Here is a 56,583-nt window from a genome sequence, read left to right on the forward strand (position 1 = left end):
GCCCTTCTGCGCCAGCACGTCGGTGACGGCGCCGCCGGTGCGGTCGAGGCTGTCCACGAGACGCTCGGCGGTCTCGGACAGTTGCTGCTGGAGGGCCTCGCCGCGCACGGTGACATCCTCATGGATGCGCGTGCCGGTCATCTCGATGCGGTCAGCGATGTCGCCGCCGCGCAGGGAGATCGTCTCGGCGATCTGCTCGCCGGCGTCCTGCACCTTGCGCAGGAACTCGCCGCCGCGGTTGGAGAATTCGAACACCACCGTCTCGGCGGCAGTGCGGAAGGCGTTGTTCACGTCGCTGGCGCGCACGGTCATCTCGTCATGGACGAGGGCGCTGCTCTCGACGAGGGCCTGCACGAGGGTGTTGCGGGTGACGTCCGCATTGCCGCGCACTTCCTCGGCCCAACGCGCCACGAGGTCGGAGACCTCGCTGGTGGAGGCGGTGAGGTTGGTGGCCAGTTCCTCGGTGCGGGTCTTCAGCGAAGTGCTGACGATGTCGCTGGAGCGGGTCAGATCGTTGCGGATCTCGCTGCCGGCGAGCTGGAGCCGGTCGATCAGCTCCGTGCCCTTCGCGTTGATGCTCTCGATCATGCTCTCGCCGACGCGGGTGAGGGCGTCGGTGATGTGGTCGCCGCGCTCCTGGAAGATGGCGGCGATGCGGTCGGAGGCGGTGGCGACGGACGCGCTCATGCGCTCGCTCGCCTCCATGACGTCCGTGGAGAGCAGCTTGTCGGCATCCACGATGCCTTCGCGCAGGCGCTCGGAATGGATCAGGATATTCTGGCGCTCAGCCTGCAGTTCCTCGATGAGGTTGCGAATGCGCAGCTCGTTGTCCTCATAGGCGCGCTCGAGAATGGACACCTCGTTGCGCACGACGGTCTCAAGTTCGGCGGCGCGGGCAATGGTGCGATCAACACCGTCACCCATGGCGGCGACCTCGCGGCGCACGGCCTGGCCGACCGACACCACCGCCTCGGTGCCGATGGCCTCCGGCTGGGCGAGACGCAGGGCGACTTCGGTCATGGACCGGGCGATGAGCTGGAGATCGCGGGTGCGGCGGATCACGCCGGCGCTGCCGAAGAAGGCGATGGGGGGCAGGATGATGCCGGCGAGGATGACCAGCAGGGCCGGGGAGTTCAGCAGGCTCTCGACGGACGGGATTTCGGCGAACGCGCTGCGCTGGGTGGCGAGCGCCAGCGAGACGCCGATGGCGATCCACACCAGCGAGCCGATCAGCGCCCACCAGTAGGGGGCGGAGGAGGAGCGGCGCTGCAGGGCCGACAGCAAATGGCCCATGGTCTGGCGGTCGTCATTGGCGGCGCGGCGCTCGGCCACCTCCATGCGGCGGCGCGGGGCGGCCCGGCCGTTCTGGGGCGGCGGCGAAGCCGCGGCCGGCTCCTCAACCTGCGGCTGTGGCGTCTGCTGCTGTGGCGGCGGGGGAGGCGAGGCCTGATCGGCGGCATCGAGCTGAAGCGTCAGCGCCTCCTGGATCGCCGAGAGGGCGGCCTCCGTGGGATCCTGAATTTTCTTCGGGCTCTTCATGTCGCCGTCGCCTCTGCCACCAGTTTGGCGAGAATTCTGTCTCGCCGTCCCCGGAACTGCGTTGTCCGACGTCTGGTGCTTCGAGCGTAAGGCGAGGCACACAGACGACGGAATATCTTAACTGATCTTAACGTGTGCGCCTGTGCGATTGGAACTGCCCGTGCCGACAGGATGAAGATATCGTTAACATCGCCCAGCGGGTGCTCTGGCCTTGCCCCGCCGATGCCGCTATATGCCGGGCAAGCCTGACGTTTCGGGCCTTTGTGTTTCTTGATCCAAGAGCCTGTTCATGCCTGCGATTACTTTCATCAGCTTCGAGGGCGAGAGCCGTACGGTTAACGCCCAGGCCGGCGCCACGGCCATGGAGGTTGCGGTGCGCAACAACGTGCCGGGCATCGATGGTGATTGCGGCGGCGCCTGCGCCTGTGCAACCTGCCATGTATATGTGGACGAGGCGTGGCGCGTGCAGGTTGGGGAACCTTCCTCAATGGAAGAAGATATGCTGGACTTTGCGTCCGATGTCCGGCCCAACTCGCGGTTGTCTTGCCAGATCAAGATCTCGGACGGGCTGGATGGCCTGATCCTGCATACGCCGGAGCGACAGGGATGACGCAGCAAGCTCGCGCCCACGCCGACGAACGCTTCAGCGAGAGCGCTGGGGCAGGGGAGGCGGTGGAACTCACCATCCTCATGCCGTGCCTGAATGAAGCTGAGACGCTCGGTGTCTGCGTGGACAAGGCCATGGCCTATCTCGCCCGCAGCGGCATTTCGGGCGAGGTGCTGATCGCCGACAACGGCTCCACCGACGGTTCGCAGGCCATCGCCACCGCCGGCGGTGCCCGCGTGGTGCCGGTGCCGGAGCGCGGGTATGGCGCGGCGCTGAAGGGCGGCATCGCCGCTGCCCGCGGCCGCTACATCATCATGGGCGACGCCGACGACAGCTATGATTTCTCCCAGCTCGACGCCTTCGTGTCGAAGCTGCGCGAGGGCAAGGACATCGTGATGGGCAACCGCTTCCAGGGCGGTATCGGCCCCGGCGCCATGCCCTTCCTGCATCGCTATCTGGGCAATCCGGTCCTGTCCTATCTCGGCCGCCTGTTCTTCAAGATCAATGTGGGCGACTTCCACTGCGGCCTGCGTGGTTTCAACACCCAGGCGGTGCGCGGCCTGCGGCTGGAGACCTCCGGCATGGAGTTCGCCAGCGAAATGGTGGTGCGCGCCTCCATCGCAGGCCTCGACATCACCGAGGTGCCCACGACCCTCAAGAAGGATGGCCGCTCCCGTCCGCCGCATCTGAAGACCTGGCGGGATGGCTGGCGGCACCTGCGCTTCCTGCTGGTCTACAGCCCGCGCTGGCTGTTCTTCTATCCCGGCCTTGCGCTGGTGCTTCTGGGAACGGTCGGCCTTGCCGCGCTCTTTCCCGGACCGCTGAAGCTGTTCGGCGGCATCAGGCTCGACATTCACACCTTCCTGGTCGCCGCCATGACCGTGCTGGTGGGCGTGCAGGCCATGTCCTTCGGCGTTGTCGCCCGACGATATGGCGCGCTATTGGGATTCCTGCCGGCGTCGGAGGATCTGGAACGGGTGCTGCACTCCTTCAGTCTGGAATGGGTGCTGCGCGCGGCGCTGGTGCTGGCCATCTTCGGTGTCGGCTTCCAGATCTGGGCGTTTTCCAGCTGGGCGGCCACGGGCTTTGGTGATCTGACGTTCGGCTACACCATGCGGGTGCTGATCCTCGGCCTGACCGCGCTGGTGGCGGCCATCCAGCTGGCCTTGACCGCCTTCCTCGCCAGCGTGGTGGAGATGCCGTTCAAGCGCTGAACGGACGTCTAGATGCGGGCCGGCAGCGCGCCGGCCCGATAATGATCGAGCAGCCGCGCACCGGCGATGAACACCACCACGACCGCGATCCAGACGATGCGGGACTGGTATCGGTCGTGCGGGTTCGAGAGTGCGCCGCAGATCGCTGCGTTCGCCAGCAACACGAAGCCGACGCTGCCCGCGAGCAGCAGCCATTCGCGCCGACCCGTCAGGCCCGCCGCGCCGGCCAGCAACAGCACCCCGAGCGATGCGGCCAGCCCCACGGGGACATGCACGAGGCTCAAGCGATCGAAGTCGATGGAGGGCACCTGCTGCTGACGCGCGGTCCGCAGTGCGACCCGCGCCGCAGGCTGGGTGGTGCGGATCTGGTAGGTGCTGTGCCAGAGCGTCTCGTCCATCATGTCGCCGGTTTCCATCCGCACCAGCTGCTTCAGTGTCGCCCGCACGGCGAGGACCAGATTGTCCAGCGGATAGGCGGCAAGACCGCCCAGAACCACATGGCGCATCTCGGCGGCTCCGCCCGAAAAGCCGCCGATGGCCTCGAACACCTCATCGTCATCCCAGAGGAAATCGTCGGCGAGATCAGGCAGGCGGCTGCGCAGGGCGCAGAGCTTCAGGGCGGCGGCTGGGCAATGGTCGTCCAGATAACGGGCGACGAGCCCATCTTCCAGCATGCGGCCGAACACGAAGGCGGTGCCGCCGGGTGTGGTCGCGAAGCGTCCGGCGGTGAGAAGGTTGGCGACCGGCGGCAGCAGGATGGCAAGCGCAACGGCCGAGACGGGCAGTGACATGTGGAGACCGGACCGGAGCGCGGGCGCGAAGGCGGCAGCGGTCACGGCGGCTGCAATGCCAAGCAAGGCGATGGCCAGAACCGAACCGTGGCTGGCACAGCCGATGGCGATGAGCAAAGCAAGTCCCACAGCCTCAAGGGGCCGCAGATCGCTCCGTCGCCAGAGCAGCAGATAGAGAGCGAGGCCGACCAGCCCGGCGAACACGTCCGGCATGAGCTCGCCGGCCACGAATGGCAAGGCAGTCGCGCCGGAGAGCAGAGCGGCAAGGCCGATCAGAAGCAGCGGCCGCCCTCCGAGCCCGTGTGCGCGAAGCAGCAACCCCAGCACCCAGACGCATAGCGCGCACTGGATGGCGGCCACCGGCCAGTAGGCCGGCTTGCTGCCGAGTTGCAGCAGCAAGCCATAGATGATGGAGCGGCCGGGCTTCACCACATGGTCCACGCCGGCTTCGATATAGCCGCCGGTGTCGTAGAACAGGAACGGAAAGCCGTTCGCGAGGGCAGGGAGGAGAAGAAGGCCGGTTGCGATCACGCCGGCCGCCACGAGCACGAGGGTACGCGGCGGGGTGATCGCAGCCGAGGAAACAGCAGGCCGAGCATCCATCATCGTCTGGTACCTGATGCCTCCTAACGGACCGGAAACAACACTGTCGCGATCTGGTCGTTCCCCGGCAAAAAGAAGGAATGGGGAGGGGTGTGACTCATCCTTCTTTTACCCGAAGCCAGCCACAATGCTGCCGGGGCTCAAGAGGATAAGCCATGGCCGATATCACTGCTCCGGCTCAGAGATTTGCTGCCGTGCCGTCCATTCCCATGCAAGCACCCACCATACTCGTCTTCGACAGCGGCCTCGGTGGCCTTTCGGTGTGTCGCGAGGTCGCCAAGGTGCGACCGGATGCGTATTTCGTCTATGCGGCGGATGATGCGGCTTTCCCCTATGGCGCACTCAGCGACACGGTGATGCTGGCCCGTGTCCGCGAGGTGATGACGACCCTGATCGCGGCGACCCGGCCGGATCTGGCGGTGATCGCCTGCAACACCATCTCCACGCTGGCCCTGCCCGCGTTGCGCACCGACCATGCCATTCCCTTCGTCGGCACCGTTCCGGCCATCAAGCCCGCCTGCGCGGCTTCCGTGACCAAGCAGGTGAGCGTGCTCGCCACGCCCGGCACGGTCCGGCGCGACTATACGGCGGGGCTGGTGCGTGAATTCGCGGGCTCCTGCACGGTGACGCTGGTACCCAGCGAGCGCCTTGCCGGATATGCCGAGACCATCATGCGCGGCGGCGAAGTGTCCGACGCGGATCTGTGGGCCGAAGTCGGCCCCTGTTTCGTGAAGACCCCCAAGGGGCGCACCGACACCATCGTGCTGGCCTGCACCCATTATCCTCTGGTGGTGGAACGCCTGCGGGCGATCGCGCCGTGGCCCGTGTCCTTCATCGACCCGGCTCCCGCCATCGCCCGCCGCGTGGCCTCGCTGATGGGACCGACCGCCTTCGCCTCCAGCCCCAAGCCGGTGCGTGTCGTATCCACGGCCCATCCGCTGGACGCGGGCATGATCGGCCATATCCTCGGCCGCCAGACCCGCACGCCGGAAGTGATTGCCCCGCCGCTGGCGCGGGCCTCCTGAAGGGCACCCCAACGGGCATGTGATCCTGCCGCTCGGGCAGGGCGGGTTGCGGCACGGGGCGGAATCACTGAGCGTGGTCGCCTGACGGAAGCCCCGAATATGCGAGGCCAGCGTGGCGCTTGAGCTTGACCGACGAAGCCTGATGGGTGCCCTGGCAGGTGGAGCCCTGACCGGGCTTTTCCCCTCCATGGCGCAGGCCCAGAAGGCGGCGCAGCCCTTCGCCAAATGGGTGGAGACGTTCCGGGCACGGGCGCGGGCGCGCGGCATTTCGGATGAGGTCTATACGCGCGTGTTCGCCACCGTGCGGCCGGACACCAGCGTCTATGCGCAGGACAGCGCCCAGCCCGAGTTCGTGGAAGAAACCTGGCAGTATCTCAATCGTCGCGTCTCGGACTGGCGCATCACCACCGGACGCAAGCGGGCGGCGGAATATGCGACGCTGTTCAGCCGGATCGAGAAGGACTTCGGCGTCGATCGCTCGGTGATGCTCGGCTATTGGGGCATGGAATCGGCTTTCGGCGACGTGGTCGAGAATCCCAAGCACATGAAGCCGGTGTTCAACTCGCTGGCGGCTCTGGCGTGGGGCGAGCCACGCCGACGCAAATACTGGGAAACCGAACTGCTCAACGCGCTGGTGATCGTCCAGCGCGGCTGGAGCACGCCGCAGGACATGGTGGGTTCCTGGGCCGGTGCCATGGGGCACACCCAATGGATGCCGGAAGTCTGGCTGAACATGGGCGTGGACTATGACGGCAATGGCCGCATCTCGCCCTTCGGCAAGCCGGACGACGCGCTCGCCGGCACCGCAAATTATCTGGTGAAGCGCGGCAAGTACCGTGCCGGCGAGCCGTGGGGATTCGAGGGGCGGGTGCCCGCGGGCTTCGATGCCTCTCTCGCCGACAACAAGACGTGGCGTCCGCTCTCCGCCTGGGGCGGCATGGGCATCACTACGCTCGATGGCCGCTCGCTGGCCAGCTATGACGAGCGGGCGCGGCTGTGGATGCCCGGCGGGGCAGGTGGCCCCGCTCTGCTGCTGCTCCACAATTTCTATGCGGTGCGCTCCTACAATCCCTCGTCCAATTATGCGCTGGCCGTGGTGCATCTGGGCGACCGGGTCATGGGGGAGGGACCGCTCCAGACCCCGTGGCCGGGCGGCGAGCGGACCCTGACCATCGCCGAGCTGCAGGAAATCCAGCAGCGCCTGACCCGCATGGGCCTCGACACCGGTGGCACGGACGGGCGCGTGGGCAATGACACCATGCGAGCGGTGCGGGCCTTCCAGCAGCGGGCGGGGATCAATCCAGCGGACGGCTATCCCGGCCTTGCGGTGCTGACCGCCCTGCGCGGCCGCTGACCCGCGAAAACGGGCGCAAAGTCGCGCCCCGGCTCGCTTTGCGGGTATTTGCATTTGACAGATCGAGGCATCGCGGTTATTAGCCGCCACTTCTCGTGGGTCGGTTTGCCGGCCCGCGAGGCGTTTCACGCACCCGTGGACCCGAAGGCAGCGCGCTGACGGGACCTGTCAGCGGCAGGTGTTGGCACTGGTTTTACCAGTGCCGTGCAGGCCGCAGAGGAGGGGCGCGATCCATCTTAAAACATATGTCCAATAAGGATCAGCGTTTATGAGCAAGCGCATTTCGGCGAAGCACAAGATCGATCGCCGCATGGGCGAGAACATCTGGGGTCGCGCCAAGAGCCCGGTGAATCGTCGTGAGTACGGCCCCGGCCAGCACGGCCAGCGCCGCAAGGGCAAGCTGTCGGACTTCGGCGTCCAGCTGCGCGCCAAGCAGAAGCTGAAGGGCTACTACGGCTCCATCGGCGAGAAGCAGTTCCATGCCGTGTACGTCGAGGCTTCCCGCCTCAAGGGCGACACCGGCGCCAACCTGATCGGCCTGCTGGAGCGTCGTCTCGACGCGGTCGTGTACCGCGCCAAGTTCGTGCCCACCATCTTCGCGGCCCGTCAGTTCGTGAACCACGGCCACGTCAAGGTGAACGGTCGCCGCGTCAACATCGCGTCCTACCTGGTGAAGGTCGGTGACGTGATCGAGGTGAAGGAAGCCTCCAAGCAGATGACGCTGGTGCTCGAAGCCGTGCAGCTCGGCGAGCGCGACGTGCCGGACTACATCGAGACCGACCACAGCCGCATGACCGCCAAGTTCGTGCGCGTGCCGGAGCTCAATGAAGTGCCGTATCCGGTGCAGATGGAACCGAACCTGGTGGTCGAGTTCTATTCGCGCTGATCGCACGCTGCTTCAGTCTTCAAGGCCGCCCTTCGGGGCGGCCTTTTTGATTCCGGGCTCGGATGTGCGGCTTCAGAATTCCCAGTCCACCTGCTCGACACCGCGCCGACCCGCCAGATCTGCAACCAGCGCCGGGGGCGGGGCGCCGACGCCCGCCGAGTAGCGAAGATCGTAGCGCAATTCCCGCCGGCCACTGTCCGGCTCCAGCCGCATCGCCATTCGCCGGATGCGGAAGGGCGGATGGGCGAGCAGGCGGCGCAGCTCCTCTTCACTCGGCCCCTCACGCCCGAGAATCACCACGAGCCGAGCCTCCCGATCGTGTTGGATGTGGTGTTCCACCCGCTTGAGCAGCCATAGCGTGATGAATGCCAGTCCGAAGGCGCAGCCGCCGAGCAGATAGAGGCCGGCGCCGAAGCACAGCCCCATGACGGTGACGAACCAGAGCGTTGCGGCCGTGGTCACGCCGAGCACGAATCCGTCGTCGCGGCGCATGATGGCGCCGGCGCCGATGAAGCCCATGCCCGTGAGAATGCCGAGGGGCAGCCGCATCACGTCGAGCTGCACGAAGGAGCCGGGCTCCTTGCCGGTCTGCGACAGCAGCAGGTTGGCGCAGATCATGGAGAAGCAGGCGGCAAGGCACACCAGGATGGTGGTGCGCATGCCGGCGGCGCGCTCATGCAGTTCGCGGTCGAGGCCGATGATGAGGCTGGCGGCGAAGGCGCAGGTGAGTCGCAGGGCGATGTCCGCCCAGTCCGCGTGCAGTGGCATGATGGTCCTCGTCACCGCCCTCGGGTGGCGGCGGCTGCAGGATGCTTGGGCGGCGCGGTGGCGGTCAATGTACGGCAAACAAAAACGGCCGCGCCTTGGGCGCGACCGTTTTGCACTGGATTCGTAATGCTCTGGCGGCGATCACCAGTTCCAGAGCTGCACGCCGCCGGAGATCGGGCCGGGAATCGGCGGCGGGCCGTAATAGCGCGGCGGCTGGGGATAGAAGAGCACCGGGCCGGGCGCGGCATAGACCAGCGGCGCGGTCGGCGGGGCAATGATGATTTCAGGCGCCACCGGCACAGGCGGGGGCGCCTGCACGATGATCGCCTGCTGCTGCGGCTGCTGCACCACCACGGAAGGCTGCTGGCATCCCTGCGCGCAGGTCGGCGCCTTGACGCGTGGCGCATAGGCCGGCCGGTTGAAGTCGGCAGCCAGCGATGGACCTGCTCCAAGAACCAATGCGGCCAGGGCCACACCCCAAAGTGTCTTCATCACATCGCTCCGCGATCGCCGCGCCGAACCGGACCCGCCGACAGGATCCCCTGTCGCGGGCATTTGTTCCCGCGACAGCAAGACACATGAACGCTGCACGAAGCTTGCGTCACGTCGTTCAGGAGCCGGAGGCGATGTCCTTCATGGCCTGCGTGAGCATATCCGCCATGTTGCGGCGAATCTGGTGATCGGAAACTTCCGCGCCCTTGGCATCGAGATCCCCGCGAAGCTTGCGGAAGACATCTTCCTCGCCCTGCTCCTCGAGATCGGCGACGACAACGTCCTTGGCGTAAGCCTCAGCATCGGCGCCCGTCAGCCCCAGCTTCTCGGCCGCCCAGAGGCCCAGAACCTTGTTGCGGCGGGCCAAGGCGCGAAAGCGGAGCTGCTCGTCGTGCGCGAATTGCGCCTCAAAGCCATCCTCACGCTTGTCGAAGGTGGTCATGACAGCCCTCATGTTGACGTTTTCGTGACGTTTCACTTGATGCTACTGAGGAGCACCTTTTGGTCGCACCTTGAATATAGGTGTGGTTCCCCTAGATCAACGGCAGCGTTGCGGCCTGCGCCCGGCGCGCGCGTGGCATGCGTTGTAACGGGGCCGGTGATGGGCTAGTGTCCTGTGGGGTGTTCCTGTACTGCGAACATGGCACGGAAGCACCCCGCCGAGGAGCGTCACTCGAACGGAGCCTTGGCAAATTATGGACTTCCTCAACCCACGGTACACCCCAATGAGCCGTCGCCGTCGCATTTACGAAGGCAAGGCCAAGGTCCTCTATGAAGGTCCTGAGCCTGGCACCCTCATCCAGCATTTCAAGGATGACGCCACCGCTTTCAACGCCAAGAAGCACGATGTCATCGACGGCAAAGGTGTGCTGAACAACCGGATCTCGGAATACATCTTCCAGCGGTTGAACGAGATCGGCGTGCCGACTCACTTCATCCGCCGCCTCAACATGCGCGAGCAGTTGATCCGCGAAGTGGAGATCATTCCGCTCGAGATCGTGGTGCGCAATGTCGCCGCCGGATCGCTGGCCACCCGCCTCGGCATCGAGGAAGGCACCGCGCTCCCGCGTTCGATCATCGAATTCTATTACAAGAACGATGCCCTCAACGACCCGCTGGTCTCTGAGGAGCACGTGACCGCCTTCGGCTGGGCCACCACCCAGGAGATCGACGACATCATCGCCCTGGCCATCCGGGTGAATGATTTCCTCTCCGGCCTGTTCCTCGGCGTCGGCATCCGCCTGGTCGACTTCAAGATGGAGTGCGGCCGGCTGTGGGAAAACGACATGATGCGGATCGTGGTCGCTGACGAGATCAGCCCCGATTCCTGCCGTCTGTGGGACATCAAGTCCAACGACAAGCTGGACAAGGATCGTTTCCGTCGCGACATGGGCGGCCTCGTGGAGGCCTATTCCGAAGTTGCGCGCCGGCTCGGCATCCTGACCGACAACGAACCGAATCAGACCAAGGGCCCGGCCCTTGTGAAGTGAAGTGTGCGGTCCGGCGAGCCGTTTGGCTTGAGCCGTGCCGAGGCAGATGCTAGGGGCGGGGGCCGTGAGGCCCCCGCTTTCCGTTGAGCGGTGCCTTTTTGAGCTTTGCCGTGTGCGTGCCCGGTGCCGGGCGCCATCCGGTCCTGACGATCTGCGGTCCTGAAGGCTTAAGGCGGCATGGTGCCCGCCGGCCCGATCAGCCCGCGAGTGTGAGTGAGCCTCCCCATGAAAGCGCGCGTCATCGTCACGCTGAAATCCGCCGTCCTCGATCCGCAGGGCAAGGCCATCGAGGGCGCCCTGCGTTCGCTGGGCGTTGCCGGTGTGCAGAGTGTCCGGCAGGGCAAGGTGTTCGACGTCGAACTGGCCGGCAACGACAAGGCCGCGGCCGAAGGCGCGCTCAAGGAAGCGTGCGACAAGCTGCTGGCCAACACTGTGATCGAGACCTACCGGGTCGAGTTCGCCGAGTGATAGGATGGGGTCGTCTCAGAACGACCCGGACGGGCGCATGGCGTCCCCCTGGATGATTTCCATGGGGATGGGTGCAGGGCAGCGTTGCACGCCGGCCCCTGTTCCACGCGAACCGCCTGTGCCATGCACCCGTCTCTCTTTTGATGTCGCGTCACCCCTGCAACGCTCGCGGGTTGGCCTGGAGACCGGAAACGGACACCTCGCCGAGACCCGCGCGGATACCCGCTGAGAGCCCATGAAAGCAGCCGTCCTCCTCTTCCCCGGCTCCAACCGCGAAGGCGATGTCGCCCGTGCGCTGCGCCTCGTCTCCGGCCAGGAGCCCAAGGTCGTCTGGCACGCCGATACGGAACTGCCGCAGGGGACCGACCTCGTCGTGCTGCCCGGCGGCTTCTCCTATGGCGACTATCTGCGCTGCGGCGCCATCGCCGCCCGCGCCAACATCATGGATGCGGTGCGCGCCCATGCGGCCCGCGGCGGCATGGTGCTGGGCATCTGCAACGGCTTCCAGATCCTGTGCGAGGCGGGCCTGCTGCCGGGCGTGCTGGTGCGCAACGCCAAGCTGCGCTTCGTCTGCCGCGAGGTGTTCCTCCGCGTGGAGCGCGCCGACACGGCCTTCACCAAGTCCTATCGCAAGGGCGACCTGCTGCGCATTCCGGTGGCCCATGGCGAGGGTAACTACACAGCCGATCCGGCCACCATCCAGGTGCTGGAAGGCGAGGGCCGGGTGGCGTTCCGCTATGCCCGCGCCGATGGCCATATCGACGAGACCGACGGCCCGAACGGCGCCATCAACGGCATCGCCGGCATCTATTCCGAAAAGCTGAACGTGCTCGGCATGATGCCGCATCCGGAAAACCATGTGGACCCGGTCGTGGGCACCGTGGACGGACGCGGCCTGTTCGAGAGCATCGTCGGCGCCCTGAAGGCTGCGTGAAGCCGCCGCGCTGATACGCGCACGGCATCATCCCTTGGATTTGATTTGGATCGGACGGACCTGAACGTGATCCCGAACACCCCCAGCATCACCCCGGAACTCGTCGCTGAGCACGGCCTGAAGCCGGATGAATACCAGCGCTTCGTGGAGCTGATCGGGCGCGAGCCGACCATCACGGAGCTCGGCATCGTCTCGGCCATGTGGAACGAGCACTGCTCCTACAAGTCCTCCAAGGTGTGGCTGCGCACCCTGCCCACCAAGGGCGAGCGCGTCATCCAGGGGCCGGGCGAGAATGCCGGCGTGGTGGACATCGGCGACGGCCAGGCCGTCGTGTTCAAGATGGAGAGCCACAACCACCCGTCCTTCATCGAGCCCTATCAGGGCGCGGGCACGGGCGTGGGCGGCATCTTGCGCGACGTCTTCACCATGGGCGCGCGTCCCGTGGCGGCGCTGAACGCGCTGCGCTTCGGCGACCCCCATCATCCGCGTACCCGCCGCCTGCTGGCGGGCGTGGTGGCCGGCATCGGCGGCTACGGCAATTCCTTCGGCGTGCCCACCGTGGGCGGCTCCGTCGGTTTCCACGAGCGCTACAACGGCAACATCCTCGTCAACGCCATGGCCGTCGGCCTCGCCAAGACGGATGAGATCTTCTACGCGGCGGCGGCCGGCGTCGGCCGCTCCATCGTCTATCTCGGCTCCAAGACCGGCCGCGACGGCATCCACGGTGCCACCATGGCGTCCGCCGAGTTCGGCGCGGATGCGGAAGAGAAGCGCCCCACCGTGCAGGTCGGCGACCCCTTCGCCGAGAAGCTGCTGCTGGAAGCCTGCCTCGAGATCATGCAGGCCGGCTGCGTGGTCGCCATCCAGGACATGGGCGCGGCAGGCCTCACCTGCTCGGCGGTGGAGATGGGCGCCAAGGGCGACCTCGGCGTGGAGCTGGACCTCAATGCCGTGCCCTGCCGCGAAACCGGCATGTCGGCCTATGAGATGATGCTGTCCGAGAGCCAGGAGCGCATGCTCATGGTGATCGCCGACGGCAAGGAAGAGCAGGCGGAAGCCATCTTCCGCAAGTGGGGCCTGGACTTCGCCGTCATCGGCAAGACCACGGACACGCTGCGCTTCGTCGTCAAGCACAACGGCGAAGTGATGGCCGATCTGCCCATCAAGGAACTGGGCGACGAGGCTCCCGAATACTATCGCCCCTTCACCGAGACCGCGCCGCGCCCCGTGCTCGGCCCGTCCGACGTGACCCATGCGGTGTCGGTGGCCGATGCGCTGGAACAGCTGATCGCCTCGCCGGACCTGTGCTCCAAGCGCTGGGTCTGGGAGCAGTATGACCATCTGATCCTCGGCAACACCGTGCAGCGCCCGGGCGGCGATGCGGCCGTGGTGCGCGTGGGCGAAGGCCCCAAGGCGCTCGCCATGACCTCCGATGTGACGCCGCGCTATTGCGAGGCCGATCCGTTCGAGGGTGGCAAGCAGGCCGTGGCCGAGGCATGGCGCAATCTCACCGCTGTCGGTGCGACGCCCATCGCCGTCACTGACAACCTGAACTTCGGCAATCCCGAGAAGCCGGAGATCATGGGGCAGGTCGTGGGCTGCGTGAAGGGTATCGGCGCGGCCTGCGAGGCCCTCGACTTCCCGGTCGTGTCCGGCAACGTCAGCCTCTACAACGAGACCAACGGTCAGGGCATCCTGCCGACCCCGACCATCGGCGGCGTCGGCCTGATCGACGACCTCGAGCAGAGCATGTCGCTGGCCTTCAAGGCGGCCGGCGAAGCCATCTTCGTCGTCGGCAAGACCGAAGGCTGGCTCGGCTCTTCCGCTTATCTCTCGACCGTCTGCGACCGCGAGGACGGCGCCCCGCCGCCGGTGGATCTGGTGGCCGAGAAGCGCAACGGCGACTTCGTGCGCGCCCTCATCAAGGACGGCTTCGTGACCGCCGCCCATGACATCTCCGACGGCGGCCTGCTGGTGGCCATCGCCGAGATGGCCATGGCCGGGCGCATCGGCGCCTCCGTGGATGGCGTCCCGGCGGGCCTTCCCGCCCATGCCTTCTGGTTCGGCGAAGATCAGGCCCGCTATGTGGTGACGATCCCCGGCGGCCAGTATGCGGAGATGATCCGCCGCGCCGAGGCGGCGGGCGTGCCCGTCACCAAGCTGGGCAAGACCGGCGGCGACAAGCTGACCTTCGGTGCCGAGCGGCCGGTGTCTGTGGATGCGCTGCGCGATCGTCACGAGAGCTGGCTGCCCATCTATATGGGCGCGAACTGAAGCTTCACGGGGAGTTACGACCATGGCCATGGACGCGGGCGAGATCGAACGCCTCATCAAGACGGCCTTCCCCGATGCGGAGGTCTCCATTCAGGATCTGGCGGGCGACGGCGACCACTACGCCGCCACCGTCGTTTCGGAGGCTTTCCGGGGCAAGACCCGGGTGGCGCAGCACCAGATGGTCTATGCGGCCCTTCAGGGCAACATGGGCGGCGTGCTGCACGCTCTGGCGCTGAAGACCTCGGCACCGGCCTGAGGCGAGCGCAGGCTTCCACGACCTTCAGGTTGCGGCATCTTGCGCTTTCGCCCGTCTGCCCCGATGTTGGGGGCAGGCAACCGGCGCGCCTGCCGGCCACTCAATTCTGGACGGAAAACCGATGAGCATTCGCGATTTCATCGACAACGAGGTCAAGAGCAACGACGTTGTCGTGTTCATGAAGGGCACCCCCCAGTTTCCGCAGTGCGGCTTCTCGGGGCAGGTGGTCCAGATCCTCGATCACCTCGGCGTGTCCTACAAGGGCGTGAACGTGCTGTCCTCGGACGAGCTGCGTCAGGGCATCAAGGACTACGCCAACTGGCCGACCATCCCGCAGATCTACGTCAAGGGCGAGTTCCTCGGCGGCTGCGACATCGTGCGCGAGATGTTCCAGGCGGGTGAGCTGATCCCGCTGTTCGAGGAAAAGGGCATCGCCCTGCACGACCGCGCCATCGGCTGATCGGTCGTCGTTTCGGATTTTGGGAAATGCCCGGCTTCGACCGGGCATTTTTCGTTTCGGGACAGCAACTAAGAGCCAGATTCTCATCCTCAGGCAGGCCATTCCTGCCGGCCGTGGAGGACGCGGAGGATTGTCACCGCCGCAGGGCTTTCCGCATAGATCACCACATAGCTTCCGCACACCATCTCTCGGGTGCCTTCAACGCGCCCCGGCCGGTAAAGGCGTGGATATTCCGGCAGGCGGGCGGCCTTCTCGCGGATCTCGTCGAGAACCCGTTGTGCGGCGTCCGGATTGTCCTCGGCGATGTAGGAGACGATGTGGAGCAGATCGGCGCGGGCTGCTTCGCGCCACTCAAGAACGCGCATGGCGCTTCGCGGCGATTACCGCCTGCGCCTCGTCCATGACCCCCTGATGGGAGGCTGTGGGACGGGTGTCTTCCAGAGCTTCCTTCACCTTGGCGCGAAACCACGCATCATAGGCGTCCGGATCGGACGTGAGCCCCACGGGAAGCCCGCCCTCGCGGACCACTGACGTAAGCAGAATGCGCACCGCATCCGAGACCGTCAGCCCGAACTTGGCGAGGGTTGCGGCAGCGTCTTCCTTCAGCGCGTCATCCACGCGTACATGAAGCATCGAAGTTTGGGGCATGAGCGCCTCCCTTTGCAGAGAACAATTTGTCTCTCATTTGAGATACGCGCAACACATCCGTCAGCCCCAAACGAAAATGCCCGGCCGAAGCCGGGCATTCGCGTCTCTCCAATCCGGAGCAAAAGCCTCAGGCGCGGCCGAAGACGCGGCGGAAGATGGTGTCGGCGTGCTTGAAGTGATAACCGAGGTCGAACTTCTCGTTGATGTCGTCCTCGGAGAGGAACTTGCGGACCTCGGCGTCTTCCAGAAGGAAGGTGCGGAAGTCGCCTTCGCCGCGCCACACCCGCATGGCGTTGCGCTGTACGAGGCGGTAGCTGTCCTCGCGGCTGGCGCCCTTCTGGGTCAGGGCCAGCAGGACGCGCTGCGAGTGGATCAGGCCACCCAGCTTGTCCATGTTCTTCTGCATGTTGTCCGAATGGACCACCAGCTTGTCCATCACACCGGCGAGGCGGGCGAGGGCGAAGTCCAGCGTCACGGTGGAGTCGGGGCCGATCATGCGCTCCACGGACGAGTGGGAGATGTCCCGCTCGTGCCAAAGGGCCACGTTCTCCAGCGCCGGGGTCACATAGCCGCGAACCATGCGGGCAAGGCCCGTGAGGTTCTCTGTGAGCACCGGATTGCGCTTGTGCGGCATGGCCGAGGAGCCCTTCTGGGCCTCGGAGAAATACTCTTCCGCTTCCAGCACCTCGGTGCGCTGCAGATGGCGCACTTCGGTGGCGAGGCGCTCCACGCAGGAGGCGACCACGCCGAGAGTGGCGAAGAACATGGCGTGGCGGTCACGCGGGATCACCTGCGTGGAGACGGTCTCCGGGGTGAGGCCCATCTTCTCGGCCACATATTCCTCAACCCGCGGGTCGATGTGGGCGAAGGTGCCGACCGCGCCCGAAATGGCGCAGGTGGCGATCTCTGCGCGGGCGTCCACGAGGCGCGAGCGGCAGCGCTGGAATTCGGCATAAGCGATGGCGAGCTTGATGCCGAAGGTGGTGGGCTCGGCATGGATGCCGTGCGAGCGGCCGACCGTGGGGGTCAGCTTGTGCTCGAAAGCGCGACGCTCCAGCACCGCCAGCAGGTGGTCCACATCGGCGATCAGCAGGTCGGCGGCGCGCACGAGCTGCACGGCGAGGCAGGTATCCAGCACGTCCGAGGAGGTCATGCCCTGATGGACGAAGCGCGCCTCGGGACCGACGATCTCGGAGAGATGGGTCAGGAAGGCGATGACGTCGTGCTTCACTTCCCGCTCGATGGCGTCGATGCGCTCGACGTCGAACTTGGCGTCGCGGCCCTTGGCCCAGATCACCTCGGCGGCTTCCTTCGGCACGATGCCGAGTTCGGCCATGATGCTGGCCGCATGAGCCTCGATCTCGAACCAGATCTTGAAGCGGGTTTCGGGGGACCAGATGTCGGCCATCTGGGGCCGGCTGTAGCGGGGGATCATCGCTGTGCTCGCGCGCCTCTCGTTAAAGCGGGCGCTCTACCAGATCGGCGCCTTCGAGGATAGGCGCATCGCGGCACGCATGCCTTGCGCGCCGCACATGCCGGCACTCAGGCCGCCGCCCGCCGGTGGATGCGCCGGGCCAGCGGACGCACCAGATAGGGCAGGAAATAGATGGGAAACTGCGACAGGCCTACATAGAGCCAGGTATCGCCGGGAATGCTGCCGGCTGCGACCACCAGCAGCATCATGTTCCGCATGGAGGCGGAAAAGCCGACCATCAGGGCTTCGGCCTCTCCGGTAATGAGGCGGAACACCAGCATGCTGGCGAGCATGGCGCCCGCCGAGACGCCGAAGGCCAGTGCCGAAATGCCCAGCATGCGCACAGGCTCGGCGATGAACTTTGCCGTGATGCCGTCCATGAAGCCGAAGGCCATGACCATCAGCAGGATGACGTTGACCCCATCCATGGAATGACGCCAGCGCGTGATGCGGGCCGGGCTGATCGCCCGCCGCAACAGCAGACCTGTGGCAGCCGTGGCGAGGATGATGCCGCCGATCCGCAAGGCGAGGCTCCAGGGGTCCAGCTCCAGCGCCGCGCCGCTCAGGGCATGCACGATCACCGGCGCGCTGAAGGGCGTCACCAGCATGCAGGCCATCATGATCAGCAGGCAGAAACCGGGCTCGAACCCCAACAGGATGGCGAAGGCCGCTCCGGACATGATGGGTGGTGCCGAGGTCTGGAGCACCAGTGCCAGCATGATATCGGGATTGAGGCCGGGAAAGAGAAAGAGCGTGGCGAGCCCCAGCACGAGCGGGCAGATTCCCATGACCCAGACCAGCGCCGCCAGCACCGCGCCGAGGTGTTTCCCGCCCCGCAGCCGGGAGAGGTCCATGCGCAGGAAGGACATGATCAGCATCGCGTATACCAACAGCATCATGAGCGGCTTGGCCGCTGCTGCCAGAGGCGGCAAGGCGAGGCCGATGAAGATGCTGAAGGCGACAAGCGGCGTGCCGTGGCGCCCGAGACTGGCCAGAAGCCGCAAAATGATGTTCGGGGGCACGGTCGCGGCTGGGGCTGGGACGGACATGGGACAGAGCTTCAGGGACTCAAGGGCAAGGCAATTGTTGGCCTACCAAATGGACGCCATGCCCCTTGGCGGCAACGCCGGCTCACGCATGACCGTGGCCCGGCCCATGTGCAGGGCGCTGATGTGCGGCGCAACAGAGCGGGGACCTCGGTAAAGCCTGTGCTGGCATAAGCGCGCCGGTCGGGATAAGACGCGCGGAAGGATCCCGCACTGCCGCCTTTCGCTGGGCGGCCGCGGGGCTTACCCTGACCGACCCATTGTCCGGCGCGCGGCGTCCGAGTGAGGTTCCTTTGCGTTACGTCTCTACCCGGGGCGAGGCCCCGTCGCTGTCCTTCGCTGATGCGCTCCTCGCCGGCCTCGCCCGCGATGGCGGCCTCTATGTGCCGGAAAGCTGGCCGACCCTGTCGGCCGATGAGATTGCGAACCTTGCCGGCAAATCCTATGCGGATGTGGCCCGTGCGGTGATCACCCCCTTCGTCGGCGATGCGCTGCCCAAGGCCGCCCTCGACACCATGATCGACGACGCCTATCGCGCCTTCCGCCATCCGGCGACGACGCCTGTGACGCAGCTCGGCCCGAACCGGTTCCTGCTTGAGCTGTTCCACGGCCCGACGCTGGCGTTCAAAGACGTGGCGATGCAGTTGCTGGCGCGGCTGATGGACCATGTGCTGTCGGCCCGCAATGGCCGCGCCACCATCGTCGGCGCCACTTCGGGCGATACCGGCAGCGCGGCCATCGAGGCGTTCCGGCACACGGATGCGGTGGATGTGTTCATCCTTTATCCGCATGGCCGCGTGTCCGAGGTGCAGCGTCGCCAGATGACCACGGTGGGCGGCGCCAATGTGCATGCCATCGCGGTGGAAGGCACGTTCGACGACTGCCAGGCCCATGTGAAGGCCATGTTCAACCATGGCGCCTTCCGCGACCGGCTGGCGCTGGCGGGCGTGAACTCCATCAACTGGGCCCGCATCGTCGCCCAGGTGGTCTATTATTTCTATGCCGCCGTGGCGCTCGGCGCGCCGCACCGCGAGGTCTCCTTCGTGGTGCCCACGGGCAATTTCGGCGACATCTTCGCCGGTTGGGTGGCCAAGAAGATGGGCCTGCCCATCCGCGACCTGACCATCGCGACCAACGTCAACGACATCCTCGCCCGCACGCTCGAGACGGGGCGCTATGAGGTGAAGGGCGTGCAGCCTTCGTCCTCGCCGTCCATGGACATTCAGGTCTCCTCCAATTTCGAGCGCCTGCTGTTCGAGGCGGTGAACCGCGATGCGGCGACCGTGCGCCAGCTCATGGGCTCGCTGAGCCAGTCCGGCTCCTTCACGCTGCCGCACGAGGCCCTGGCTGCCATCGCCGGTGAGTTCTCTGCCGGCAAGGCCGATGAGCCGGAAACCGCCGCCACCATCGCCCGCCTTTATCGGGAGAGCGGCTATATCGCCGATCCTCACACCGCCGTGGCGCTGGCGGTGGCCGAGAAGGTGGAGCACGCTCGCAAGGTGCCGCAGGTGGTGCTCTCCACCGCCCATCCGGCCAAGTTCCCCGACGCCGTGGAGGCCGCCACCGGCAAGCGCCCGCCGTTGCCGGCCCATATGGCGGACCTGTTCGGCCGCAAGGAGCGCGTGAGCGTGCTGCCCAATGACCTGAAGGCCATCGAGGACTTCATCTCTGCCCGCGCCCGCGTGGTTTCGGGAGCAGCAGCATGAGCGCGAATGCCATCGGCAGCGGCGTGAAGCGCACCACTCTGGACAACGGCATCACCGTCATCTCCGACACCATGCCGCATCTCGGCACAGTGTCGCTGGGCATCTGGGTGGGCGCCGGTGCCCGCGACGAGGGCGAGAACGAGCACGGCATCTCGCATCTGCTGGAGCACATGGCCTTCAAGGGCACCCGCCGTCGCTCGGCCCGGCGCATCGCCGAGGAAATCGAGCAGGTGGGCGGCGACATCAATGCCGCCACCTCGGTGGAGCAGACCTCCTACAATGTGCGCGTGCTGGGCGAGGATCTCGGGCTCGGCATCGACATCCTGTCCGACATCCTGACCGAGCCGGCCTTCGCGCCCGAGGAACTGGCGCGCGAGAAGAATGTGATCGTGCAGGAGATCGGCGCGGTCATGGACACGCCGGACGACCTCGTGTTCGACCTGTTCCAGGAGCGCGCCTTCCCCGGACAGGCGATGGGTCGTTCCATCCTCGGCACGCCGGAGACGGTGCGCAGTTTCGATCCCGCCAATCTCGGCGCCTATCTGGGGCGCACCTATCGCGGCCCACGCATGGTGGTGTCCGCCGCCGGTGCGGTGGACCACGAGCGACTGGTGGCGGAAGCGTCTTCGCGCCTGCGCGCCATCGGCGCAGAGCCCAAGCCGGAGGCACCGGCCGCCACCTATGGCGGGGGCACGATCCTGACCCCGCGCGATCTGGAGCAGGTGCATATCGTGCTGGGGCTGGAAGGCCGTTCCTTCAAGCATCCGCAGTATCACGCGCTTCAGGTCCTCTCGAACATTCTCGGCGGAGGCATGTCGTCCCGCCTGTTCCAGGAAGTGCGGGAAGAGCGCGGGCTCTGCTATTCCATCTATTCCTTCCACTGGTCCTATGTGGATACGGGTCTGTTCGCCATCTATGCCGGCACCGACATGGGCGACGTGGGCGAACTCACCAACGTCGTTATCGACCAGTTGGAAGCCGCGGGCGAAACCATCACCGAAACCGAACTGAACCGGGCCAAGGCGCAGATGAAGGTGGGGCTGATGGCCGCGCTGGAAAGCTCCGGCGCGCGGGCGGACCAGCTCGCCCGGCAGATCCTCGCGTTCAACCGGGTGATTCCGGTGGACGAGATCGTCGCCAAGGTGGAGGCAGTGACCGTGGAGGACGTGCGGCAGGCCGCGCGTGACCTCGTGGCGGGCGGGCGGCCGACGCTTTCGGCCATCGGTCCGGGCACGGGGCTCGATCCCGCCGCCCGTGCCGTGGAGCGCCTGATCCGGGCCTGAATCTGGAACCACCGCCAACCATTTGAGGTGCGTGCAGTTTCGGCTCTACATTAAGCGGGCGCCGCGCGGGATATGAGCGCGGGTTCGGGATCGCGTTGCATCATGTGGCTGTTCAAATCGGTTTTCGCGCCGGATCAGCTTCCCGTTATTGCCGGGGAGGGCGTCTATCTGCGCGTTCCTCAGTCCAGCGACTTCCAGGCCTGGAGGGATCTGCGCGCCGAGAGCCGGACCTTCCTCACGCCCTGGGAGCCGGTGTGGCCGTCGGATGACCTCACCCGTGGCGCCTATCGCCGCCGCATGCGCCGCTACGCCCGCGACATGATGGCCGACGAGGCCTATCCGCTGTTCCTGTTCCGCAGTCACGACCATGCGCTGGTGGGCGGGCTCACGCTGTCCAACATCCGGCGCGGGGTCTGTCAGGCGGCGAGCCTAGGCTACTGGATGGGCGAGCGTTATGCAGGGCAGGGCTATATGAGCGCGGGCGTCGCCGCCATGCTGCCGCTGGCCTATGACGTGCTGCATCTGCGCCGCATCGAGGCGGCCTGCATGACCCACAACACGCCCTCGATCCGTCTGCTGGAGCGGCTGGGATTCGTGCGCGAGGGCTATGCCCGCCAGTATCTCTGCATCAACGGTATCTGGGAGGACCATCTGCTGTTCGCCCGGCTGAAGGGCGATTGCCCCAAGCCCCACACCGCACGCGGAAGCATCGACGGGTTTCAGGACGATCTGGAAGACGGGCTGGGCTTGCAGCGCCGCAGCGGCACGGAACGCGTGCGCCCTTAAGAAGCCCTCTCGTGAGAGGCCGCTGACCGCCCCGTGTGGTGCTCAGTTCGCCGTCTTGCCGGCGGTCGGCAGGAGGGGGCTCGGCTTGGCGATTTGCTCGATCATGGTGCGCACGGCCGCATCGCCACCGCGACTGCGGACGGCTTCCAGCAGCGGCGCCGCCGCACCGGAGCGGCGGATCAGGCTCTGCGCATCCGGCATCACATAGGCATTGTCCCACGGCCCCTGCACGATGAAGGGCAGGTCGAAGGCCGTCGCGGCGGCACTGCTCAACAGGCTCGCTTCGCCTTTCAGGTCGAGATCCCGATGCACCACGGAGACCGCGCCGTTGAGGGTCAGCTTCACCAGCTTGCCCTCGATGCGGGCGCCCTCGATGGTGGCCTGTCCATTCTCGATATGGGCCTTGGCCTCCAGCGTGTTGAATGCCGTGCGCCCGCCACGCAGGTCGCCGCCCCCGGACAGTGGACGCTGTTCGATGTGGCGTAGCGCCTGCGCCACATCGAGGCCGACGATGGCCCCGGCCTTGCCGGAAAGGGAGATGTCGCCGCTCAGGGAGTGGGCAAGGCCGTAGATGCTGCTGCCATGTCCGGTGAGGCTGGCCTGGATGGAGCCGGTGCCTTCCAGCCGACGCACGTCGGCCATATCGCCGAGCGCACGATCCAGCGCCACGTTCGACGCCTCCATATCCAGTCGCAAAGCGAGGGAGCCGCGGGCGGTTTCGGATGGCGCGAGCATCATGGTGGCGCGCAGCAGGCCACCCCAGGCGCGGGCCTCGCCGATGGACATGTCGAGCCGGCCACCGCGCAGCACGGCTGTTCCGGCCACCCGCTCGAACAGGCTTTCGTCGGCGCGGATGCTGTTGGCGGACAGGCGCAGGTCAAGATCCACCTTGCGCAGCGGCGAGACATCAAGGCGGGAATGATCCCACTCATGGCCGCCGCCTGCGGTCAGGGACACGCGGCCATAGGGCGTGATGTTGAGGGCATCGGCGGCAAAGGTGCCTTCCACGAGGGGGCGCTCGCCGTCGAGCTTCATGGTCAGCCCGCCCTCGCTGCGGTTGCCGTCCATCTCGATATAGGCAGGGGTCAGGGCGATCTGGCGGGCATGGGCCGACAGATGCGCCCCGAAGGCGAAGCGGCCGAAACCGCCCGAGGTCGCCACCGGCTGGCCGACCCAGCCCAGCAGGTCGCGAAGGTCCGGCGAATCGAGCGTGATCTCGCCCTCGGCCACCGGATTCGGGCCGGCGGCGCTGGTGCCGCGGAACTTCAGCCAGGAGCCCGCCACCGAAACGTCGAGCTTGGTGTCGCTGTCTACGCCGTCCAGAAAATGGCGGGCATTGCCCACGATCATCCGGCCACTCACCACATGATCCCGCCACGAGAAGTCGGCGGAGGCGCTGATGCCCCGTCCGCCGCCGGAACGCTCCAACCGGGCGTCGATGGCGCTCACCAGTTCCTGGGTCAGTCCGTTCTGGTCGCGCCAGGCAATGGTGCCGTTCTCGACCTTCAGCGTGGCATTGGACGTGCCGCTGACGAAGGGGGCGAGGGACAGGTGAGGTACGGTCACGGGCCCCGACATGGTGAGGATGGGGCGCTCCAGCGTCACGCTGGCCACCTCCGCCCGCCCCATCAGCAAGGGCAGCAGGCTGAGCCGGGCGGTCAGGCGCTCGGATTCCAGCGCTGCGGTGCCCGGCATGGAAAGCTGGATTCGGTCGAGAACGATGCGTGGTGCCGGCAGCAGGGAGAAGCGGCTTTCGCCCAGCACGGTCACGTCCCGTCCCGAACTGGCGGCCAATGCATCGGACGCCGCGCGACGCACCTCGGCCTGCGGCACGAGCGCAGGCGCAACCGCCAGCGCCAGCAGGAGCAACCCCGCTATCGCGCCCGCCGAGGCGGCCGTCACCAGCGCGAGGCGCCGGGCAGATGGACCGAGAGTGACCACGTTTCTTCGAACAATCCTGTTGTTGGAAAAGGCTCGAACACTACGCCCGCACCGCGATTCGAACGCCAGCCCGGCTTGAAGCCGGCGCGACAATCGTTGCGGTCTGTGTTTCTTTGATGGCTGGCTAGGGCCCGGCGACTGTCTGGATAGGACCTGAAGGAGGGTTCCACAAGGGAGGCCCCGTTGCGCCTCCATGACGGGACATCCTGCCTCTTCTTCAGCGAGGCCGGAAACGCCGAGGGGGCAAGTCTTTCCAGCCGTTTGATGCACAGGATGCCGGAAAGGCGCGGAGGTATTTTACTGCGCGCAGCATCCCGCTGCGGCAGACGAACCCTCAGAGGTCGATTCGCGCTGGTGGCGTGCGTTCCGCGCTCAGCGCGCGGAGGCTCGTGAAATGCGGGCCAGCAGAATGACCGGCAGCAGGCCGACAATCACGATGAGCAGCGCGGCGAGCGCGCCATCCTCATAGGTGCTGCGCGCGGCTTCCGCATAGATGTGGGTCGCCAGTGTCTCGACGCCGAGTGGACGAAGCAGCAGTGTGGCCGGCAGTTCCTTCATGCCATCCACGAACACGATCAGCGCCGCCGTAGCGAGCGCCGGGCGTAGGAGCGGCAGATGAACCGTGCGCACGACGCCCGTCCGGGTACTGCCGAGGCTGCGCGCGGCCATGTCGAGGTGCGGCGAGAGCTTGGCATAGCCTGCCTCCACGCCGCCCACCGGAATGGTGAGAAAGCGGATGGCATAAGCGATCACCAGCGCGCCTCCCGAGCCGGAGATGAGAAGGCCGGTGGAGACGCCCGCGAACTGACGGGCAAGGCTGTCCAGAAAATTGTCGAAGGCCGCGAAGGGCGTCAGAAGCCCGATGGCCAGAACCGTGCCGGGCACCGCATAGCCGAGACTGGCGATGCGGGCGAAGGCGGTGCCGAGACGGCTGCGGTCCAGCCGCTGGGCGACGGACACGATGAGGCCGAGCAGGAGCGCGAGGGCGGTACCGGCCAGCGCCAGCACGGCACTGTTGCGGGCCTCGCGCAGCACATCCATGGAAAAGCCCGAAAATTCAACGCGCTGTATGGTGGCGTTCAGAAGATGGGCGAGGGGAACGCCGAAGCCGAGAAGCACGGGCAGGGTGCACAGGAGCACGGCCCCCATGGCTGCGAGGCCATTGAGACGGGTTGGGGCTTGCGGCTTCGCGGAGCCCGTCGCCACGAACCGCCGGCTGCGCCGCGCCGAGCGCTCGGCGACGATCAGCAGCAGCACCAGCGCCAGCATGACAAGGGCGATCTGTGCGGCTCCCGGCAGGTTCGAGCGGTTCACCCACGTCGTGTAGATGGATACCGTGAGGGTGCGCATGCCCAGGAATTCCGACGCGCCGATGTCGCCGAGGGTTTCCAGCAGCGCCAGCGTCACCCCGGCGACGATGGCCGGCCGGGCGAGCGGCATGGCGATGCGCACGAAGGTGCGCAGCGGGCCTGCCCCAAGCGTGCGCGCCACATCCAGCGCCGCCGCCGATTGCACGAGGAAACTCGCTCGCGCCGACAGATAGACATAGGGGTAGAGCACCACGCTGAGCACGAAGATGCAGCCGCCAGTGGAGCGCAGGTCGGGAAGCCGCAGGCCGCGCGGGCTGGAAATGCCGAGCATGAAGCGGATGGCGCTCTGGACCGGGCCGAGCGGGTGCAGCACATCCAGATAGGAATACGCGACGATATAGCTGGGCACCGCCAGCGGCAGCAGCAGGGCCCAATCCAGCATGCGGCGGCCGGGAAAGTCGCAGGTCGAGACCAGCCACGCACAGGGCACGGCAATCAGAACCGTGGCCATGCCCACGCCAACCAGCAGCATCAAGGTCTGGCGTACGGCCTCCGGCAGCACGTTCTCGATCAGGTGCGGCCACAGGTCGCCGGATCCCTGCGCGGCGATTTCGACCAGCGCCAGAACCGGCAGCAACGCCAGAAGGGCAACGCCGCCGGACACCAGCAGGATGGCGCTGCCCCGGCGGGGCAGGAAATGCGCGCGGCGTCTTGAGCTCCGCCGCAAGGCAAGGTCGGTCACGCGCTTTGAGATCCTGTTTGAGGATCAGGGACTTGAAGCCGGATCCGATGAGCCTGATTCAACGGCTTAATGTGCCGGCTCGGGGCGAATCCCGCCTCTGTAAGCGGTCAGAAGAGTTCAGCGCCGGCCGACTGTAAAGCCGGCCGGCGCGTAACTGCTCAGTTGTCGAAGCCGACCTTGTCCACCAGCTCGCTCGCCTTCTTGCGCGCCTTGGCGACATCCACCAGCGAGACGGTGTCGATCTTCAGCGGGCCAAGCTCGGCGATGACCGGGGCCACCTTGGCGCCGGCGAGAACCGGATATTCCATGTTCTGCTCGGCATAGACCGCCTGCATCTCCGGCGAGACGGCAAATTCCAGCAGCTTGATGGCATTGGCCTTGTTGGGCGCGTTCTTCGCCACCGCGGCGCCGGACACGTTCACATGCGTGCCGCCGCCCTCGAAGACGGGCAGGACCACCTGCACGCCGTCGCCCCACTTCTGCTGCTCGGGGCCGCCCTTGCCGGTGCGCATCAGGCCCACATAGTAGGAATTGCTCACCGCCACGTCGCAGATCCCGCCGAGCACGTCGCGCGCGCCCTCGCGGTCGCCGCCGGTGGCCTTGCGGGCGAGGTTGGCCTTCAGGCCGCGCAGCCAGGCTTCGGTCTTTTCCTCGCCGTGATGGACGATGTAGGCGGCGGTCAGGCCGATATTGTAGGGGTGCTGGCCCGAGCGGATGCAGACCTTGCCCTTCCACTTGGGGTCGGCCAGTTCCTCATAGGTGAAGCTGGCCGGCTTGGGCAGGTCCTTCGCCTCGAAGATCAGGCGGGCGCGCATGGAGAGCGCGAACCAGTTCCCGGCGGGATCGCGCAGGTTGGCGGGAATCGCCTTGGAGAGCACGGCGCTGTCCACGGGCTGGGTCACGCCGGAATCGACCACGTCGAGCAGATTGCCCACGTCCACGGTCATCAGAAGGTCGGCCGGAGAGGCGGCGCCTTCCGCCTTCACGCGCTCGGGCAGGCCGTCCTTCACGAACACGCTGTTCACGGTGATGCCCGTGGCCTTGGTGAAGGCCTCGAAGAGCGGCGCGGCGAGCGCCGGCTCGCGGGTGGTGTAGACATTGACCACCTGCTGCGCGGATGCGCTTGCTCCCAGCAGCGTCATGGCACCAGCAGCCAGAAGCAGTGTCTTGGCCATCGAGCGCGCCATCATATCCTCCCGATCTCGTTTCCCCACCTGCCGGATCTCGGCAAAGCGTGCCGTAGCGGGAGCGTCAAAGGTCGTCAATAAAAGACGCAGTGACGTCAATAGGTTGGAGAAGCTAAAAAGAGGGGCGAATTGCGCACAAAGAAAAGGCCCGGCAGATGCCGGGCCTTTCACTGTCTGGCAGGCGCCTGAGATCAGTCGCCGAGGCCGCCGATGTGGTGCTGGGCGTAGAGCTGCACGCCGAGCTTCTCCACCAGATCGAGCTGGGTCTCGAGGAAATCGATGTGGCCTTCCTCATCCGCCATCAGTTCCTCGAACAGGTTCTTGCTCGGGAAGTCCTTCACCGACTGGCAGTAGGCCGCAGCTTCCTGATACAGGGCGCGGGCCTCCTTCTCGGCGGCGAGGTCGGACTCGAGGATTTCCTTCACGTCCTGGCCGATGCGCAGCGGGTCGAGCACCTGCAGGTTCGGGAAGCCGTCGAGGAAGAGGATGCGGTCCACGAACTTGTCCGCATGCACCATCTCCTCGATGGCCTCGGTGCGCCACTTCTTGGCGAGATCGCGATAACCCCAGTTCTCAAGCATGCGGTAGTGCAGCCAGTACTGGTTGATCGCCGTGAGCTCCGAACGCAGGCCGCGGTTCAGATACTCGATGACTTTCTGATCGCCCTTCATCTGGGTCTTCTCCTAAGGGGGCAGCGCCGCGCCGCCATCTCGAAACCTGAAAACAGAATTAGACCAATTCTAAAGTGAGCGCAACAAGGATGGCGCACACCATCCAGTCCCGTTGGGGAAAAGGTTGGGCGGAGACCTATTCGGCAGCGAGGATGCGAGTGGAGAGATTGGCGGCAGGGCAGGCGGTCGGACATTCCGCGCAGGAGTGAGCCTGCACTTCGTCCAGAATAGCACGAATGGTCCGGGCGCAGCGGCCGCACTGGGGCGAACAGCCGAGGCAGCGATAGACCTGACCGGGCGACGTCACGCTCCCCGACGATGCGAGGGCATCTCGGACTTGCGTATCAGAAAAGACGTTGCACGAGCAGACGATCATCTAGAGGCCCGGTACATCATAGATTAGATCGCTTCTAAACAAGCGATTTACTAATCAGTTCTCGCAGAGGCGAGCCATCGTCGTCAATGGCACCCGAAATGGCATGTAGGACCGGAAATGGCGATTTCAAAAGGAAAGGGGGTTCTTTTTATCTTTTCTATTGTGAGTGCGCGCAGTGCCGCAGGCAGTACACGGGCAAGCTTCGCCCCTCCCGCGTGCATGCTCTCAGGGGTGGGAAGCGTCAGCGTGGCAGAACGATCTGGGCCAGCATGCCCACGTCCACGCCACGCTTCAGGGTGAGGGTTCCGCCCTGGGCGCGCACTAACGCGGAAATCCGTGCCATGCGGAAGGGGCGTGCCAGGCGCCCGAAACGGTCAGAGACGGGGGCAGGCGCCGCCGGATCGAGTATCTGACGGATTTCCTCTTCGCTCAGGCCTGTCCCGCCATCGCGGATCTGGATGAGGGCCGCCTGCGGCTCGGGTTCATCCGTCTCCGCCAGCGTCACGATGACCTGCCCGTCGGCGGGTGTCGCCGCGAGGGCTTCTTCCACAAGCATGCGGACGATGCGCGCAAGGCCCATGTCATCGCAACGGGCCGCCACATCGTCGGGCAAGGCGGAGCGGAGCAGTACGCGGCGACGCCGGGCAGCGTCGGCAAAATGCACCAGCGCAGCCTCGATGATCGGCGCCAGCAGAACCGGCGACTGACGCGGCGCCTCCGGCAATGCCAGTTCGTCGAGGTCGCCCAGAGTCTGCAGCACGGCCCGGCCGGCGGCGGCGGCAGTATCCGCCAACTGGTGATAGCGGCGGTTGCCCACGGGGCCGAATGTGCCGCGCTGCACGCTTTCCACGAAGCCCAGCAGGGCCGTCAGGGGATCGCGCAGATCGTGGGAGAGGCGTCGGGCGAGGGTGTCGAGACGCTCGGGCGTATCCTCGAGTCCGGCCAGGGGCTGGCTCGGCGTGGCGATCTCGCCAGCTTCCCGCAGCACCAGGCAGAAGCGCGTCCCGCTCTCGCCGGCCGGTCCCAGCAGGGCATCCACCGCGTGCTTCTTGCCGGAACGGCGGCGCACGATGAGCTGCTCGCTTTGCTGGGCCTCGCCATCGAGTGCCCGATCGAGCATGGCAACAGCCGGCACGTGGCTTTCCGGCGCCAGCAGCAAAGTGAAGGGCTGGCCTTCCACTTCCTCGGTGGCAAATCCAAATTCCGCTGCGGCGATATTGGCGATCTCGACCGTGCCGTTGCGGTCCAGCAGCAGGATGGCGAACGGCATGAAGTCGAGCGCCTGACGGCGGGCCGTCGCGCGTTCCAGCTGGAGACGTTCGCCGGTTTCGGCCTCGGAGGGGGCGCTATCGTCGCGGGCCGCCGGGGGCTGGGGCTTGGTGTCGCCTGCGCCGCCTTCCAGCGGACGGATCACATGCACCAGCGCCGGCCGGCCCTGCCATGGCGAGGAGACAAGACGCACCTCCACCGGCAGCCGATCCCCATGCAGGGATTCCAGGTCGAGCAGGCCCGTGCCCGCATCACGCAGGAGACGCGGTGACAGGCCGCCGGAGGCGATGAATTCGTCCAGATCCCTCACGCCCAGCCAGCCCAGCAGCGTCCTGTTGGCGCGCACCGTCGTGCCGGCCTGCTGAACCACCACGCCAATGGGAAGGCGATCGATGAGCTGCTCCTCGCCATCCCGGTCGGGCGCAGGGGCGGCAGGCGGAGGTGTCGGGATTTCGAGGGGGCGAACCATTTCCGCCGCGTCCTGTGATGTGGGGGCGGCGATGGCGGCGACCGGCTTCGGCCATTCGTCGATGGCTTCGGTCAGCGTGCGGGCGATCTCGTGGAAGGCCGATTGTTCGCGGGCCGTCAGCGTGTTGCCGCGCAGCGGCACCACGTTGAAGGGGCGGTCGATGGGGGCTTCGCCTTCCATCGGCTCTGCCGTGCTGGACTGAACCGGTGCCGGACCTGAGCCATCCCGCCACAGCAAGCCGAAGCCCCGTGTGCCGAGGCGACGGCGTGCGGCATCGAACAGCGGCACACCGCCAAATTCGATCTTCTGCGGCGGGTGGCCGCCCGATGCCAGCGTCAGCCCGAAGAAGCTCGATCCCGCCAACAGCGCCTCGCGCATGGGGGTGCCGTCCTCAAGGAGGCCGGCTTCGGCCAGTTCCTCGAAGTCGCGGCCGATCCAGGCATCGGCGGCACCGCCCAGAGCCTCGGGGAGATCGGGGGAAATGCGGGTCAGGCGTCCGCTCTCGTCCGCGGCCCATGAAAAGCGCAGCGCCCGCTGCTCGGAAGACGGCGGGCGGGCTGTTGCAGTCACGACGGGCAGACGCGTCAGGCCGGGTAGCGAGCGGGCAGGGTCGGCGGAGTTGGCAAGGGCGAGCGGATCCGCGAACAGCACCACCTGCCCGATGGAGACGTGCAGGGAGATGCAGGCGAAGGGCTTGGGCATGAGCGAGAAGGGCAGGCGCACCCGCTCCAGCCGCGGTGCCCGGCGCAGCGACATGCCGACACGTTTGGCGACGATCTTCACCCCAAGCGGCGCAGGCCCTCCGGCCTCGATGCCCAGAGGGGCGCAGGCCGGGGTGGCGGCCAGCACCGTCATGTCCGGAAGCATCACCAGAAACGAGGGGAGATCATCCCTTCGCAGCGGGGCGAACAGCGCTTCCTGGTGCGGCGGCATACGGTGCGTCGACTCGCTCATGGCCTCGGTGCTGTCGGACGGGTGAGTATCCCTGCGGACACGATCGGGAATCGACTGCGGAGACGTCCATCTCTCGCTGCCGAAGGTGGCGGGCAAATATTAACAGGCCGCCAATCGTACCGCTGTCGCGCAAATGTTTCATCTTGCCGACGGAGGCCCAATCCAGCCTAAAATCCCTGTGGGGCAGAAATTAAGGCCCCCTTGCCCGAGGAGTAACCAGCATGACGCCGAAATTCGGTCCCGATCTGGAGTTGCCCGCGGAGTTGAGAGCCATTGCGGAAAAAAATGTCGCACAAGCCCGCCAGGCTTTCGACACTCTTTTCGACACGGCGCGCGAGGCCGTGGGGGACTCCGAAGGCCGCATCGAGGAAATGCGGACAGGTCTGCGTGACCTGCGCCAGAAGACGCTGGGGCTGGTGGAGACCAACTTCAATGCCAGCTTCGACTTCCTGAACAAGCTCGTGCAGGCGAAGAGCCCGCAGGAGGTGCTGACCCTGCAGACGGAATTCCTCACTCGCCAGATGCAGGCAGTGTCCGAGCAGGCGGCGGCGCTCGGCAGCGACGCACGGTCGCTGGGCGAAACCACCGTCCGCACGCTGGACGAGCATGCCCGTGCGCTTGCCGAGCGGGTGAAGGCTCTTGGCGCCGTGGCGGCGCAGCATGCCAAGTCCGCCGCCGAGGACGTGAAGGCCGCCGGCAGCGCGGCCACGCGGGATGCCCAGGCCGCCACCGAGCAAGCCACGCAGGCGGCGGAGAACTTCAACGATCCCAACCGCACCTACTGAGGGCGGAGAGGGCAAAAGATTGCGCCGCACCCGAGGCTTAGCTTTGTGCGGCGCAAAAAAGGATTTTGAACTTTCATTGCACTGCGTTACATTGAACATGTCTGAGGTGAGGCGGCTTCGTAAATATAAGAAGCTGAGGTGAAGGCGGTTCGTGACGCGCGTTTTCCGTTCCGACGGGCGCCGTGGGACACGCCATGCGTGGCTATTTCAACACCAACGCTCCGAGGAAACCATGACTGATCCCTTTAAGGCGTTTCAGGACCAGTTTGAGAATGCCACCAAGGCGTTTTCGTCCGTAGAAGTTCCGGCAGCCTTCCGCGACATGGCGGAAAAGAGCGTGCAGAGCTACCGCAGCAATTTCGAGAAGATGAAGGCTGCCTCCGAGCAGACCTCCGATCTGATCGAAGGCACCTACACGACCGCCTCCAAGGGCGTCGCCGAATACAATCTGAAGTCGCTGGAGATCCTGCGCACGAACGTCAATTCGGCGTTCGACTTCTTTGCCTCCGTGCTGTCCGCCAAGAGCGCGACCGAGGCGGCCGAGCTGTCCACGACGCATCTGCGCACCCAGTTCGAGACTCTCTCGTCCCAGGCCAAGGAGCTCTCCGCTCTGGCCCAGAAGGTCGCGACCGAAAGCTCCGAGCCCATCAAGGCGGGTGTGGAGAAGACCTTCCGTTCGGCGGCCTGAGACGCCGACATTCCGAGATCCGGGGCGCCCAATGGGCGCCCTTTTTATTTGTCGATGCCGCGTGGTCATCCCTCCCGCCGTCCGCGCGCCATACGGTCTGTGACTTGACGCCCCCCGCGCCGCTTGCGAAGACCCGACCATCGCGCCACCTGAAAGGGCGTGTGTCCCTCCGCTGGGCATTCTTGCCGCGAGGGGCCGGGCCCGGCGCTTCCCGGGCGCGCCAGCGAGTGCCCCATGCGTGCCATTGGAACCTATTCGCCCATCCTGATCGTCGGTCCCTCCTGGGTCGGCGACATGGTGATGGCAGCGAGCCTCGTGGCGAGCCTCAAGGCGCAGGATCCCGGTCGCCCCATCGACATGATGGCGCCCAAGGCGGCGCTGCCCGTGGCGCAACTCATTCCCGGCGTGCGTCGAACCATTCCGCTGGGCCTCGGCCATGGCGAGTTCGGCTTTCTGGCCCGCTGGCGGGCAGGGCGGGCGCTGAAGGATGAGGGCTACGGCAAGGCCATCATCCTGCCGCGCGCCTTCAAGGCCGCCATCGCGCCTTTCGCCGCCGGCATTCCCGAGCGCATCGGCTATGCCGCCGAAGGGCGCAGCATCCTTCTGACCGACGCGCGGCCCGACACCTTCCGCAAGACCGCCCGCACCATCGACCGGTTCGTGGCGTTGGGCTTGCCTGAAGCGCCGCCCCAGCCGTCGGAGCGGCCGGTGCTCAACCTTCCGGAAGCCGATCGCATCGCGATTGCGCAAAAGTTTCCGCTGGCCGGATTGGGGCCGGTGATGGCGCTCTGCCCCGGCGCGGAATATGGCCCGGCGAAGCGCTGGCCCGCGCGAAAATTCGCCCAGCTGGCTGCGCAGGCCCATGCGGCGGGCTATCAGATCCGTGTATTGGGCGGGCCCAAGGACGCTCCGCTGGCGCAGGAGATCGTGGAGAAGGCCGGCGTGCCGGTGGAGGATCTGGTGGGGCGCACGTCGCTGGTGGAGGCAGCGGGCATCCTGGCGGCGGCCGAGGTGGTGATCTCCAACGACAGTGGGCTCATGCATGTGGCCGGCGCCCTCGATCGGCCGCTGGTGGTGCTCTACGGCTCGTCTTCCGAAAAGATGACTCCGCCCACGGGTCCGCATTCGGTGGCCATTTCGCACGACGTCTCCTGCCGCCCCTGCTTCAAGCGTGAATGCCCGCTGGGCACGCTGGCCTGCTTCGAGGCCATCCGCCCGCAGGAAGTGTTGGCCGCCGCCATGGCGGTGCAGGGATGAGCCGGACTTCGCGCCCATGAAGGTGCTGGTGATCAAGCTCTCTTCGCTGGGCGATGTGGTGCACACCTTCCCGGCGGTGACGGACGCCGCCCGCGCCATTCCCGGCCTTGAGCTGGACTGGGCGGTGGAAGATGCCTTCGTGCCGCTGGTGAAGCTGCACCCCTCCGTGCGGCGGGTCATTCCCGTGCCGCTGCGCAGATTGAAGAAGAAGCCTCTGGCGGCTTTGCGTTCCGGTGAAGCGGGCGCGGTGCGCGCTGCGCTCCAGTCTGAACGCTATGATGTGGTGATCGATGCCCAGGGGCTCATGAAGAGCGCCGCCGTGGGTCTTTTCGCGCATGGCCGCCGTCACGGCTTCGACCGCGCCACAGCCCGCGAGGGAATGGCGAGCCTCACCTATGGCCAAGGCCACCATCTGCCCGAGACCGAGCATATGGCGGTGCGCATCCGCAAGCTGTTCGCGGCGGCGCTCGGCTACAGCCTCGACGGACTGAAGGCCGATGCCGGCCTCGTCACCGCGCCGCCCCCACCCATGAGCGGGCCCTATTGGGTTTTCCTGCACGGCACCACCTGGGGCACCAAGACCTGGACGGTGCCGCACTGGCGAGAGCTGGCCGCGCGCGCCGGCAAGGCCAAGCTGGACGTGGTGCTGTTCGCCCACGGCGCCAAGGAAGAAGCACGGGCTGCCGCCATCGCAGCCGATCTGCCCAACGTCCATCGCGCGCCGCCTGCCGGGCTCGACGCCGTGGCGCCCATCCTTGCGGGAGCGGAAGCGGTGGTGACGGTGGATACCGGCCTCGGGCATCTCGCCGCGGCGCTGGGCGTGCCGACCATCGGCCTCTACGGCCCGACGAATCCGGTCCTGACCGGATTGTTCGGCCCGAAGGTGCTGGAGCTGCGCTCCCTGCGCGACTGTGCCCCCTGCGAGAAGCAGATCTGCCGCATCGCCCCCGACCGCACCGAAGGCCCGCCCTGCCTTGCGGACTTTACAGGTTCCGACATCTGGCGCTCGGTCAGCCTGCTGCGGCTCGGCAGCGCCGATGCCATGGACAAGATGTGAGGGCGGAGGGATAAGGGGCGCGTTTTCAACGAGGCCCCATATCCGATGATCAAGACCGCCCCCGGCGCCCGCGATACTGTTCTCGTGACCGGAGGGGCCGGCTTCATCGGCTCGAACATGGCCCGCGCCTTTGCCGAGGACGGTTATCGCGTCGTCATCGCCGACTGGCTGGAAGACGGCCCCAAGTGGCGCAACATCGCCGACATCGCCCTCGATGACGTGATCCGCCCCGAGGCAGTGTCCGCCTTTGTGGAGCGCGAGGGCGGCAGGCTGCACGGCATCGTCCACATGGGCGCCATCTCCGCCACCACCGAGCGCGACGGCGACAAGATCATCGCCCGCAACGTGCGCCCGACGCTGGACCTGTGGACGCAGTGTGCCGCCAAGGGCATCCGCTACATCTACGCTTCCTCGGGCGCCACCTATGGCGACGGCGCCCAGGGTTTCCGGGACGACGAGGCCCAGAACGCACTCGCCAGCCTCGCCCCGCTCAACGCCTATGGCTGGTCGAAGCTCATGGCCGATCGCCGTTTCGTGGCCGATGTGGTGGCCGGCCGGCCGTGCCCACCGCAATGGGCGGGCCTGCGCTTCTTCAACGTCTACGGGCCGGGCGAGGACCACAAGGGCGACATGCGCTCGGTGATCCACAAGATCTATCCCACCGCCGCAAAGGGCGAAGCGGTCACGCTCTTCAAGTCCCACCACCCGGATTATGAGGATGGCGGGCAGTTGCGCGACTTTCTTTATGTGAAGGATTGCGTGAGCGTGGCCCAGTGGCTGCTGGAGACGCCCGGCGTCTCGGGCATCTTCAACATCGGCACCGGAGCGGCCCGCTCCTTCGCCGATCTCGCCCGCGCGGTCTTCACCGCCGCCGGCCAGGCACCGCGCATCGACTATGTGGACATGCCCGAGAGCCTGCGGGGCGCCTATCAGTATTTCACCCAGGCCGACGTCTCCAAGCTCAAGGCGGCTGGCTATACGAAGCCCTTCACCAGCCTGGAGGATGGCGTGTCCGATTATGTGACGCGCTACCTGCGCGGCGGCAACGCGGCCTGAGCGGCGGAGACGATCAGGATGCTTGCTGAAACGCAGCCCGGCACCATCGCCGTCATCGGCGACGTGATGGTGGACCGTTACATCACCGGCTCGGTATCGCGCATTTCGCCCGAGGCCCCCGTGCCCGTTCTGGTGCATGGCGCCGAGCGCATCGTGCCCGGCGGCGCGGCCAACGTCGCCGCCAATGCGGCAGCCCTCGGCGCGCCCGTGGTGCTGGTGGGTCTCGTGGGTGCCGACGAAGCGGCGCAGGAGCTTTCCGCCGCGCTCTCGGCTTTCCCCGGCATCGCGCTGGACGCCATGGTGGCGGACGCCGGCCGGCCGACCATCACCAAGACCCGCGTCATGAGCGGGCGCCAGCAGATCGTGCGCATCGACGCCGAGACCACCCGCGCCCCCGAGGCGGAGGTGGTCGCCCGGCTGGTGGCCGCAGCCGAGGCCGCCATCGCCCGCGCCAGCGTGGTGGTGCTGTCCGATTACGCGAAGGGCGTGCTCTCCGACACGGTGATCGCGGCCGCCATGGCGGCGGCCAAGGCGCGCAACGTGCCGGTGATCGTCGATCCCAAGCGCCGTACCTTCGAGGCCTATGCGGGCGCGAGCCTCGTCACCCCCAACCGCCGTGAGCTGGCGGAAGCCACCGGCCTGCCGGACGAGACCGACGCCGATGCCGCCCGCGCGGCGGAAGCGGCCGGCCGCCAGTTCGGCGGCGACGTGCTGGTGACGCGGGCCGAGAAGGGCATGACCCTCTGGCGCCAGAACGGCCGGGTGCTGCATGTGCCGGCCGAGGCCCGCGAGGTCTTCGACGTCTCCGGCGCGGGGGATACCGCGCTGGCGGCACTCGCCGTCTCGCTGGCCGGCGGGCAGAGCCTTGAGGTCAGCGTGGGCATCGCCAATGCGGCGGCGGCGCTGGCCGTGGCCAAGCTCGGCACGGCGGTGGTGACGCGGGCGGAACTGCGCACCGCGCTGGAGAAGACGGCGGTGGAGATCGAGCGGCCCGGCGCGCTGGTGTCGCTGGAGGACGCCTGCCGCATCGTCTCCGCCTGGAAGGCCAATGGCACGCGTGTGGTGTTCACCAACGGCTGTTTCGATCTGCTGCATCCCGGCCATGTGAGCCTGCTGGAGCAGGCGGCGAGCCATGGCGACCGGCTGGTAGTGGCGCTGAACAGCGATGCCTCGGTCAAGCGCCTGAAGGGCGAGACCCGCCCGCTGCAGGACGAGCAGGCGCGGGCGACCGTCATGGGCGCCCTGCGCTGCGTGGATTTGGTGGTGCTGTTCGAGGAAGACACGCCACTGGAGACCATCAAGGCCCTGCTGCCAGACGTACTGGTGAAGGGCGCCGACTATGCCCCGAGCGCGGTGGTCGGCGCGAAGGAAGTGCAGGAGGCCGGCGGCGAACTGGTGCTGGTCGATCTGGTCGCCGGCAAGTCTACCTCCAGCCTCGTCGCCAAAGCGCGAACCTGAGGAAGCCCGTCTAACCTATTGAAAACGGCCCGGATGTCACCATCCGGGCCGTTTCAGTTTCAGTGGAGAGTCAGAAGCGTCTCAGGCCGCGCAATAGGCGATGACCTTGCGCATGAAGGCCTCGCAGACGTCGAGCTGGCTCTTTTCCAGATATTCGTCCGGCTGGTGCGCCTGCACGATGGAGCCGGGGCCGCAGACCACGGTGGGGATGCCGGCCATTTCCACGAACAGGCCCGCCTCGGTGCCATAGGCCACCTTGGCGTGGTCGTTGCGGCCGGCGAAATGCTTGGCCAGCACTGCCACCGGCGCGTCGGGCGGCGTGGAGAGGCCGGGGAAGGCGCTCTTCAGCTTGAATTCGATGCCCGTCTGCGGCGCCTTCGCCTTCATGCGCGGCTCCAGCGTCTCGCGGGCGTAGGCGATGACCTCGTCCGTCAGGGCTTCCACGTCGTCCTCGGGGAGGGCGCGGACTTCCCAGTCGATGGTGGCGAGTTCCGGCACGATGTTCAGAGCCGTGCCACCATGGAAGGTGCCCACATGGGCGGTGGAGTGCGGGATGTCGTAGAGGGCGTCGCGCTGGCCTTCCGCCGCCAGCCGGTCGCCGAGATCGGCCACCTTGGCGACGAGACGGCCACCGGCTTCCACGGCATTCACCAGTTCCGGCGCACGGGAAGAGTGGCCGCCCGCACCGGTGATGGTGGTGGCATAGCTCTTCTTGCCCTTGTGGCCGACCACCACCTGCATGCTGGTGGGCTCGCCGACGATGCAGGCTTCCGGCTTGTAGCCCTTCTCCACCATGTGATCGATGAGCGGACGCACGCCTACGCAGCCGATCTCCTCGTCATAGGAGATGGCGAAATGGATCGGCTTCTTGAGCGGCTGGGCCTTCATTTCGGCCACCATGCCGAGGCAGACGGCCACAAAACCCTTCATGTCGCAGGTGCCGCGCCCATAAAGCTTGCCGTCGCGCTCCACCACGGTGAAGGGATCGGAGGTCCACTCCTGTCCGTCCACCGGCACGGTGTCGGTGTGGCCGGAGAGCACGATGCCGGGCACGTCGCGCGGCCCGATGGTGGTGATGAGGCTGGCCTTCTTCTGCTCCGTGTCTTCCACGCGCTCGAAGAAGATGCCCTCTGCGGTCAGGAATTCCTCGATGGCCTCGATCAGCGGCAGGTTGGAATTGCGGCTCGTGGTGTCGAAGGAAATGAGCCGCGACAGCCAGTCGAGGGTCTGGGGATTGGGCATCGCGCGGAACTCCGGAAGCTCTTTTTTCGTCGGGCGACGGGAAAAACGACTCCAGCGTATCCCTGCCGCATTGCACACATATACCCCCTTTTGCTGCTGGTGCAGCCTGCGCACGCAGGGCTTGCAGTGGATTTTGGGGGCGGGCAGCCCCTGCCGCTGCGGACCCGCGTTGCCCGGAGCGAAGCTCTGCCATAAGAGCAACGCACGCAGCCGGGCGGGCGGAGACGGAGTTGCGTATGTCGGAAGTCACCTTGGTGCTGGGCGGCGCCCGTTCGGGCAAGAGCCGCCACGCCGAACAGATCGTGGAGCGGTTGGATAGTCCTTGGGCCTATCTCGCCACCGCGCAGGCGTTCGACGCCGAGATGGAGGCGCGTATCGCCCTCCACCGCGCCCGCCGCAGCGAGAGCTGGCGCACCTATGACGCCCCGCTGGATCTGGCTGGAACGCTGGATGCCTTGCCCCCGGACATGCCGGCGCTGGTGGACTGCCTCACGCTATGGCTGACCAACCATCTGCTGGCTGAGCACGATCTGGAGGCGGAAGCCGCGCGCCTGATCGCCGCCGTGCTGCGCCGGAGCGCGCCGGTGGTGCTGGTGGCCAACGAGGTGGGGCTCGGCATCGTGCCGGACAATGCGCTGGCCCGGCGCTTTCGCGATGCCGCGGGCCGGCTCAATCAGGATCTGGCAGCCAAGGCCGACCGGGTGGTGTTCCTGGTGGCGGGGCTGCCCATGGTTTTCAAAGACACTGTGGTGAAAGACCGATGATGAACGAACCCATCGATCCGCGCGATGCCGAACGGCACCGAGCCAAGATGGCCAAGCGCAAGGCCGTGCAGGACGCCGAGGTGGCCACCAAGACCACCGTGGAGAAGGGCCTGCTGATCGTCCACACCGGCCCCGGCAAGGGCAAGAGCACGGCTGCCTTCGGTCTCGCCCTGCGCATGCTGGGCTATGGGCGCAGCGTCGGCGTGGTGCAGTTCATCAAGGGCGCCTGGCACACGGGCGAGAAGGACGCCTTCTCGGCCTTCGGCGACCGGGTGAAGTGGCACACCATGGGCGAGGGCTTCACCTGGGAGACGCAGGATCTCGCCCGCGACAAGGCCGCCGCCCAGCGCGCCTTCGAAAAGGCCGTCGAGCTGATGGCCGACCCCACGCTGTCGCTGGTGGTGCTGGACGAGCTGAACATCGCTCTGCGCTACGACTATCTCGACCTCGCCGAGGTGATCGCGGCGCTGGCCGCCCGCCGGCCGGACCTGCACGTGGTCGTCACCGGCCGCAACGCCAAGCCGGACATGCTGGCTGCGGCCGATCTCGTGACCGAGATGCAACTGGTGAAGCACCATTTCGCTGCCGGCGTGAAGGCGCAGGTGGGCATCGAGTTCTGACGGCATCCGGCAGCGGGCAGGCGAGGGGCGGGCAATGGCGCGGGCATTGATGTTCCAGGGCACCGGCTCGGACGTGGGCAAGTCCCTGCTCGTGGCCGGCCTCGCCCGCGCGTTTGCCGACCGGGGCCTGAGGGTGCGCCCCTTCAAGCCGCAGAACATGTCCAACAATGCCGCCGTGACGGCGGATGGCGGCGAGATCGGCCGCGCGCAGGCGCTGCAGGCCCGCGCTGCGCGGGTGCCGCTCTCCGTGCACATGAACCCGGTGCTGCTGAAACCGCAGAGCGAGATCGGCGCGCAGGTGGTGGTGCAGGGCAGGGTGGTGGGCACCGCGAAGGCCAGCGCCTACCAGCAGATGAAGGCCGGGCTGATGCCCGCCGTGCTGGAGAGCTTCTCCCGCCTCAAGGCCGAGGCGGACCTTGTTCTGGTGGAAGGCGCGGGTTCGGCCTCCGAGGTGAACCTGCGGGCCAACGATATCGCCAACATGGGCTTTGCCCGCGCCGCCGACGTGCCCGTGGTGCTGATCGGCGACATCGACCGGGGTGGCGTCATCGCCAGCCTCGTCGGCACCAAGACCGTGGTGGAGGCGGCCGATGCGGCGCTGATCGCCGGCTTCATCGTCAACAAGTTCCGGGGCGATCCGGCCCTGTTCGGCACCGGCATGGAGCTGATCGCCCGCCATACCGGCTGGGCGCCGCTCGGTCTCGTGCCGCATTACGCGGGCGCGGCCCGCCTGCCGGCCGAGGATGCGCTGGGCGTCGCCGGGCCGCAGGCGCAGAAGCCCGAGGCCCGCATCCGCATCGCCGTGCCCATCCTGCCCCATGTCTCCAATTTCGATGATCTGGACCCGCTGGATGCGGAGCCCGCCATCGAGGTGCTGCGCATCCGGCCTCAGGATATTTTGCCGGCTCATACGGATCTGGTGCTGCTGATCGGCTCCAAGGCAACCATGGCCGATCTGGCGGCGCTGAAGGCTGGCGGGCTGCATCACGACATCCTCGCTTTCTCCCGCCGCGGCGGCCGGGTGCTGGGCCTGTGCGGCGGCTATCAGATGCTAGGCGAGGGGCTGGACGATCCGCAGGGGGCAGAGGGGCCTGCCGGCTCCATGGAGGGGCTGGGCCTGCTGAAGACGCGAACGATGATGACGGGAGACAAGCGCCTTGAGGCTGCGACCGGCACCTCGCATCTGGGCGCGCCCTTCGCGGGCTATGAGATGCATATCGGTGCCACCACCGGTCCCGACACCGCCCGGCCCTTCGCCATGCTGGACGGGGCAGGGGCGGACGGCGCCGTCTCCGCGAATGGGGCCGTCATGGGCACCTATGTGCACGGCCTGTTCAACGATGATCGTCAGCGCGCGGCACTGATGGCGCTGCTTGGCGCCGGGCCGTCGCAGGTCTCTTATGAAGAGCAGGTGGAGGCGACGCTGGATGGCCTTGCAGCCCACCTTTCCGCCCACATGGACCTCGACCGGCTGCTCACATTAGCCCGATGAGGATCGCGCCCAGCGTGATGAACGTCACCATGAGCATATCCGCCGCCAGATAGAGCCGCAGCGCCGCTCGGATATCGCGGGCGCCGATCTCCCGCCGGCCATTACCCATGAAGGCCGCATTGGCCACCACGCCGCCATAGGAGCGCGGCCCGGCAATGGAGATGCCGAGCGCCCCCGCCATGGCCGCCTCCGGCCAGCCGGCATTGGGCGAGCGGTGGTGCTTCGCATCCCGCCACATGGCCTCCCAAGCCGCCTTGGCCGAGCAGCCGGGCAGCATCCCTGCCGCCGCCACCACCAGCAGGCCGGAGAGGCGCGAGGCGGGCAGGTTGACCAGATCATCCAGCCGCGCCGCCGCCCAGCCGAAGGCCTCATAGCGCGGGTTGCGATGGCCGATCATGCTGTCGGCGGTGTTCAGCGCCTTGTAGCCCGCCCCGCCGGCAAGCCCGCCCACCAGCATCCAGAAGGTGGGGGCGACCACGCCGTCGGAAAAATTCTCGGCGAGGCTCTCGATAGCGCCACGGGTGACGCCGGAGACGTCAAGGCTCTGCGGATCGCGCCCGACGATGTGGGAGACGGCCTCCCGCCCGGCCACCAGACCGCCGGTCTCCAGTGCCCATGCCACCCGCGCCACATGCCAGTAGAGCGAGCGCTGGGCGAGCAGCGTGCTGCCGAGCACGCCAGCCAGCAGAAAGCCGAGCCCGCCGAGCCGCAGCACGTTCTCGATCAGCGCCGCCGGCACCATGGCGCAGGCCAGCAGCACGATGACCGTGAGCACGCCGTTGGCCTTGCGCCGGGCCGGGGCGAGGGACGGGCGGTTCAGTCGCGACTCGAGCGCCGAGATGAGCGCGCCGGCCCAGACCACCGGATGGCGGACAGCGCGATAGAGCGGCTTGGGATAGCCGATGGCGCCTTCCACAAGCAATGCGACGCAGGTGAGATCGAAAGCCATGCTCAGACGGGGCTGGAGTGAGGGGCAGGAACGCTGCGGCAGGCGAGGCGAGGGCGGGGCAGGGCACCGCCCTCCTCCCACCGCGCGTGCGCCGAACATGGCTGCCATGTAGCCGTGCGCGCCCGAAGTGTCTTCATTTTCTCATGACGAAGTGCGAGATAGCGCCAGTTTTGGAACGAGGCAGGATGTCGCCATGCGCGTCGCAATGATTGGCACGGGGTATGTGGGTCTGGTGTCGGGCGCCTGTTTCGCCGACTTCGGGCACCATGTCACCTGCGTGGACAAGGATGCGCAGAAGATCGAGCGGCTGGAGCGGGGCGAAATCCCCATCTTCGAGCCCGGCCTCGACGACATTGTGGCCCGCAACCGCGCCGCCGGTCGGCTCGATTTCGCCGTGGACCTGACGCAGGCGGTGCGCGAAGCCGATGCGGTCTTCATCGCGGTCGGCACGCCCTCCCGGCGCGGCGACGGCCATGCCGACCTGTCCTATGTCTACGCCGCCGCCCGCGAGATCGCGGAAGCTGCCGAGGGCTATACGGTGGTGGTGACCAAATCCACCGTGCCAGTGGGCACCGGCGACGAAGTGGAGCGGGTGATCCGCGAGACCCGGCCCGATGCCGATATTTCGGTTGTCTCGAACCCCGAATTCCTGCGCGAAGGCGCGGCCATCGAGGATTTCAAGCGCCCCGACCGCATCGTGGTGGGCACCGACGAGCCGCGCGCCCGCGAGGTGATGACGCAGCTCTACCGGCCGCTGGCGCTGAACAGCCTGCCGCTGTTGTTCACCGGCCGCCGCACCTCCGAGCTGATCAAGTACGCTGGCAACGCCTTCCTGGCGGTGAAGATCACCTTCATCAACGAGATCGCCGATCTGTGCGAGCAGGTGGGTGCCAACGTGCAGGAAGTGGCGCGGGGCATCGGCCTCGACAACCGCATCGGCGCGAAGTTCCTGCACGCCGGCCCCGGCTATGGCGGCTCCTGCTTCCCGAAGGACACGCTGGCCCTGACCCGCACCGCGCAGGAGGCCGGCACGCCGCTGCGCATCGTAGAGACGGTGGTGGGCGTCAATGACGTGCGCAAGCTCGCCATGGCCAAGAAGGTGATGAACGTTCTGGGCGGCGACGTGCGCGGCAAGACCGCCGCCGTGCTGGGCCTGACCTTCAAGCCCAACACCGACGACATGCGCGAGAGCCCGGCCCTCTCCATCATTCATGCCCTGATGGACAAGGGCATGAAGATCCGCGCCTATGATCCCGAAGGCATGGAAGAGGCGAAGAAGCTGCTGCCGGCCGGCGTCACCTACACCTCGGGTGCCTATGAGGCCGCCGAAGGTGCCGACTGCCTCGTCATCGTCACCGAATGGGATGCCTTCCGGGCGCTGGATTTCGAGCGTCTGCGCAAGATCATGGCCCAGACCGTGCTGGTGGACCTGCGCAACATCTATCGCCCCGACGAGATGCAGGCGCTCGGCTTCACCTATGAGAGCGTCGGACGCGGTTCGGATGCGGCAGAGGGCCTCGCCGCGCCCGCTGTCCACTGATTGCGGCCATCCTGCCGTCCAACTTGGCCTCTTTGGTCCGCGACGGGGCAGGGTAGGTTCTGCTAAGACCTCGCCCCTCGGGGCGAATGTCTTCCTTTACCGTCGGATGCCTCGCCGACTCTTGGGTGCAGTGGCACATGCGTTTTCTGGTGACAGGCACGGCGGGCTTCATCGGGTTCCACCTGGCGAAGCGTTTGCTGGGGGCAGGGCACGTGGTGGTGGGGTTGGATGGCCTGACCCCCTATTACGATGTCACCCTCAAGCAGGCCCGCCACGCGGAGCTGGCCAAGCACAACGGCTTCTCCGCCGTCATCGGCATGCTCGAGGACCAGAACGCGCTGGATGAGGCCGCCGCCCTCGCGCGGCCGGACGTCATCGTCCATCTCGCCGCGCAGGCGGGCGTGCGCTACAGCCTCGAAAACCCCAAGGCCTATGTGGACGCGAACCTGAACGGCTCGTGGAACGTGCTGGAACTGGCCAGGCGCCTTCAGCCCCGCCACCTGCTGCTGGCCTCCACCAGTTCGGTCTATGGCGCCAATGCCAAGGTCCCGTTCGCCGAGACCGACCGCGCCGACGAGCCGATGACGCTCTATGCCGCGACGAAAAAGTCCATGGAGGCCATGGCGCATTCCTATGCGCACCTCTATGGCGTGCCGACGACGGCGTTCCGCTTCTTCACCGTCTATGGCCCGTGGGGCCGTCCGGACATGGCGCTGTTCAAGTTCGTCGCGGCGATCCTCAAGGGCGAGCCCATCGACATCTATGGCGAAGGCCGCATGTCGCGCGACTTCACCTATGTGGACGATCTCGTGGAAGCCGTGGTGCGTCTGGCGGACCGGGCGCCGGAGATCGGCGTGCCGGCGGGGCAGGCGGGTCTGGACTCCCTGTCGCCCGTGGCGCCCTTCCGGGTGGTCAACATCGCCGCCGGCCAGCCGGTGGGCCTGATGGAGTATGTGGAGACCATCGAGCGCGCCGTGGGGCGCCCGGCCCTGCGCAACATGCTGCCCATGCAGCCCGGCGACGTGCCGCGCACCTATGCCTCCGCCGCGCTGCTGGAGGCGCTCACCGGCTATCGGCCCGACACGCCGGTGTCCGTGGGCGTGCCGGCTTTCGTGGACTGGTATCGCGCCTATTACGGCATTTGAGCGCCTTCGTCGTGCATCGGCACGGTGGAGCGGTGCTGTTTGCGCCTGAGAGCGATTTTTCGCTGCCGCCATTTCCGGCGGCCGGCTTGCTCAACCGCCGAGCCGAGCACAAGCAGAACAAGACGGCAGAGTTCGCTCCACATGGGGGCGGGCACCCATCCACGGCGTTTCCGCCCCATATCCATAATTCGCAGAAGATATATTATGGAACCTAAATATGCTCGGGACGGCACAGGCACTCAGGCGGTTGTCAGACGCGGAGAAGATTGACTCAAACCCCGGGGTAAAGTGACTCCGTTTGGCGAGAAGTCTGACTCCAGCACCCTCAGCCCTACCCTGCACGCCCTTGGACGGGCCTTTGCCAATGAGGCCGGAGGCAAACGGAAATGCGGCCTGAGACGCAAACGGCTGGCCCGATGCACGACGGGCGTCAGCGAAGAAGCTGAAAACGCGTTTTTCTCGATTGAAGCCCACCTGGCCATCGCCTCCATGCCTGAGCAGGCTCTGCGGTTTGCCGGGCGCCCAGCGGCGCCTTCCTTCAGGCGGCCCGCAGACACCAAAATTAACCACGTTCAGCCATGTCCGTCCGGTCACGCCTATATTCAGTTGACGACATCGGGCAGGGGCCATTAACGTCTAAAAATCCCATACATTGATGTCTTGCGGCGCTCATTGGAGCGCGAATCTATGTAGTTCGCAGTAGCGTGACGCGCTTGTTGCGCGGTTCTGGCGTACTCTGTTGCGAATAGGCGTCTCCCCTACTCTGCTCTGCATGCCACGCTCCGAATTTCGGCGGTCGCCGAGCATTCGGAGCGAATGAGTTCTTGCGCGAAGGATTCGAAATGCATATGAATCCTCCGCGGTCATTTTTCCGCACCTGACATACTCGAGCATTCGCATCAGCGCCTGGCGCAGATGACGGGCCGATTGTCCTCACTGGATGCCAACGCATCACGGTGTGTTCCGAATTTACCTGAGGGTTCCTGGCTCCTGCGGTCGTCGCGGGAGCGATGGGCAGCTTTTGCCTTGTGGAACCCTCTACGGACACACAGTGGAGGACGCCGTGCCGTATCGCGCTCGTTACGTTGCCCGACCCCAGCCTTCGCGTCCTCTGACGCCGAGGAGCTCGCCATCTATCCGTGGCGAGTTCAGCTCGGGCAAGCCCGGCATGGGATTCCGGCGTGTAGCCTATAGAGGGCTTCCTGCCCGCCACCTGATGGCGCTTCTCGAGGAGGACGACAATGTCGTCGCGTATCAGGAGGCTCCGGCGTCCTTTCGCTGGTCAGATGGCCGCAAGATCCGGACCTGCTACCCGACAGCAGCGGCGCGTCTCACCGACGGCAGACTGATCTGCCTGCTGCTGAACCGATCACAGCGCTCGTTTCCGGAATGTGATCCGGCCTACGCCCATTCTGTTCGGCAGGCGGCCGCCAAGGCTGGCTATGACGCCGTCGAGATCTGGACTGAGACCGAGATCAAGGCAGGCAATCGCTTGGCCAACGCTCTTCTCGTTGGGCACGCACGATGCGTGGACGCAGATCAGATGCATCTCCACGCCGTGCGGACGGCCATCGACAGGCTCGGAGGCAAGGCCTCCATACGTGATCTCCGCATCTCCTGCGGCCTCGGCAATCAGGCCTTTCGCGCGATCATCAAGCTGATCGCGATGCGCGAACTCAAGCCCATCAACGCGAATGACATCCTCGACGACTTTGCGGTCGTCCAGATCCCCCGTTCGTGACGCCACCCCCGCCATCCAGGATGGACAACGTGACCTTCTCGCAAATTCGATTGGGCAAAGGCGACGCCTTGGTCATCGACGACGTGCTTTACACCGTTCTATGCCGAGACCATCTCGGGATGACCTTGCAGAGCACGGGCGCGCGGCGGATCACGACAACCAAGACACATGAAGATCTGGGAACCCTGTATTTCGAGGGTAAGAACCGCCTGAGGATCATCCGTGGGGACATCGCCAGCCTGCCACCTGAGTTGCAGGAGAACATCGCGAAATCGCTCGACGCTTTCTCACCGCAGGATAGCAGGGAAGCCTTGAGGCGTCTGGAGTATTGCCGGGCAATGGAGCGCTTTCACGCCCGGGGCGTGGTGAGCAAAACCAAAGCCGGATACCGCCATATCGCCAAGCTTGTCGCCCGCCTGCGCCGCTCGCGCACCATTCGCGTGGATGGGGTTCGCCACGACAAGGTGCCGCTCGAATATGTCGGCTGGTCGACGCTGCGAGACTGGTACTGGCGGTACAGCCGGGGGAAATGCCCGCAGGTCCTGGTTCCCGAAAACGCGAAGAAGGGCAAGGCGCCGGAGTCCCTCGATCCCGAGGTCGAGATGGTGGTCGCCAAGTGGATCACCGAGCGATACCTGACGCTTGAAAGGCCCGACCTGACGGTCATCTACGATCTCATAGTCGGCGACCTCGAGGGAGGCAGCATCGGTCGGATCGATCCGCCATCCATTCCGTCGATCGACACCGTCCGCCGTTGGGTCCGTCGGAATGTCAGCGAGTACGAGGAGATCTATTACCGTAAGGGGCGGGAGGAGGCAGAGCGCAAATTCCGCCACATACGCAGGGCGCCGCAGTCCCAAATCCCCCTCGAGGTCGTCGAGATCGACCACACATGGGTGGATCTGCTCCTTGTCGATGACGATGGGGCGCCCCTCATAAATAAGCACGGGAAGGTGCAGAAGCGCGTCTTCCGCGTCTGGATCACCACGGCGATCTGCACCGCAACGCGCATGGTGCTAGGCTGGCACATTTCCCGGGACGCCCCTTCGTGGGTGTCGGTGATGTCATGCCTCAGGATGTCGATCCTGCCGAAAGACATGACGGAGTACGGCTGCGATACCCCTCACCCAGCCTTTGGCGTGCCTACACGCCTCCGACTGGACAACGGGATGGAGTTCCACAGCAACTCGCTGAAGGCCGCAGCGGCCGAACTCGGCATGGAATTATGCTGGCTCCCTCGCAAGAAGGCGAACCTGAAGGGCACGGTCGAACGCCTGATCGGAACCCTCAATCGGGATTTCCTAGCGTTCATGGGCGGGCGCACCTTCCGGGATAAACGGGAGAAGGGCGATTATCCGAGCGAAAAGCGCGCGGTGTACACCCTGGCCGAGATCCAGAGGCTGTTCGGCTACTGGGTTGGGGACATCCAGCACAACAGGCCCCGGAAGGGCATCGACGCCCGAACCCCTCTCCAGCGCTGGGAAGACCTCGCTGGTGCCGGAGTGAACCTCCCCCCCACGTCGGAACAGCTGCACGCGATCCTGGCGCTGACCGTCAATCGGACGGTGAACGGTGAGGGCGTGACGCTTCTCGGCCTCAAGTACCAGAGCCATGAGATGCAGGCGATGCATCGTCGGAAAGGCCACCTGGGCAAGAAGTACATGGTCAAGGTCGATCCGCTCGACATTGGGGCCATGCTGATCATGGACGAGGAGAAAGGTCGATGGCTGCCGGTCCCGGCCGTCAATCCCGAGTTGGCCGAAGGCATTTCGCTCATCGAATGGCGGGCAACCGTCGAGCTCGCCCGGAAACGGACGGCCGCCCGGAACCGTATTCCGCTTCAGACCTTGCGTCAGGCGCGACTAGCCCTTGCCGAGGAAGCGCGGCGGAAAGGCACGAAGCCGATCCGGATGAAGTCGGCCGACTTGCATTGGTTCGAGACCAATGTGGATGACCCCATGTGGGACCTGGCGGCAAACCCGGGCACGGGCACGGAAGAGCGCGAGCGCGACGAGCATCGCCGGCGCCGCGGGCGGAAGGGCAGGGAAGCCGATCCAGACGCCCTACACTCCCCGCGCCGCGTAGGCGCCCTCCCCGCCCCGGCACCTGCCATTCTGAGCCAATGCGACCTCCACGATCATGGCGAAGAGGTCGCGGGCGAGCTGATTGCGATCATCGACTAGGAGGCGACTGTGGAACTCGACATTGCGAAACTGCGGGATGCGCTGAAATCGACCGAGGCCCGCTCTCGTTTTGAGGGAGCCATTGCAGACGCGCTTCGACCCGATGAGGAAACTCGCTCCATCGCTGTGCTGAAGGAACGTATCGAACGCATACACGTGCCCGATGGCACGGCGAAGCGAGTTGGACAGACCTTCGACCGAATGGTCACGCGGGCCCTGAAAAAGACCGGGGAGGCGCAATGCAACGTCCTCGCCGCCCCGACTGGCGCAGGGAAATCCCACATGATGGACAGGCTTCCGAAGGACCCTCGGCTTGCGCCATCCCACGACATGTTCGGCCCCATCCAGCCACTCGTGTATGTCCGCGCTCCCTCCCCTTGCAATCTCCAGACCCTTGGACGCGTCCTCTACAAAAGGCTGACGGACGCAGAGATTGCGCCGTCGACGAAGGAAGGAGAGGTCTGGCAGCGCCTGCGCTACCAGATGTACGGGCAGCGGACGGTCATCGTGGCCATCGACGAGTTCCACAATGTCTTGGTGACCCCAAAAATGGAGGTCCGCCAGGCGGTCGTGAACACGATAAAATCCCTGCTTCAGCCGACGCCGGAATGCGGCATCCCACACCTGCTCAGGCCATATCCAATCCAAGTCGTTCTGGCAGGCGTCCCTCTCGTCCAGCAGGCCGTCAAGATCAACGGGGAACTCGATCGCAGAGCCAAGAAGATCACCATTCGCCAGCTGTCCTCAACGAAAGAGGGCCTTCGGGAAATGGGGGCGTTTCTCAAGGCCGTGGACAATGTCCTTGGATTCCCTCGTTCGTCCGACCTGGCTGAGCCTGAGATGGTCCGGCGCTTCATGGCCGCCACGGGTGGGTTCCAAGGGCGCGCCATGCATCTCGTGAAGGAAGCCGCCTTCGCAGCGTTGGACGATCGCGCTCCCAGGATCGATCGCGAGGATCATCTGGCTGTTGTGCTCGAAGAGATCACGACCGTTGACCCGGCCGGAAACCCCTTCCTGGTCGCGGATGCCAGCAAGGTCCGGGGCATCCGGGGTGAGGATTGGGGTGAGATCACCCGCCTGCGGGGGATTCGTGAAGGCACCTGCGATGAGTGACAGCTTCTTTGAGGGTATGCCGCTGCGACCACCCGTCGATCCCCAGGAATCCGCGCGCGATTATATGTTGCGCGCCTGTCTGCTGAACGGATGGACGTGGAAATCACCGCGAAAGTGGGCCGTGGGGTCGCCGATCGTCCGCGACGAGGAGTCCCTTCGGCGGATACTGGAGCCACTTGGGCCATCCGACGTCGACAGTCTCATCCGGGCGACGCCGATCCAGTCCGACCGCGCAGACCAACTATGTCAGCCCAACGCTGTGACGCTCCCTCCATGGTCGGTGTGGAGCCGACGATGGTGCCCCGCTTGCTGGCGTGCCGACCTCGCGGCTCCGACTGGCGGTCGCGCACCGCTTTGGAACCTCAAAAACCGCTTTTGGTGGAGCATCGATGCGATCCATACATGCCCATTCCACAACACGAAACTCAACTGCCGCTGCCCTCACTGCGCGGTCGTTGTTTCCTGGAAATGCCCGAGCATGATCACCTGCTCCGGCGGCCATGATCTCCTCGATGCTGAGCCTGAGCCGGTTTGCGAGCAGCATGTCCTCGCTGATCGCTATCTATTGGGTCGTCTGGGCGTAATCGAGCCGCTGGCGCTGCCGATCCTCGACGAGGTCAACTTCGAGGCCGCAGCTGTGACACTGAACAAGCTCGGTACCTCTGTCATCCTCGGGCCTACTTACCTTTATGGGGCCGGGGACCGCACTGCCGAGTGCATGTCCGAGGGAGTTCGGCTGCTGTCCGATTGGCCCAGGCGGTTCGAGAGCTACATCGCGGAGATCGTCGGAGCCGAGGATGCGAAGCACCGATGGGCGCGGGATGTCCTATGCAACGTCTTCCACTTCGTCCTCTCGGCACCAGACCGCGATCTCGGTGAAAAGATGGAGCGCGTCATGTTCCAGGAGATCTTCAGGCATCCCGTCAATGTCGAGCGGGCGTATGAGATTAAGTGGGATGGCGGTCGAACCCGCTAACATTAAACGTGCTGACTCTACGACAATTAGGTGAGACACTTTTTTGGCGCCCCACCCGATTAAGCCGTCCAACGAATTCAGGTCGTCGCTTTCGATGTCTGATTTCGCTCCGCATTTATGATCCTGAGCACGTATGAGGCAAGGGTACTCACTTTACCTTCGAATCCAAATTTAATTAGCTCTTTAGCGATGTCATTTGCGGAGCAACCGTTCGCTCTCATAGACTGAATCCCGTCAATGATTACAGGGTTCTTCATCCGCGTCGAAATTGACCCCTCTTTGAAACGGCGCACTTTCGTTGGAACAAATATTTTTGAGTGAACCCTGAAAAAGTCCGGGTTAAATTGCTTTACGTTAGCATTCTCGCTCGCGTTCGCATTATGGCTTGATGTATCAGACATACGAATTTCGTTCCTTGCATCTGCGTTTGCGACGAAGATTCGCCTCTCGCATATGAACAATTAATCAAGTTTACTGTCGGCGCAAGCGTCGATGAATAATACAGGGTGCGAAATTGGATTTAACGTCATGAGCCGATGTATCCTACTCCCGCCCACATGATGAATTCATGCTGTACAATCGCTCGTTCGAAACTCTTTCGGGGCAAAGCGCTGGCGCCAAGCGGAAGCATCCAAACGTTGCGCTCACTCTTCCTCAAGCAAGCCGCTGTCGATGTCGTCGATCATGGTGCTGGGAGCGTAACGCACCATGACGGGAGCGGGAATTTGGCAGGTCACACCGAACTGTTGGGTCTTCATGGCCGATGGGAAGACAATTGGATATCGGCAACCCGGCCATAGGACTTCTTCTTCATGCCAATTTCGCCCCAACCGCTATTCAACACTGAGTTTGTGTCCAAATTCGGCGTCGACCCAGGGCGCGAAAAGCCTCGAATCAATAATATTGAAAACACAGACGCTCGGATAGATGTGTATTTCAGGGACCTAAAGACAGAAATTATAAATCGAATAGAAAAATATCCTGTTGTTGCCGGATGTGTAGCATGGCTTACCGATTTTGATATCATTCGCGCAATGCGCGGAAAAAATGTTTCCATCATTATGCAAAAAGAAGATATGTTTCGCCCCGACATTGGTGGTGACTCGACCGGATTTAAAAAGAGATTGAGGAGGGCTTACAGCGAGGTTGGTGCTGGATTTTCGTATGCGCTGCTTCCGGAGACTTCAACACTTGGCTCTTTGTGGAAAGGATACGGGCATCATTCGGGATTTTACTCGGATCACGATTGTCGTGTCGATGATGATCGCTTCGATCCGTTTCGATGTGTAGGAAATTACAATAGAGACAAGTCGCCAGCCTTCGCGCGTATGCACAATAAATTTCTCGTCTTCTGCGAAGAAGAAATGGACTGTGACTACAAACCAGTTGAGGTGTGGACTGGAAGCTATAACATGAGTAAATCCGCATCTCTCAGCTTCGAGAATGGCTTATCTATAAGATCGACCGCTATAGCATCCGCATATCTCCACGAGTATGCGGACATAGCAGCGTTGTCCGAGCCATTGGATTGGAAGTACGAGTGGGTTGCGCCTGAATTTGGAATTGGCGTCAGCTGACTTCAAGCTATTTGGGCTTTTTGCGCGCCACCGATCGCAGAGTCAGCCTTTTCGCTCAATCCCCATGCAGAGAGTCAGGCTTCTCCGCCATTCGAGTCAGATATCAGGGGTGGGAAAAGTCCGATTTCAAGGGAAATCGAGTCAGGGTTCTCTGCTGCTCGACAGCGGTATCCAGAGACGGCGCCTCCCGTTGCTTTCCAACGCCGACATGGTCCGGCTTGTGGCCTGCCCGTTCGCCGCGCTAAGGCCGATGATCGAGATCGAGCCCGGACCGGAACCATGACCAAGCCAGCCTATGATCTCGTGATCTTCGATTTCGACGGGACACTGGCGGATACCTTCCCGTGGTTCTGCTCGGTCCTCAACGATACCGCGCGCCAGTTCGATTTCCGGCAGGTCGCCGCCGATGAAGTCGATGACCTCCGGCAATTGGGTGCACGGGAGATCATGGCGCGCCTTGGCGTTCCCGTATGGAAGGTTCCGGCCATAGCCCTCCACATGCGCAGACTGGCGGCCGCCAGCAGCCATGCCTTGTTTCCGGACGTCGAGGACACGCTGCAGAGCCTGCGGATGCACGGCACCCGATTGGCCGTCGTCAGCTCCAATTCCGAGGACACCGTGCGACGGACGCTGGGCTCAGCAGGCAGCCATATCGACGCCTTCTCATGTGGCGCGTCCCTGTGGGGCAAGGCTGCGAAGTTGCGCGCCATGGCAAGACAGCTTGCGCCGGCCACGGCCCGCACGATCGCCATTGGTGATGAGGTGCGGGACATTGAAGCGGCACGGACTGCCGGTATTGCGTCAGGCGCCGTGTCGTTCGGCTACAATGCGCCGGCAGCGCTCCTGGCGCTGAATCCGGACAGGATCTTCATCGATTTCCGGGACATCCAGGAGCAGCTTCTGGGCCTGAGCGGAAGCTAGCCGCGCGACCCAATACAGGGCAGGGCTCGGCGCCTCCCCGCCCCTGCCCGCAGCCATCGCCGCCTTCATCACGTCCGCGCATTGCATCGCTGCAAAAATGTATAAAAAGCAATGCGATGCGCAAAGATTTAAAGGCGCCGACGAAGGCGCTTCATGCCTCGAAAGTCATACCGTCATAGGCCGGCACGATCCCGTCGGGCAGACGCTCCGCCAGCGTTCGGTAATCCAGATCGGTGTGCAGGTTGGTGAGGATGGCGCGGGCAGGGCGCAGGCGGTCGATATGGTCCAGCGCCTCTGACAGACTGAAATGACTTGGGTGCGGCGTCTCACGCAAAGCATCAAGAATCCAGACATCCAGATTCTCGATATGTGGCAATGAGTTGTCCGGAAATCCGTTCACATCGCTGGAATAAGCGACATTGCCGAATCTGAAGCCGAAGGCATCGATGTCGCCATGGTGCTGGCGGAAGGGCAGAGCGGTGATGTCGCCCCCTGCCCCGCTGATCGTGATCTCCCGGCCCTCATGGTACCGATGCTCGGTCAGGATCGGCGGGTAATTGCTGCCCGGCGGGGTCACGAAGCAATAGCCGAAACGCCGGTGCATGATCGCCGACGTCTCCTCGTCCATATAGGTGTCCATCCGCCGCCGGTTATGGATCACCAACGGGCGTACGTCGTCGATGCCATGGGTGTGGTCAGCATGCTCGTGGCTGATCAGCAGGGCATCGAGATTGGTGATGCCGGCGTCCAGCAACTGTTCGCGCAGGTCCGGCGAGGCATCCACCAGAACGGTGGTGGTGCCATTCGGTCCGAAACGACGGACCAGCAGGGAGCAGCGACGGCGGCGGTTGCGCGGTTCATTGGGATCGCAGGCACCCCAGCCCTGCCCCACGCGCGGCACCCCGCCCGAGGAGCCACAGCCCAGAATGGTGAATGTCAGGGTCATGGAATGTCCTGGCTGGACCGCCAACCCGCGGCATAGCGAGGCTTACGCGCCTGCCTGAGATTCTCCAAGCCTCCCCGGCGCGGCTTTGGGGCCCGCTGCACCGTCCCTCGGCCCATTCATGAAACGTGGCTGTAGCACGCAACCGCGCAGGCGCTCCCGGCGTTGTGCTCGCAATGGCGTGGCGTCCGCAATCCCTGCGAGCCGTCAGGCGCAGGATGTGACGGGGAGACGCCGGCCATGCCGCCACGGGACACCTCCATTCTCAGTGAGCCGGCACCCGCCCGCATGGCGCGTCCGCCCTCGCGGGATGGCTATGTGACGACCCTCATCGGCGCGCTGGCCATCATCACCGTGCTCTATGTGGGCCGTGACGTCTTCGTTCCAGTGGCGCTGGCCATTCTGCTCAGCTTCGTCCTGGCCCCCATACTGGTCATCCTGCGCCGGCTAAAAATGCCGAAGACCCTTTCCGTCATGGCGGCGGTCGTCGTGACCTTTCTGGCGCTGCTCGCCATCGGGGCGGTGGTGGCGAGTCAGGTCGGGCAACTGGCCAGCGACTTGCCGCAATATCAATGGAACCTGCAGGAGAAGATCCGCTCCCTGAAGGGCGCCACGGCGGGCTCTGGCACCATGGAGCGGGTGGCCGGCATGCTGCAGGATCTGTCTACCGAGCTGAACCGCCCACAGCCGCAGCCGCGTTCCCCCGGTGAGAGCTCGGAGCGTACGCCGCTGCCGGTGGAGATACACCAGCCCGCGCCCGGGACGCTGGGCATGCTGAGCTCCGTGCTCCAGCCGCTGATCCATCCGCTGGCCACCACCGGCATCATCTTCATCTTCCTCATCTTCATCCTGCTACAGCGGGAGGACCTTCGAAACCGCTTCATCCGCCTCGCCGGCGCCCATGACATCCAGCGCACCACGGCGGCGCTGGATGATGCCGGCGCCCGGTTGTCGCGCTTCTTCCTCGCGCAGGTGGTGCTGAATGCCGGCTTCGGCGCGGTGATCGGCATCGGCCTGACGCTCATCGGCGTGCCAAGTGCCATTCTGTGGGGCTTGCTGGCGGCGGTGCTGCGCTTCGTGCCCTATGTGGGCGCGATCATCGCAGCGGTGCTGCCGTCCGCATTGGCGCTGGCGGTGGATCCGGGCTGGACCATGGTGCTCGCCACCGTGGCGCTGTTCGTGGTGATCGAACCTATCGTCGGCCACATCATCGAGCCGCTGGTCTACGGCCGCAGCACTGGCCTCTCACCGGTGGCGGTGATCGCCTCGGCGACCTTCTGGACCTGGCTCTGGGGGCCGATCGGGCTCGTTCTGGCGACCCCGCTCACGCTCTGCCTCGTGGTGCTCGGCCGTCACGTGGAGCAACTGGAATTCCTGGACGTGATGCTGGGCGATCGTCCGCCGCTCAGCGCGCCCGAGCTGTTCTACCAGCGCATGCTGGCGGGCGATCCTGTCGAGGCCACCTCCACCGCCGAGGACTATCTCAAGGACCAGCCGCTGGCCTCCTATGTGGACGAGGTAGCGCTGCCGGCGCTGCGGCTTGCCCAGCACGACCATGCGCGGGGCGCTTTGGGCGAGGAACGAATCGAGCGCATCCGGGCCAGCGTCGGCGAGCTGATCTACAACCTCGGACCGGGAGACGAGGAACCGCTGGCGGTGCAGCGCGGGGAGGGCGGCGCCCTGCCCGGCTGGATCGACCGTTCTCCCCTGCCCTCGGCCTGGACAGGCGATCACCCGGTGCTGTGCATCGGCTCGCGCACGGGCCTCGATGAGGCGGCAGCCATGCTGATGGCGCTCGTCTTCACCGCTCACGGCCTGCCGGCGCGGGTGGAAGGCCCGGCGGCTTTGCAGCGCGGACATCTCGCCAAGCTCGATGCGAACGCGGCGGCGCTGGTGATGGTGTCCTCGCTCGACAGCGGCGGCATGGCGCAGTTGCGCTATGCGGTGCGCCGCCTGCGGCGTCATCTGCCGGATGTGGCTGTGCTGCTCGGGGCCTGGGGCGCGCATGGGGATCGCAATGCCCGGAGCGCGCTGGAGGAGATCGACGATCCCT

At 65.6% G+C, this 56,583-nt stretch carries 50 protein-coding genes (2 of these 50 running past the window's edge); 32 read left to right on the plus strand and 18 right to left on the minus strand.

Translation table 11 applies throughout. The features are described 5' to 3' along the window. Positions 1-1,539 carry the start of an apolipoprotein A-IV repeat region-like domain-containing protein gene (locus IEW24_RS09560; RefSeq protein WP_188577859.1) on the minus strand. It extends 5,235 nt beyond the left edge of the window, so the window shows 1,539 of its 6,774 coding nt (coding positions 1-1,539); the start codon lies at positions 1,537-1,539; its stop codon lies off the left edge, out of view. Between the two features lie 289 nt (positions 1,540-1,828). Here IEW24_RS09560 and IEW24_RS09565 point away from each other — a divergent pair, with 289 nt between their 5' ends. Together IEW24_RS09565 and IEW24_RS09570 are read left to right on the plus strand one after the other, a co-directional pair. Then, positions 1,829-2,149, plus strand: a complete 321-nt coding sequence (locus IEW24_RS09565; RefSeq protein WP_188577861.1) for a 2Fe-2S iron-sulfur cluster-binding protein — start codon at positions 1,829-1,831, stop codon at positions 2,147-2,149. Beyond that, on the plus strand, positions 2,146-3,360 hold the full coding sequence (locus tag IEW24_RS09570; RefSeq protein ID WP_188577864.1) for a glycosyltransferase family 2 protein: 1,215 nt from the start codon (positions 2,146-2,148) through the stop codon (positions 3,358-3,360). The genes IEW24_RS09565 and IEW24_RS09570 overlap by 4 nt, the downstream gene beginning before the upstream one ends. A gap of 8 nt (positions 3,361-3,368) precedes the next feature. Here IEW24_RS09570 and IEW24_RS09575 read toward each other — a convergent pair whose 3' ends face one another. Further along, positions 3,369-4,757, minus strand: a complete 1,389-nt coding sequence (locus tag IEW24_RS09575) for a hypothetical protein (RefSeq protein WP_188577865.1) — start codon at positions 4,755-4,757, stop codon at positions 3,369-3,371. A 152-nt stretch (positions 4,758-4,909) separates the two neighbouring features. On the opposite strand from IEW24_RS09575, the gene murI reads away from it, so the two are divergent. The 3 genes from murI (at position 4,910) to rpsD (ending at position 8,019) form a co-directional block, all read left to right on the plus strand. Then, complete coding sequence (gene murI, locus IEW24_RS09580) at positions 4,910-5,779, plus strand: glutamate racemase (protein WP_188577866.1); 870 nt, start codon at positions 4,910-4,912, stop codon at positions 5,777-5,779. Between the two features lie 142 nt (positions 5,780-5,921). Further along, entirely contained in the window at positions 5,922-7,133 is a 1,212-nt protein-coding gene (locus IEW24_RS09585; protein WP_188577868.1) for a lytic murein transglycosylase, read from the plus strand. A gap of 268 nt (positions 7,134-7,401) precedes the next feature. Next, positions 7,402-8,019 (plus strand): 30S ribosomal protein S4, encoded by a 618-nt coding sequence (gene rpsD, locus IEW24_RS09590; protein WP_188577870.1) that lies wholly within the window; start codon positions 7,402-7,404, stop codon positions 8,017-8,019. 72 nt (positions 8,020-8,091) lie between these two features. Here rpsD and IEW24_RS09595 read toward each other — a convergent pair whose 3' ends face one another. The 3 genes from IEW24_RS09595 to IEW24_RS09605 form a co-directional block, all read right to left on the minus strand. Next, complete coding sequence (locus IEW24_RS09595; RefSeq protein WP_188577873.1) at positions 8,092-8,787, minus strand: MgtC/SapB family protein; 696 nt, start codon at positions 8,785-8,787, stop codon at positions 8,092-8,094. A 141-nt stretch (positions 8,788-8,928) separates the two neighbouring features. Then, positions 8,929-9,279, minus strand: coding sequence for a hypothetical protein (locus IEW24_RS09600; protein WP_188577875.1), 351 nt, complete (start codon positions 9,277-9,279; stop codon positions 8,929-8,931). A gap of 118 nt (positions 9,280-9,397) precedes the next feature. Then, on the minus strand, positions 9,398-9,721 hold the full coding sequence (locus IEW24_RS09605) for a DUF1476 domain-containing protein (protein ID WP_188577877.1): 324 nt from the start codon (positions 9,719-9,721) through the stop codon (positions 9,398-9,400). A gap of 253 nt (positions 9,722-9,974) precedes the next feature. On the opposite strand from IEW24_RS09605, the gene purC reads away from it, so the two are divergent. The 6 genes from purC (at position 9,975) to grxD (ending at position 15,161) form a co-directional block, all read left to right on the plus strand. Next, positions 9,975-10,769, plus strand: coding sequence for a phosphoribosylaminoimidazolesuccinocarboxamide synthase (purC, locus tag IEW24_RS09610; RefSeq protein ID WP_188577880.1), 795 nt, complete (start codon positions 9,975-9,977; stop codon positions 10,767-10,769). Between the two features lie 225 nt (positions 10,770-10,994). After that, positions 10,995-11,237, plus strand: a complete 243-nt coding sequence (gene purS / locus IEW24_RS09615; protein WP_188577882.1) for a phosphoribosylformylglycinamidine synthase subunit PurS — start codon at positions 10,995-10,997, stop codon at positions 11,235-11,237. A gap of 235 nt (positions 11,238-11,472) precedes the next feature. Beyond that, positions 11,473-12,171, plus strand: a complete 699-nt coding sequence (gene purQ / locus IEW24_RS09620) for a phosphoribosylformylglycinamidine synthase subunit PurQ (protein ID WP_188577884.1) — start codon at positions 11,473-11,475, stop codon at positions 12,169-12,171. A 66-nt stretch (positions 12,172-12,237) separates the two neighbouring features. Further along, positions 12,238-14,445: a phosphoribosylformylglycinamidine synthase subunit PurL gene (gene purL / locus IEW24_RS09625; RefSeq protein ID WP_188578797.1), complete on the plus strand. Its 2,208-nt coding sequence runs from the start codon at positions 12,238-12,240 to the stop codon at positions 14,443-14,445. 22 nt (positions 14,446-14,467) lie between these two features. Then, complete coding sequence (locus IEW24_RS09630; RefSeq protein WP_188577886.1) at positions 14,468-14,701, plus strand: BolA family protein; 234 nt, start codon at positions 14,468-14,470, stop codon at positions 14,699-14,701. Positions 14,702-14,822: 121 nt separating this feature from the next. After that, positions 14,823-15,161, plus strand: coding sequence for a Grx4 family monothiol glutaredoxin (gene grxD / locus IEW24_RS09635; RefSeq protein ID WP_188577887.1), 339 nt, complete (start codon positions 14,823-14,825; stop codon positions 15,159-15,161). 89 nt (positions 15,162-15,250) lie between these two features. On the opposite strand, the gene IEW24_RS09640 is transcribed toward grxD, so the two are convergent. The 4 genes from IEW24_RS09640 to IEW24_RS09655 form a co-directional block, all read right to left on the minus strand. Continuing rightward, entirely contained in the window at positions 15,251-15,526 is a 276-nt protein-coding gene (locus tag IEW24_RS09640) for a type II toxin-antitoxin system RelE/ParE family toxin (protein ID WP_188577889.1), read from the minus strand. After that, positions 15,513-15,809, minus strand: a complete 297-nt coding sequence (locus tag IEW24_RS09645) for a type II toxin-antitoxin system RelB/DinJ family antitoxin (RefSeq protein ID WP_188577892.1) — start codon at positions 15,807-15,809, stop codon at positions 15,513-15,515. The genes IEW24_RS09640 and IEW24_RS09645 overlap by 14 nt, the downstream gene beginning before the upstream one ends. 127 nt (positions 15,810-15,936) lie before the next feature. Continuing rightward, positions 15,937-17,244 carry an adenylosuccinate lyase gene (gene purB, locus IEW24_RS09650; protein ID WP_188577894.1) on the minus strand — a complete coding sequence of 436 codons (1,308 nt, stop codon included), beginning with the start codon at positions 17,242-17,244 and terminating at the stop codon, positions 15,937-15,939. A 107-nt stretch (positions 17,245-17,351) separates the two neighbouring features. Continuing rightward, the gene (locus tag IEW24_RS09655; RefSeq protein ID WP_188577896.1) at positions 17,352-18,332 is read right to left on the minus strand and encodes a hypothetical protein; all 981 of its coding nucleotides are present in this window, start codon (positions 18,330-18,332) and stop codon (positions 17,352-17,354) included. A 290-nt stretch (positions 18,333-18,622) separates the two neighbouring features. On the opposite strand from IEW24_RS09655, the gene thrC reads away from it, so the two are divergent. The 3 genes from thrC to IEW24_RS09670 all read left to right on the plus strand — a co-directional run bounded on the left by thrC (position 18,623) and on the right by IEW24_RS09670 (position 22,104). Beyond that, positions 18,623-20,035, plus strand: coding sequence for a threonine synthase (gene thrC, locus IEW24_RS09660; RefSeq protein WP_188577898.1), 1,413 nt, complete (start codon positions 18,623-18,625; stop codon positions 20,033-20,035). Next, complete coding sequence (locus IEW24_RS09665) at positions 20,032-21,318, plus strand: M16 family metallopeptidase (protein WP_188577900.1); 1,287 nt, start codon at positions 20,032-20,034, stop codon at positions 21,316-21,318. The genes thrC and IEW24_RS09665 overlap by 4 nt, the downstream gene beginning before the upstream one ends. 102 nt (positions 21,319-21,420) lie before the next feature. After that, on the plus strand, positions 21,421-22,104 hold the full coding sequence (locus tag IEW24_RS09670; RefSeq protein WP_188577902.1) for a GNAT family N-acetyltransferase: 684 nt from the start codon (positions 21,421-21,423) through the stop codon (positions 22,102-22,104). 42 nt (positions 22,105-22,146) lie between these two features. On the opposite strand, the gene IEW24_RS09675 is transcribed toward IEW24_RS09670, so the two are convergent. The 6 genes from IEW24_RS09675 to IEW24_RS09700 form a co-directional block, all read right to left on the minus strand. Continuing rightward, positions 22,147-24,045 carry an AsmA family protein gene (locus IEW24_RS09675; RefSeq protein ID WP_188577904.1) on the minus strand — a complete coding sequence of 633 codons (1,899 nt, stop codon included), beginning with the start codon at positions 24,043-24,045 and terminating at the stop codon, positions 22,147-22,149. 372 nt (positions 24,046-24,417) lie between these two features. Then, positions 24,418-26,097: an ABC transporter permease gene (locus IEW24_RS09680; RefSeq protein ID WP_244644280.1), complete on the minus strand. Its 1,680-nt coding sequence runs from the start codon at positions 26,095-26,097 to the stop codon at positions 24,418-24,420. A gap of 158 nt (positions 26,098-26,255) precedes the next feature. Then, positions 26,256-27,272: an extracellular solute-binding protein gene (locus tag IEW24_RS09685; RefSeq protein WP_188577907.1), complete on the minus strand. Its 1,017-nt coding sequence runs from the start codon at positions 27,270-27,272 to the stop codon at positions 26,256-26,258. 203 nt (positions 27,273-27,475) lie between these two features. After that, entirely contained in the window at positions 27,476-27,955 is a 480-nt protein-coding gene (gene bfr, locus IEW24_RS09690) for a bacterioferritin (protein ID WP_188577909.1), read from the minus strand. A 136-nt stretch (positions 27,956-28,091) separates the two neighbouring features. After that, a complete protein-coding gene (locus IEW24_RS09695) occupies positions 28,092-28,331 on the minus strand; it encodes a (2Fe-2S)-binding protein (protein WP_188577911.1) in 240 nt (79 codons plus the stop codon). A gap of 241 nt (positions 28,332-28,572) precedes the next feature. After that, positions 28,573-31,023 (minus strand): sensor histidine kinase, encoded by a 2,451-nt coding sequence (locus IEW24_RS09700; protein WP_188577913.1) that lies wholly within the window; start codon positions 31,021-31,023, stop codon positions 28,573-28,575. Between the two features lie 221 nt (positions 31,024-31,244). On the opposite strand from IEW24_RS09700, the gene IEW24_RS09705 reads away from it, so the two are divergent. The 6 genes from IEW24_RS09705 to rfaE1 all read left to right on the plus strand — a co-directional run bounded on the left by IEW24_RS09705 (position 31,245) and on the right by rfaE1 (position 37,324). After that, a complete protein-coding gene (locus IEW24_RS09705; RefSeq protein ID WP_188577915.1) occupies positions 31,245-31,808 on the plus strand; it encodes a phasin family protein in 564 nt (187 codons plus the stop codon). 232 nt (positions 31,809-32,040) lie between these two features. Beyond that, positions 32,041-32,496: a phasin gene (locus IEW24_RS09710; protein ID WP_188577918.1), complete on the plus strand. Its 456-nt coding sequence runs from the start codon at positions 32,041-32,043 to the stop codon at positions 32,494-32,496. A gap of 234 nt (positions 32,497-32,730) precedes the next feature. Continuing rightward, positions 32,731-33,753 (plus strand): lipopolysaccharide heptosyltransferase II, encoded by a 1,023-nt coding sequence (gene waaF, locus IEW24_RS09715; RefSeq protein ID WP_188577920.1) that lies wholly within the window; start codon positions 32,731-32,733, stop codon positions 33,751-33,753. 16 nt (positions 33,754-33,769) lie between these two features. After that, positions 33,770-34,810: a lipopolysaccharide heptosyltransferase I gene (gene waaC / locus IEW24_RS09720; RefSeq protein WP_188577921.1), complete on the plus strand. Its 1,041-nt coding sequence runs from the start codon at positions 33,770-33,772 to the stop codon at positions 34,808-34,810. A 45-nt stretch (positions 34,811-34,855) separates the two neighbouring features. Next, complete coding sequence (rfaD, locus tag IEW24_RS09725) at positions 34,856-35,866, plus strand: ADP-glyceromanno-heptose 6-epimerase (RefSeq protein ID WP_188577924.1); 1,011 nt, start codon at positions 34,856-34,858, stop codon at positions 35,864-35,866. Positions 35,867-35,884: 18 nt separating this feature from the next. After that, positions 35,885-37,324: a D-glycero-beta-D-manno-heptose-7-phosphate kinase gene (gene rfaE1 / locus IEW24_RS09730; protein WP_188577926.1), complete on the plus strand. Its 1,440-nt coding sequence runs from the start codon at positions 35,885-35,887 to the stop codon at positions 37,322-37,324. A gap of 81 nt (positions 37,325-37,405) precedes the next feature. Here rfaE1 and argE read toward each other — a convergent pair whose 3' ends face one another. Beyond that, positions 37,406-38,566 (minus strand): acetylornithine deacetylase, encoded by a 1,161-nt coding sequence (argE, locus tag IEW24_RS09735; RefSeq protein ID WP_188577929.1) that lies wholly within the window; start codon positions 38,564-38,566, stop codon positions 37,406-37,408. Positions 38,567-38,802: 236 nt separating this feature from the next. Between argE and cobU the strand changes: the two genes are divergently transcribed. Genes cobU through IEW24_RS09750 form a run of 3 tightly spaced genes read left to right on the plus strand, consistent with a single transcriptional unit; the run spans position 38,803 to position 41,442 of the window. Then, positions 38,803-39,330: a bifunctional adenosylcobinamide kinase/adenosylcobinamide-phosphate guanylyltransferase gene (gene cobU / locus IEW24_RS09740; RefSeq protein ID WP_188577931.1), complete on the plus strand. Its 528-nt coding sequence runs from the start codon at positions 38,803-38,805 to the stop codon at positions 39,328-39,330. Then, a complete protein-coding gene (gene cobO / locus IEW24_RS09745; protein ID WP_188578801.1) occupies positions 39,330-39,950 on the plus strand; it encodes a cob(I)yrinic acid a,c-diamide adenosyltransferase in 621 nt (206 codons plus the stop codon). Before cobU ends, cobO begins: the two co-directional genes overlap by 1 nt. Positions 39,951-39,984: 34 nt before the next feature. Then, positions 39,985-41,442 carry a cobyric acid synthase gene (locus tag IEW24_RS09750; RefSeq protein WP_188577933.1) on the plus strand — a complete coding sequence of 486 codons (1,458 nt, stop codon included), beginning with the start codon at positions 39,985-39,987 and terminating at the stop codon, positions 41,440-41,442. Here the strand turns inward: IEW24_RS09750 and cbiB are convergent. Then, on the minus strand, positions 41,426-42,391 hold the full coding sequence (gene cbiB / locus IEW24_RS09755; protein WP_188577935.1) for an adenosylcobinamide-phosphate synthase CbiB: 966 nt from the start codon (positions 42,389-42,391) through the stop codon (positions 41,426-41,428). The two genes, IEW24_RS09750 and cbiB, sit on opposite strands and share 17 nt — an antisense overlap. 193 nt (positions 42,392-42,584) lie before the next feature. Here cbiB and IEW24_RS09760 point away from each other — a divergent pair, with 193 nt between their 5' ends. From IEW24_RS09760 to IEW24_RS09795, 8 genes are all read left to right on the plus strand, one after another. Further along, positions 42,585-43,931, plus strand: coding sequence for a UDP-glucose dehydrogenase family protein (locus IEW24_RS09760; RefSeq protein WP_188577937.1), 1,347 nt, complete (start codon positions 42,585-42,587; stop codon positions 43,929-43,931). 137 nt (positions 43,932-44,068) lie between these two features. Then, positions 44,069-45,076, plus strand: coding sequence for an NAD-dependent epimerase (locus IEW24_RS09765; protein ID WP_188577938.1), 1,008 nt, complete (start codon positions 44,069-44,071; stop codon positions 45,074-45,076). A gap of 1,216 nt (positions 45,077-46,292) precedes the next feature. Continuing rightward, the gene (locus IEW24_RS09770) at positions 46,293-46,817 is read left to right on the plus strand and encodes a hypothetical protein (RefSeq protein ID WP_188577940.1); all 525 of its coding nucleotides are present in this window, start codon (positions 46,293-46,295) and stop codon (positions 46,815-46,817) included. A 29-nt stretch (positions 46,818-46,846) separates the two neighbouring features. Beyond that, entirely contained in the window at positions 46,847-49,000 is a 2,154-nt protein-coding gene (locus IEW24_RS09775; RefSeq protein ID WP_188577941.1) for an integrase catalytic domain-containing protein, read from the plus strand. 9 nt (positions 49,001-49,009) lie between these two features. Then, the gene (locus IEW24_RS09780; RefSeq protein WP_188577944.1) at positions 49,010-50,113 is read left to right on the plus strand and encodes an ATP-binding protein; all 1,104 of its coding nucleotides are present in this window, start codon (positions 49,010-49,012) and stop codon (positions 50,111-50,113) included. A gap of 478 nt (positions 50,114-50,591) precedes the next feature. Next, positions 50,592-51,089 (plus strand): hypothetical protein, encoded by a 498-nt coding sequence (locus IEW24_RS28740; protein ID WP_244644281.1) that lies wholly within the window; start codon positions 50,592-50,594, stop codon positions 51,087-51,089. An 812-nt stretch (positions 51,090-51,901) separates the two neighbouring features. After that, on the plus strand, positions 51,902-52,666 hold the full coding sequence (locus tag IEW24_RS09790) for a phospholipase D-like domain-containing protein (protein ID WP_188577948.1): 765 nt from the start codon (positions 51,902-51,904) through the stop codon (positions 52,664-52,666). A gap of 279 nt (positions 52,667-52,945) precedes the next feature. Continuing rightward, the gene (locus IEW24_RS09795) at positions 52,946-53,587 is read left to right on the plus strand and encodes an HAD-IA family hydrolase (protein ID WP_188577950.1); all 642 of its coding nucleotides are present in this window, start codon (positions 52,946-52,948) and stop codon (positions 53,585-53,587) included. A gap of 151 nt (positions 53,588-53,738) precedes the next feature. Here the strand turns inward: IEW24_RS09795 and IEW24_RS09800 are convergent, their stop codons facing one another. Continuing rightward, entirely contained in the window at positions 53,739-54,533 is a 795-nt protein-coding gene (locus tag IEW24_RS09800; protein WP_188577952.1) for an MBL fold metallo-hydrolase, read from the minus strand. 237 nt (positions 54,534-54,770) lie between these two features. Here IEW24_RS09800 and IEW24_RS09805 point away from each other — a divergent pair, with 237 nt between their 5' ends. Then, positions 54,771-56,583: the 5' portion of an AI-2E family transporter gene (locus IEW24_RS09805; protein ID WP_188577954.1), read on the plus strand. Its footprint extends 119 nt past the window's final position; 1,813 of the gene's 1,932 nt are visible here — the first part of the coding sequence; its start codon is at positions 54,771-54,773; the stop codon falls past the right edge of the window.

Source organism: Azorhizobium oxalatiphilum (assembly GCF_014635325.1).
In the GTDB taxonomy this organism is placed as follows: domain Bacteria; phylum Pseudomonadota; class Alphaproteobacteria; order Rhizobiales; family Xanthobacteraceae; genus Azorhizobium; species Azorhizobium oxalatiphilum.

What these genes read in the sequence shown, in the direction of transcription:
- IEW24_RS09575 (WP_188577865.1), bottom strand. Translation starts at nt 4,757, where the DNA reads ATGATGGATGCTCGGCCTGCTGTTTCCTCGGCTGCGATCACCCCGCCG.
- IEW24_RS09670 (WP_188577902.1), top strand. Translation starts at nt 21,421, where the DNA reads ATGTGGCTGTTCAAATCGGTTTTCGCGCCGGATCAGCTTCCCGTTATT.
- IEW24_RS09640 (WP_188577889.1), bottom strand. Translation starts at nt 15,526, where the DNA reads ATGCGCGTTCTTGAGTGGCGCGAAGCAGCCCGCGCCGATCTGCTCCAC.
- IEW24_RS09765 (WP_188577938.1), top strand. Translation starts at nt 44,069, where the DNA reads ATGCGTTTTCTGGTGACAGGCACGGCGGGCTTCATCGGGTTCCACCTG.
- IEW24_RS09565 (WP_188577861.1), top strand. Translation starts at nt 1,829, where the DNA reads ATGCCTGCGATTACTTTCATCAGCTTCGAGGGCGAGAGCCGTACGGTT.
- IEW24_RS09750 (WP_188577933.1), top strand. Translation starts at nt 39,985, where the DNA reads ATGGCGCGGGCATTGATGTTCCAGGGCACCGGCTCGGACGTGGGCAAG.
- IEW24_RS09790 (WP_188577948.1), top strand. Translation starts at nt 51,902, where the DNA reads ATGCCAATTTCGCCCCAACCGCTATTCAACACTGAGTTTGTGTCCAAA.
- bfr (WP_188577909.1), bottom strand. Translation starts at nt 27,955, where the DNA reads ATGAAGGGCGATCAGAAAGTCATCGAGTATCTGAACCGCGGCCTGCGT.
- IEW24_RS09585 (WP_188577868.1), top strand. Translation starts at nt 5,922, where the DNA reads ATGGGTGCCCTGGCAGGTGGAGCCCTGACCGGGCTTTTCCCCTCCATG.
- purS (WP_188577882.1), top strand. Translation starts at nt 10,995, where the DNA reads ATGAAAGCGCGCGTCATCGTCACGCTGAAATCCGCCGTCCTCGATCCG.
- IEW24_RS09795 (WP_188577950.1), top strand. Translation starts at nt 52,946, where the DNA reads ATGACCAAGCCAGCCTATGATCTCGTGATCTTCGATTTCGACGGGACA.
- cobU (WP_188577931.1), top strand. Translation starts at nt 38,803, where the DNA reads ATGTCGGAAGTCACCTTGGTGCTGGGCGGCGCCCGTTCGGGCAAGAGC.
- rfaD (WP_188577924.1), top strand. Translation starts at nt 34,856, where the DNA reads ATGATCAAGACCGCCCCCGGCGCCCGCGATACTGTTCTCGTGACCGGA.
- IEW24_RS09605 (WP_188577877.1), bottom strand. Translation starts at nt 9,721, where the DNA reads ATGACCACCTTCGACAAGCGTGAGGATGGCTTTGAGGCGCAATTCGCG.
- IEW24_RS09600 (WP_188577875.1), bottom strand. Translation starts at nt 9,279, where the DNA reads ATGAAGACACTTTGGGGTGTGGCCCTGGCCGCATTGGTTCTTGGAGCA.
- IEW24_RS09685 (WP_188577907.1), bottom strand. Translation starts at nt 27,272, where the DNA reads ATGGCCAAGACACTGCTTCTGGCTGCTGGTGCCATGACGCTGCTGGGA.
- IEW24_RS09645 (WP_188577892.1), bottom strand. Translation starts at nt 15,809, where the DNA reads ATGCCCCAAACTTCGATGCTTCATGTACGCGTGGATGACGCGCTGAAG.
- IEW24_RS09710 (WP_188577918.1), top strand. Translation starts at nt 32,041, where the DNA reads ATGACTGATCCCTTTAAGGCGTTTCAGGACCAGTTTGAGAATGCCACC.
- purQ (WP_188577884.1), top strand. Translation starts at nt 11,473, where the DNA reads ATGAAAGCAGCCGTCCTCCTCTTCCCCGGCTCCAACCGCGAAGGCGAT.
- argE (WP_188577929.1), bottom strand. Translation starts at nt 38,566, where the DNA reads ATGCCCAATCCCCAGACCCTCGACTGGCTGTCGCGGCTCATTTCCTTC.
- IEW24_RS09570 (WP_188577864.1), top strand. Translation starts at nt 2,146, where the DNA reads ATGACGCAGCAAGCTCGCGCCCACGCCGACGAACGCTTCAGCGAGAGC.
- waaF (WP_188577920.1), top strand. Translation starts at nt 32,731, where the DNA reads ATGCGTGCCATTGGAACCTATTCGCCCATCCTGATCGTCGGTCCCTCC.
- IEW24_RS09760 (WP_188577937.1), top strand. Translation starts at nt 42,585, where the DNA reads ATGCGCGTCGCAATGATTGGCACGGGGTATGTGGGTCTGGTGTCGGGC.
- purC (WP_188577880.1), top strand. Translation starts at nt 9,975, where the DNA reads ATGGACTTCCTCAACCCACGGTACACCCCAATGAGCCGTCGCCGTCGC.
- purB (WP_188577894.1), bottom strand. Translation starts at nt 17,244, where the DNA reads ATGATCCCCCGCTACAGCCGGCCCCAGATGGCCGACATCTGGTCCCCC.
- rfaE1 (WP_188577926.1), top strand. Translation starts at nt 35,885, where the DNA reads ATGCTTGCTGAAACGCAGCCCGGCACCATCGCCGTCATCGGCGACGTG.
- IEW24_RS09705 (WP_188577915.1), top strand. Translation starts at nt 31,245, where the DNA reads ATGACGCCGAAATTCGGTCCCGATCTGGAGTTGCCCGCGGAGTTGAGA.
- murI (WP_188577866.1), top strand. Translation starts at nt 4,910, where the DNA reads ATGGCCGATATCACTGCTCCGGCTCAGAGATTTGCTGCCGTGCCGTCC.
- IEW24_RS09655 (WP_188577896.1), bottom strand. Translation starts at nt 18,332, where the DNA reads ATGTCCGTCCCAGCCCCAGCCGCGACCGTGCCCCCGAACATCATTTTG.
- waaC (WP_188577921.1), top strand. Translation starts at nt 33,770, where the DNA reads ATGAAGGTGCTGGTGATCAAGCTCTCTTCGCTGGGCGATGTGGTGCAC.
- IEW24_RS09665 (WP_188577900.1), top strand. Translation starts at nt 20,032, where the DNA reads ATGAGCGCGAATGCCATCGGCAGCGGCGTGAAGCGCACCACTCTGGAC.
- IEW24_RS28740 (WP_244644281.1), top strand. Translation starts at nt 50,592, where the DNA reads ATGATCACCTGCTCCGGCGGCCATGATCTCCTCGATGCTGAGCCTGAG.
- IEW24_RS09770 (WP_188577940.1), top strand. Translation starts at nt 46,293, where the DNA reads ATGGCGCTTCTCGAGGAGGACGACAATGTCGTCGCGTATCAGGAGGCT.
- IEW24_RS09800 (WP_188577952.1), bottom strand. Translation starts at nt 54,533, where the DNA reads ATGACCCTGACATTCACCATTCTGGGCTGTGGCTCCTCGGGCGGGGTG.
- cbiB (WP_188577935.1), bottom strand. Translation starts at nt 42,391, where the DNA reads ATGGCTTTCGATCTCACCTGCGTCGCATTGCTTGTGGAAGGCGCCATC.
- cobO (WP_188578801.1), top strand. Translation starts at nt 39,330, where the DNA reads ATGAACGAACCCATCGATCCGCGCGATGCCGAACGGCACCGAGCCAAG.
- rpsD (WP_188577870.1), top strand. Translation starts at nt 7,402, where the DNA reads ATGAGCAAGCGCATTTCGGCGAAGCACAAGATCGATCGCCGCATGGGC.
- IEW24_RS09630 (WP_188577886.1), top strand. Translation starts at nt 14,468, where the DNA reads ATGGCCATGGACGCGGGCGAGATCGAACGCCTCATCAAGACGGCCTTC.
- IEW24_RS09700 (WP_188577913.1), bottom strand. Translation starts at nt 31,023, where the DNA reads ATGAGCGAGTCGACGCACCGTATGCCGCCGCACCAGGAAGCGCTGTTC.
- grxD (WP_188577887.1), top strand. Translation starts at nt 14,823, where the DNA reads ATGAGCATTCGCGATTTCATCGACAACGAGGTCAAGAGCAACGACGTT.
- IEW24_RS09695 (WP_188577911.1), bottom strand. Translation starts at nt 28,331, where the DNA reads ATGATCGTCTGCTCGTGCAACGTCTTTTCTGATACGCAAGTCCGAGAT.
- IEW24_RS09595 (WP_188577873.1), bottom strand. Translation starts at nt 8,787, where the DNA reads ATGCCACTGCACGCGGACTGGGCGGACATCGCCCTGCGACTCACCTGC.